Raw genomic sequence first — 56,265 nt, forward strand, 5'->3', positions numbered from 1 at the left:
CCCTTGAGGTGCAGCGCGATGCGCAGACGGTGCGAGGTGCCACTGCGGAAAAAGTTGTACAGCTTCATGGGTGCAAGCGCCTTTCACTACTCTTTTCGATCTGCGCATTGTCGCCAGTCCGCTGATGCAGACAAGATTCCCTCATGGAGACTGAAAACGCAACAACGCGCTGATGTACGCGCCCAGCGCAAGTTCACGAATGAAATGGTTTAGCGCGAGAACTTGAGTACTGCCGTGCTGGCGCGCAAGTTCGGCCAGCGGCGCACCACTTTGCCCAGGTGCAGGCCGAAGCTGTCCTGAATGTGTAGTCCATTGCGATGCGCCAGGACCTCCAGGTCGGTCAATGTGCCGACACGGATATTCGGTGTGTCGTACCACTGGTAAGGCAGGCGGCGGGTCACTGGCATGCGTCCAGCCAATACGCTCAGACGGTTCGGCCAGTGGGCAAAATTGGGGAATGCCACGATGCCGGTGCGCCCGACGCGTGCCGTCTCCTGCAAAACGGTCTCGGCATTGCGCAGATGCTGCAGGGTGTCGATCTGCAACACCACGTCGAAGCTCCGGTCCCCAAACATCGACAGGCCCTGGTCCAGGTTCAACTGGATGACGTTGACGCCACGTTGGACGCAAGCCTGCACGTTGGCATCGTCCAACTCCACGCCGTAACCCGTGCAGCCTCGCTCCGCTTGCAAATGGGCGAGCAGGGCGCCATCTCCACATCCCAGATCCAGCACCCTGGATCCATGGGGTACCAAGCTGGCTATTGCTTCCAGCATGCGCGTGTCGCTCATGTCCGCGGCTCCCGCGCCATGTTGTTGAAGTAGGACCGCACGACCCCCAGGTAACGCGGATCGTCCAGCAAAAAGGCATCGTGGCCGTGGGGTGCGTCGATTTCGGCGTAACTCACATCGCGCCGGTTGTCGAGCAATCCCTTGACAATCTCCCGACTGCGCTCGGGCGAAAAGCGCCAGTCGGTTGAGAAGCTGACCAACAGGAATTTGCAGCGTGCGGTGGCCAGGGCCGCGGTCAGGTCACCTCCATGCTGGCGCGCTGGGTCGAAATAGTCCAATGCCCTCGTGATCAGGAGGTAGGTATTGGCGTCAAAGTAGTCGCTGAATTTGTCGCCCTGGTAACGCAAATAGCTTTCGATCTGAAATTCGATGTCCTGGGTGCTGTACTGGTAGCCCGACCTGACCGCGCCATCCACCGCACCGCGCAGCTCTCGGCCAAACTTTTCGTTCATCACATCGTCACTCAGGTAGGTGATGTGGCCAATCATGCGGGCGATCCGCAAACCCCGCTTGGGTATCACGCCATGTTCATAGAAATGACCGCCATGGAAGTCCGGATCCGTCACGATGGCCCGGCGCGCCACTTCGTTGAAGGCGATGTTCTCGGCGTTCAGATTGGGCGCGCTCGCGATCACCACGGCATACCGCATGCGCTCTGGATACTGCAAAGTCCAGCTCAACGCCTGCATGCCACCTAGGCTGCCACCCATGACCGCGGCCAGTTGGCCAATGCCCAACTTGTCGAGGAGACGGGCTTGTGCATTCACCCAGTCTTCGACCGTCACGACCGGAAAGTCCGCGCCGTAAACCTTGCCCGTGTCGGGATTCACGTGCATGGGCCCAGTGGAGCCGAAGCAGGATCCGAGATTGTTGACTCCGATCACATAGAACTTGTCGGTGTCAACGGGCTTGCCAGGGCCAATCATGTTGTCCCACCATCCCTCCGTCCCGGGCTGACCCGCGTAAACGCCAGCAACGTGGTGGGACGCATTGAGCGCATGGCAAATCAAGACCGCATTGGATCTGTCGGCGTTGAGCCTGCCATAGGTTTCATAGGTGAGGCTATAGCCACGGATGCTGGCACCACTCTGAGTTGTCAGAGGGGCTTCGAAATACATGGTCTGGGGCTGGGCGATCAGCATCGAAAGCATCGGAAAACAAAAAACCCGGCGCAGCATTCAGCCTGGCCGGGTTCCTGCGCGCAGAAAGCCCCTTCTTTAGCTGAACTTTGGAATCTGCAACTTAAGGTGCAGCTCCAGCGCCCGCAATCGGGATCAAATCGGCGCTAGGTCAAGTATATGCAACTTTGTGGCACTCAAACCTGCAGTCAAACGGACCAAGAAGTGGAGTGGGCGGGGGGCACGCATTGGCAGTTGGCCAGCAGCCGGAAAAGCCGTGCGAGTTGGTATACGGACCGCATCTGTCGCGGTCAGGAATACGTGCTTTTTGCGTGCCGACGTCGTTTCTTTACCATGGAAACACAAACTTTTAACGCTTTATGGTTTCTCCTAGGCCTGGTTTTCTTGCCGCGCTGGTGATTCCAAGTTAATAATAAGAAAGTGTGGGTGAGGGAGGTTTACCTAAGCAGCTCAACACAGGATTGCGGTAGTCTGCCGAATTCGCATCGACTCACGAATTGCTTGCGTTTCAGGGACCCCATCGCTTGTCATCGGTTTTTGAGGAGTCCCTAGATGGGCAACAAACTTTACGTGGGCAATTTGGCCTATTCGATTCGTGATAACGATCTTGAACAGGCCTTTGGCCAGTTCGGTGCGGTCACCAGTGCCAAAGTCATGATGGAACGTGACACCGGACGTTCCAAAGGCTTCGGCTTTGTCGAAATGGGCAGCGATGCCGAAGCTCAGGCCGCCATCAATGGCCTGAATGGTCAACCCCTGAGCGGTCGCAACGTGGTCGTGAATGAGGCTCGTCCGATGGAGCCGCGCCCTCCGCGTAGCGGTGGCTTCGGCGGTCCGCGCCGTGAAGGCGGCGGTGGTGGCTACGGCGGTGACGGTGGGGGCGACGGTGGCTTTCGCAGCCACCTATGGCAACCCGCGTGGCGGCAACGGCGGCGGCGGGCGTCGTAGCTACTGAGCACTGCGGGTAGATCTTGGTCCGGCCTTGCTGAGCCGAATCAAGATGTCTGCTCTTTGCGATTGTTCTCAAAAAGGCCCTTGGGTTTTCCCGTGGGCCTTTTTGTCATTCATTGAAGCGGCCGTTGGATGGACTCCGCAGAGGACGACGGCAGGACCTGAATGTCAGATACTGCCCCGCGAGGCAGCAAGATGCCGCGTACACGGCCACGAAGTTCGATCACCTGATCGTAATTAGTGAAATTCAAGCTCTGTGCCTCGATGCGGCTCTCGCCATGCATCAGCACCACCGGTACGTTGGAGAGCACACGCTCCTCTTCCAGGAAAGCGTGCAGGTACTCACTTTTAAAGCTCACGCTGGGCAAGGCACGACCTTGTTTATCGACCACGGCAGGTCTCAAGACGTGCGCTTTGCCGATCAGCTCCACTTCGGTTGCCTTTGAGGTGGTGATCGCGCGCGTGGCAGTTGCTACGGTGAAATAACCGCGCTCGATGTTGTAGCTGCGCATCTGAACACTGCTGATTTCAAGCATGTCGTTGTAGGGGTAGTGCCAACCTTGATCCCCATAAATCTCGCTTTTCAGACGGCCTTCCTGGTCAAAGGTCTTGACGGAAAAGCGCTTCATTTCATAGTCGGGATCGCGTCGGACTTCTTTCTCGACGCGCGGGCTGGAGAACAAGGAGGAGCTGCGCATCAGCCAGTAGGTGCCCAAGGCAAGCAAAAGCATGAGCAGCATGGGCAGGTAAATCGTGATGCGGTCCCAGCCCTGGCGCAACAAGCGGCCCACTCCCTTTTGCATCACTGCACGGCCTCTTCCAACAACTGCCCGTACTTGCCACTGCCGATCAGAAGCAGGTCGCAAAACTCACGCGCCGCACCGGCACCACCGGCAGCCCGAGTGACATGGTGTGCGCACGCCAGAACTTCGGCATGCGCATTGCCCGGAGCGCAAGCAAGTGCGCTGCGAGCCAGCACGGGCAGGTCGGGCCAATCGTCGCCTATGGCTGCAGCTTGGCTCCAGTTCAAACCCAGGGTGTGCAAGGTGTGTTCCGCCGCTGGCCGCTTGTCTTCCGTGCCGTAATGCACATGGGTGATTCCTAGGGCTTTGAGTCGGACACGCAAGGCCGGACTGTCGCGCCCGGTGATGACGGCGGGCGTGATGCCGGCACGCTGCAACAGCTTCATCCCGTGACCATCAAGGGTGTGGAACCGCTTGAGCGATTCACCCGATTCGCCGAAATACAGCCCCCCGTCCGTGAGCACGCCATCAACGTCAAAAAATGCCACCTTGATATTCTGCGCTTGCAACAACAGCTCTGGCGGAAAGGACAGGGTCGCACGCACTGCTCGTTGGCTCATATGACTTTCGCCCGCATCAAATCGTTGGCATTGAGGGCACCACAAAGTCTGCCTGCTTCGTCCACAACAAACACACTCGTGATTTTTTGCTGCTCCATCAGCTTGGCGGCTTCGACTGCCAGGGCCTCGCGTGAAATGGTGCGCGGATTGGCATGCATCACGTCGCGAATCTTCGCGTGCCGGATTTCCCCGCCTTTTTCGATGAGGCGACGCAAATCTCCGTCCGTGAAGACTCCCACCGGGCGGTTATCTTGATCCACGATGGCGCCAGCGCCCAACCCCTTGACGCTGATTTCTCGCATCAATGTCATCAGGTCGGCATCCAGCGGCACCTTGGGCACCACGTCTTCACTGCGCATGATGTCGCTGACCATCGTCAACAGTTTGCGTCCCAGCGCACCACCGGGGTGGGAACGCGCAAAGTCTTCTGCCTTGAACCCGCGCGCATCCAGCAAGGCCATTGCGAGCGCATCCCCCATGGCCAACTGAGCGGTTGTGCTGGCCGTAGGTGCCAAGTTGTGCGGGCAGGCTTCTTTCTCGACCGAGGTGTCCAGCAGGTGATCCGCGTGTCGAGCCAAGCTGGAAGTTGCCCGTCCCGTCATGGCGATCAAGGGCACACCCATGCGCTTGATCAAGGGCAAGAGCACCGTGAGCTCTTCGCTTTCACCGCTGTTGCTTATCCCAAGCACCACGTCTTTCAAGGTGATCATGCCCAGATCGCCGTGGCTGGCCTCCGCTGGATGAACGAACATGGCAGGGGTTCCCGTGGACGCCAACGTGGCGGCGATCTTACGACCGACATGGCCGCTCTTGCCCATGCCCATGACCACGACACGGCCGCTGCTGACAAGTACGCATTGCACGGCGGCTGTGAAACGCGCATCCAAGCGCGTCGCCAACGCAGCAACCGCTTGGGCCTCTATGTCCAGCGCTTCCCGGGCGATGGTCAACGTTCGTGAGGAATCGAATGTTTTGGAGTTCATCCCTGGATTATCCGGCACCGTCGGCCAGATCGCCATCGCAAGTCCCGCCAGCATGCACCGATAATCCCGCCATGGACTCCTCCGCCTACCTCCGCTCCCACATCCGCACCGTGCCCGATTGGCCCGCACCCGGCGTGCAGTTTCGGGACATCACGCCGCTTTTGCAGGATCCGAAGGTATTTCGCGTTCTCATCGACACATTCGTCCACCGCTACATGGACAAGCATCTCCGTCCAGACGTGGTGGCTGGACTGGATGCGCGTGGTTTCATCATCGGTTCCGTGCTGGCCTATGAGTTGGGCGTGGGCTTCGTGCCGATCCGCAAGAAAGGCAAGCTGCCCTTCACCACGGTTGAAGAAACCTACGAGCTGGAATACGGTAGCGCGACCGTCGAATTGCACACGGACGCCGTGCGCCCAGGCGACCGTGTGTTGCTGGTCGACGACCTGATCGCCACGGGAGGCACCATGATGGCAGGCAAGCGTTTGCTTGAAAAACTAGGTGCGCAGGTGATGGAAGGCGCTGCCATCGTGGACCTGCCTGAGCTTCAGGGGTCACGTCGGCTGCGCGAAGGCGGGCTTGCCTTATTCACCTTGGTGGATTTCTCGGGGCACTGATCGCGCGCCGTTGTCGCGCATCCCCGGGTCGAAGCGACGGCCTGGGTTCATTTGCCGATGCAGAAGCGGGAGAAGATCACCCCGAGCAGATCATCGCTGGTGAATTCTCCAGTGATCTCGTTGAGCGCATTCTGCGCCAAGCGCAACTCCTCTGCCAGAAGATCGAGGGCCAAGGCCTTCTCATCCAGATGGCACTCGGCAGCTTGCAGATGCCGGCTCACGCTGCGCAAAGCCTGTACATGCCGCTCCCGCGCCAGGAACAGGCCTTCGGGCGCACTTTGCCAGCCCACCGTGCGCAACAAGGCTTGTCGCAGCAAGTCCAATCCCGCGCCAGTCTTGGCGGAAAGGGAAATACCCGGCCTGTTCACGGCTTCTGGAGCCTGGTCGTGCTTGTTCCAAATGTGGATGACGGGCACATCTGAAGGCAGGCGCTGAGCCAGGGCTTCGTCCGACGCCAAGTAGTCCGCCTGTATTTGGCGCGTCAAGTCATGCAGGAAAAGGACGGCATCCGCAGACGCAATCTGCGCCCAGGCACGTTCGATGCCGATGCGTTCCACCTCGTCTTGGCTCTCCCTCAACCCTGCCGTGTCCACCACATGCAGGGGCACGCCCTCAATCTGGATGGTTTGCTGAACCACGTCACGTGTGGTTCCGGCAATGGGCGTGACGATCGCCAGTTCGGCGCCAGCCAGGGCATTGAGCAGCGAGCTCTTGCCAGCATTCGGCTGTCCCGCGATCACGACTTTGATGCCCTCACGCAGCAGACTGCCTTGCTGCGCCTGCCGCAAAATGACCTGCAATTGCACCTGCAGTCGTGAGAGCTGTCCTTGCGCGTCGGCCTGGCGCAGAAAGTCGATGTCCTCCTCGGGAAAATCCAGCGTCGCCTCGACGAGCATGCGCAGATGCACCAGGGCTTCGCGCAACTGAGCGATCTCGCGCGAGAAAGCACCTTCCAAGGAACGGCCCGCGCTGCGGGCAGCGGCCTCGGTGCTGGCGTCGATGAGGTCCGCAACCGCCTCGGCCTGGGCCAAGTCCAGTTTGCCGTTGAGGAACGCCCGCTGTGTGAATTCGCCGGGCAGGGCGATCCGCGAACCAGGCAAAGCCTCCAGGCACCGCGCCAACAGCAGTTGCAGGACCACCGGGCCACCATGCACCTGCAACTCAAGCACCTCCTCGCCCGTGTAGGAGTGGGGTGCGGGAAAGTGGATCGCCAAGCCATGGTCGATGGCCTCACCTCGGGCATCGCGCAAGGGCAGATAGGTCGCATGGCGCGGCATCAAAGCCTTGCCGCAAACTGCGTGAACGAGCGTGGTCAGATCGCGTCCGCTCGCTCGCACGATGCCCACCGCACCACGCCCGGGTGCGGTGGCAATTGCGACGATGGGTTCGTGATGGCGCGCCAACATGATCCGATTTGACCACTCATCCGAGCACTTCGGATCCATCTCGTGGCATCCGCAGACCCCTGTGAATTGAGTCGGCACCTGCGTTGACACAGGGGCGCCGTTTGACGCCCGCGGGGTTTATCTGAACTTCGGCAGATTGAACTGGGGCGGCACACCCATGCGTTTGTTGATGACCCATTGCTGGGCAATCGACAACACGTTGTTGGTCACCCAGTAGAGCACCAGACCAGCCGGGAAGAAGAAGAACATCACGCTGAAGACCAGGGGCATGATCCACATCAGCTTGGCCTGCATGGGGTCCGGCGGCGCAGGATTCAGGGCCGTCTGCAGCATGGTGGTCAGCGTCATCAGCAGCGGCAGGATGTAGTACGGGTCTTGGGTCGAGAGGTCCTTGATCCAAAGTATCCAGGGCGCGTTGCGCATCTCGACGCTGGACAGAAGCACCCAGTACAGCGCGATGAACACGGGGATCTGGATCATGATGGGCAGGCAGCCGCCCAGCGGATTGACCTTCTCGTCGCGGTAGATGCGCATCATCTCCTGCTGCATCTGCTGCGGCTTGTCCTTGAGGCGATCGCGCATCTCGGTGATGCGCGGCGCGATGGCCTTCATCTTGGCCATGCTGGCATACGCCTTGGCGTTCAGCCAATAGAAAGCGATCTTGAGCAAGACCACCAAGGCCACAATGGACCAGCCCCAGTTGTGCAAGAGGTCGTGCAGTTTGTCGAGCAGCCAGTACAAAGGCTTGGCCAAGATGGTCAGCCAGCCATAGTCCTTGACCAACTCCAGGCCTGGGGCCAAGGCCTCCAGCTGCTTTTCTTCCTGCGGGCCGACAAAGAGCCGCGCGTCGAGCACGCGCGTGGCGCCCGGCGCAAGCGCCTGCAGCGGTGCGATCATGCCCACCGCATACAGGTTGTTGCTGACCTTGCGCACGAAGATTTCACGTTGCACACCATCAGCCAACAGCCAGGCGCTGGCGAAGTAGTGCTGGACCATGGCAACGTAGCCGTTGGTCGATTCCTTGTCGAAATCAGCCTTGCCTTTTTCGATGTCGCCGAAATCGACCTTGTGGTACTTCTTGGCCTCGGTATAGACCGCCGGGCCCGTGAAGGTGGAATAGAACGAGGAACCACCGGGAATCTTGTTGCCGTCGCGGACCAATTGCAAGTAGACCTGGGGCGTGACGGATTCCTGACCCACATTGCGCACTTCATGCTTCACATCCACGGCATAGCTGCCTCGCTGAAGCGTGTAAGTCTTGAGAAGTTGAACGCCACCGGAAACAGGTGATTCGAATTGGACCTTCAGCGTGTCTGCTCCATCCCTGAGTTCACGCTCGCTGCTGACCAGTTTCATCACGGTCTTGTGGGTCGGCAGATCCGCACCGCCGATCAGACCCGTCTGGGACAAGTAGACCCGATCCTTGCTTTCGTCGAAAAGGACAACCGGCGTTTGCACGTCATGGGACTCGTGATGGCGCAGAAATTCTGAACGCACCAATGAACCGCCTTCCGTGTCGAAAGTCAGCTTCAGGACGTCGGTCGAGACCGTCACACGCTCACGGGGCAGGGAAGAAACGGCCTGCGCTGCTGCCTGGATGGCTGCCACACCCCCGTCAACCCCCGTTGTCGCAAGCTGTCGCGCCTGGGGCACTTCTGGATTCTGGGCTGAGACCGGGGTCTGTTCGGCTGGCGCGACAGGCTTGGCCACGGCGGCGGTCGGTGAAGGGAAGAACGTTGCCGGACGTCCGTTGTGAATCTGCCATTGGTCCCAAAGCAGAACTATGGAGAAGCCGAAAATCACCCAGAGGATGGTGCGGCGGATGTCGTTCATGTCGTTTTCTTTTCCGAAAGGGATTTCAACAAGCCTGTGAATAAACGCGGCTTTTGCTCGGGAACAGGATCGTGTCCGCCAGCGCACCAAGGATGACAGCGCAACAGACGCGCCACGGTCAGCGCACTGCCGGCAACCGCCCCATGCGCGTCCAGGGCTTGCAGGGCGTATCGTGAGCAGGTCGGCTCAAATCGGCACGCCGAGCCTAGCCAGGGGCTCAAAAAATAGCGATACCCTTGAACGAGGGCCATCAGCATGCGGGCAGGCCAGCGCAACATCAAGTTCTGCCTTTGCTCATGCCCGCTGCCCGCGTGAAGAGACGTTGAAGTTCCGTACGCACGGCGTCGCGCAACAGGGCTGACGCGGCACTGCGAAACTGATCCGCACCGTAGGCCATCTTCAAGCGCACCAGAAACACTGATTGCGGCATCATCGTGCGCAGGGCATGCACGTGTTCCTCGCCCACGCCAAAAATCTGACGCCTGATGAGATTGCGAGTGACAGCCCTTTTGGCCCAACGCTTGGGCGTGACAGCGCCAAGCCAAGGCCCTTCGCCGGGGAACAAGACAGGCACTTGCACAGGTATTTGTCCAACCGGGGTTTGCAAGGCCAAGCCATGCAAGACGAAATGCTCCGTGCGTGCCAAGGGCGGGCTGGAGCGCAGAGCCTCAAATTGAGGCTGAGCCCGCAGCCGACGCGCTTTCAATGAGAGGCGCGACTCAGACAGCCAAGCGCTTGCGGCCCTTGGCGCGCCGCGCGTTGATGACGGCGCGGCCGCCACGCGTCTTCATGCGAACCAGAAAACCGTGGGTGCGGGCGCGGCGGATCTTGGAGGGTTGGTATGTGCGTTTCATGGAATGTCTACCTTGGGGAAACCTTGGATTATCCCAAAAAAATGCATTCCCGACAATGAGACGGTCAGCACCTCCATCTCACCGCGGCCAGCGGCATGGCGGAACCTGGCGGCTGGGCAGATGGTGTGGATAAATTATTGACAAGGTACAATCTCCATCCTTAGTTCATGCCACATATCCACAACAGAATGATTTCCGCATGAGCGACGGATTCTTCCACGCCCAGCAGGGCTCCACCCAGGATATCGGGCACAGCCTTTGGCAGGCATGTGTGGATCAGCTGGCGCAAGAGTTGCCGGAACAGCAGTTCAATACCTGGATTCGGCCCTTGTCCGCCCGCTTGGCCGATGACTATTCGTCTTTGACACTGTACGTTGTCAATCGCTTCAAGCTGGACTGGATACGTGCTCAGTACAGCAAGCGCATTGCTGCCTTGCTGGAAAGCATCTACGGGCAACCCATTGCCTTGGAGTTGGCGATCGCACCTCGCGAAAACGTCAATGCCGTGAGGAATCAGATTGCCTCTTTTGTCGACGCGGAATCACTGCCCGAGGCCATACCCGTAGAAGAAGTTTCCTACAGTGTGGCTTCGGTTCAATCAGCGTCATCCAGCCGCCATCGCCTCAACACGGCGTTGACTTTTGATACCTTGGTGGAAGGGACGGCGAACCGCATGGCAAGGGCAGCGGCCATGCACGTGGCTGGCTCTCCGGGGCAGCTCTACAACCCCCTCTTCATCTATGGCAGCACGGGTTTGGGCAAAACCCACCTGATCCATGCTGTGGGCAACCGCCTGCTGGCGGAAAAACCGGGCGCCAAGGTGCTTTACACACACGCGGAGTGGTTTGTCACCGACGTGGTGAAGGCCTACCAGCGCAAGACGTTCGACGAGTTCAAGGACAAGTACCACTCGCTGGACCTGTTGCTGATTGACGATGTGCAGTTCTTCGCTGGCAAAGACCGCACCCAGGAAGAATTTTTCAACGCGTTCGAGGCGCTGCTCGCGAAAAAAAGCCACATCGTGATGACCAGCGACACCTATCCCAAGGGATTGCTCGACATCAACCAAAGGCTCGTCTCACGTTTCGATTCCGGCCTGACCGTCGCCATTGAGCCCCCCGAGCTGGAAATGCGCGTGGCCATCCTGATCAACAAGGCGCAAAGCGAAGGCGCGAGCATGCCAGAGGAGGTCGCATTTTTCGTCGCCAAGAACGTGCGTTCCAACGTGCGTGAGTTGGAAGGCGCACTGCGCAAGATCCTGGCGTATTCGCGCTTCAACCAGAAGGAAGTGTCGATCCAGTTGGCGCGTGAAGCCTTGCGTGACCTTCTGTCCATCCAAAATCGGCAAATTTCCGTCGAAAACATCCAGAAAACGGTGGCCGATTACTACAAGATCAAGGTGGCAGACATGTACAGCAAGAAACGGCCTGCGTCGATTGCGCGGCCCCGTCAGATTGCCATGTACCTGGCCAAGGAATTGACGCAGAAAAGCCTTCCAGAAATCGGCGAGTTGTTCGGGGGCCGTGACCACACAACCGTGCTGCATGCCGTGCGCAAAATTTCAGGCGAACGCCAACAGCTGACTGAATTGAACCAACAACTGCATGTGCTGGAACAGACCCTCAAAGGATGAGATCCCAATAGGACATCATCAAGACTGCAAACCCTGGGGATAGTTTTGGGATAAGAACGCACTTATCCACAGCTTTTTTAAAAAGAGCCGACTTGTTCAAATTGCTACGCATGCAAAAAGATTTCGTCCCACAGGCTAGTCATCATCGCAAGTGCTTGATAAAAAAAGAGAAAATGCAGCTGTCCACAGAAACCAGCTGACTTCTATCTACGACTACTAATTTTTAATAAAGATTCTGGAAGTTATTCAAGAAGAGGTTGACATGATTGTCCTGAAGGCATCACAAGACAAAGTCCTATCCGTACTTCAGTCCGTTGCGGGCATTGTCGAACGCCGCCACACCTTGCCAATCCTGGCCAATGTGATGCTGCGCAGGTCCGGCAATGCCGTGCAATTGACCACCAGCGACCTGGAGATCCAAATCCGAACGGTGGCTGAATTCGAAGGCGATTCCGGCAACTTCACCACGACCGTGGGTGCTCGCAAATTGATCGACATCCTTCGGACCTTGCCCTCTGATCAGACGGTGACGCTCGAATCAAGCCAGAACAAGCTGGTTCTCAAAGGGGGCAAGAGCAAGTTCACCTTGCAGTCCTTGCCGGCGGAGGACTTTCCGCTGGTCCAAGAAGCGGCCAACTTCGGTCCGAAGTTCAGCGTGCCCCAGAAGACGCTGAAGGAGCTGCTGGGACAGGTTTCCTTTTCCATGGCGGTTCACGACATCCGCTATTACCTCAACGGCATCCTGTTCGTGGCAGAGGGCCAGCAGCTCAGCCTGGTGGCCACCGATGGTCACCGTCTGGCTTTTGCTTCCGCCACCTTGGACGTGGAAGTGCCCAAGCAGGAAGTGATCTTGCCGCGCAAGACCGTGCTCGAGTTGCAGCGCCTGCTGTCCGACAACGAAGGCGCCATCGAGATGCAGTTCGCGGGCAACCAGGCCAAGTTCAGCTTTGGTGGCATGGAATTCGTGACCAAGCTGGTTGAGGGCAAGTTTCCCGACTACAACCGCGTCATCCCCAAGAATCACAAGAACATCATCGTGTTGGGACGCCAGCCCTTGCTGGCCAGTTTGCAGCGTGCCGCCATCCTCACGAGCGACAAGTTCAAGGGCGTGCGACTCAATATCGAACCTGGCACTCTGCGTATCGCGTCCACGAATGCCGAACAGGAAGAAGCCGTGGATGAGTTGGACATCGATTACAGCGGCGACAGCATCGAGATCGGCTTCAACGTCACCTACTTGATCGAAGTGCTGGGCAATATGACGCAGGAGATGGTGAGGGTGGAACTCTCAGACTCCAACAGCTCCGCCCTCGTGACGATTCCTGACAACGCGAACTTCAAGTACGTCGTGATGCCGATGCGCATCTGAAGTTCTCAGCCTTGTTTTTCAGCCCGCGGTGTGGATGCCATCGCGGGTTTCTCGTTTTCAAGTTAGACCCTTCCAGAAAAGACCCTCCATGAGCGAAGCAGAAAAACCCGTTGGCGCTGGCGCGGGTGGTTATGACGAGTCCTCGATCCAGATTCTTGAGGGGCTGGAAGCCGTGCGCAAGCGCCCGGGCATGTACATTGGCGACACCTCCGATGGCACGGGTCTGCATCACCTTGTGTTCGAAGTCGTGGACAACTCCATCGACGAGGCGCTGGCTGGGTATTGCGACGACATCGTCGTCACCATCCACACCGACAACTCCATCAGCGTCACGGACAACGGTCGTGGTATCCCGACTGGGGTCAAGATGGATGACAAGCACGAACCCAAGCGTTCGGCGGCTGAGATTGCCCTGACCGAGCTGCACGCGGGTGGCAAGTTCAACCAGAACAGCTACAAGGTGTCAGGTGGCTTGCACGGTGTGGGTGTGTCTTGCGTGAACGCTTTGTCGCGTTGGTTGCGCTTGACGGTGCGCAATGGTGGCAAGGTCCATCAACTTGAATTTGCCCGCGGCGCGGTGCAAAGCCGTTTGTTGACTCAGCAAAGCGGCGTCGACGTGTCCCCGATGAAGGTGATCGGTGAGACCGAGAAGCGCGGCACGGAGGTCCACTTCCTGCCTGACACGGAGATCTTCCAGCAGAACCACGAGTTTCACTACGAGATTCTTGCCAAGCGTCTGCGCGAGTTGAGCTTTCTCAACAACGGTGTTCGTATCCGTCTGAAGGACGAGCGCAATGGCAAGGAAGACGATTTTTCGGGTGCTGGGGGCGTCAAGGGGTTTGTGGACTTCATCAACGCCAACAAAAAAGTGCTGCACCCCAATGCCTTCCATGCGATCGGCACCCGGCCGGCGGACAGCTACGGCGGCATTCCCGGCACCGAGATCGGGGTGGAAGTCGCCATGCAGTGGAACGACGGCTACAACGAAAGCGTGCTCTGTTTCACGAACAACATCCCCCAGCGTGACGGCGGCACTCACCTGACGGGTCTGCGCGCTGCCATGACGCGCGTGATCGGCAAGTACATCGAAAGCAATGAGCTCGCCAAGAAGGCCAAGGTCGAGGTCACGGGCGACGACATGCGCGAAGGTTTGTGCTGCGTGCTGTCCGTCAAGGTGCCAGAGCCCAAGTTCAGCAGCCAGACCAAGGACAAGTTGGTGTCCAGCGAGGTGCGTGCGCCGGTGGAAGACATCGTGGCCAAGGCATTGAACGATTACCTGGAGGAGCGTCCCAACGACGCCAAGACCCTGTGCGGCAAGATTGTCGAGGCCGCCCGCGCCCGCGAAGCGGCCCGCAAGGCCCGCGAGATGACGCGCCGCAAGGGCGTGCTCGATGGCATGGGCTTGCCCGGTAAGCTGGCCGATTGCCAGGAAAAAGATCCTTCGCTCTGCGAGATCTACATCGTCGAGGGTGATTCCGCCGGCGGCAGTGCCAAGCAAGGTCGGGATCGCAAGTTCCAGGCGATCCTGCCCCTGCGCGGCAAGATCCTGAACGTCGAGAAAGCCCGTTACGAAAAGCTGCTGACCAGCAATGAAATCGTCACCCTGATCACCGCCCTGGGCACGGGCATCGGCAAGGCCAGCAGCGACTCTGGAAAGTCGGGAGCCGATGATTTCAACATCGACAAGCTGCGTTACCACCGCATCATCATCATGACCGACGCGGACGTGGACGGCGCTCACATCCGAACCCTCCTGCTCACCTTCTTCTACCGCCAGATGCCCGAGTTGGTCGAGCGCGGTCACATCTACATTGCCCAGCCGCCGCTGTACAAGGTGAAGTCCGGCAAGGAAGAGCTTTACCTGAAGGACGGCTCGGCCCTGGACGCTTATCTGCTGCGCATCGCCCTCGCGGGTGCGGCCATCCACACTGGCGGGGTGACGAATACCGTCATCAATGGCGACACGCTGGCGGAGCTGGCGCGCAAGCACCAATTGGCTGAAAGTGTGATTGCCCGGCTGCACAACTTCATGGATGTGGAGGCGCTGCGTGCCGTGGCCGATGGCGTGGAGCTGAAGCTGGACACGGTGGCCGAAGCGGAGGTCTCGGCCGTCGCGCTGCAGGCGAAGTTGCGCGAGCTGGGCAGCGGGTCCGAAGTCGCGGGTGAATTCGATGTCCGCACCGACAAACCCATCTTACGCATCAGCCGTCGCCACCATGGCAACGTCAAGAGCAGCGTGATCACCCAGGACTTTGTCCATGGTGCCGACTATGCAGCGCTGGCCGAAGCAGCGCAGACTTTCCGTGGCCTGTTGGGTGAAGGCGCCAAGGTCGTGCGAGGTGAAGGCGAGAAGCAGAAGGAAGAAAAGGTCGCCGATTTCCGTTCCGCCATGGCTTGGCTGATCAGCGAAGCCGAACGCACCACCTCTCGCCAACGTTACAAAGGACTGGGCGAGATGAACCCAGGCCAGCTCTGGGAAACCACCATGGACCCGACCGTGCGCCGCTTGCTAAGGGTGCAGATCGACGACGCGATCGAGGCCGACCGTGTCTTCACGATGTTGATGGGCGACGAGGTCGAGCCGCGTCGTGACTTCATCGAAACCAACGCCTTGCGCGCGGGCAACATCGACGTTTGAGTTCCTACACAAGTACAAGGAGATGACCATGGGAATGTTCAGTTGGCAGAAAAAAGACATCGAGGTGCTCGCTCAGGGCGGCGTGATCGCGCCCGATGAACGCTTGTCCTGGGGGCAGACCACCGCCATGGGCGTGCAGCACGTGATCGCCATGTTCGGTGCGACGGTGTTGGCTCCCATCCTGATGGGCATCGACCCCAATGTGGCGGTGCTGATGAGCGGCATCGGCACCCTGATCTTCTTTCTCATCACCGGTGGCAAGGTGCCGAGTTATTTGGGCTCGTCTTTTGCCTTCATCGGTGTGGTGATCGCCGCCACGGGTTACGCTGGTTCTGGCCTCAATGGCAATTTGGGCGTGGCGTTGGGCGGCATCGTGGCGTGCGGTGTGGTGTACATCGTGATCGGTGCCGTTGTTCAGGTGATTGGCATTGGCTGGATTGAGCGACTGATGCCGCCCGTGGTCACCGGCTCCGTTGTGGCCGTGATTGGCTTGAACCTGGCGGTGGTGCCGATCAAGAACATGGCGCCCACCAACTTTGATGCCTGGATGCAAGCCGTGACCTTTTTGTGCGTCGGGGCTGTCGCGGTGTTTACACGCGGCATGGCGCAGCGCTTGCTGATCCTCCTCGGGCTGATCCTGGCCAGTGTCATTTACGCCCTGCTGACCAATGGAATGGGCTGGGGCAAGCCCTTGGATCTGTCGGGCATCGCCGCCGCGGCGTGGCTCGGTTTGCCAACCTTCACGGCCCCGGTCTTCAGTGCACCGGCCATGCTGCTGATCGCGCCGGTGGCGGTCATTCTGGTCGCCGAGAATCTGGGACACATCAAGGCAGTGACGGCCATGACGGGCCGTAACCTTGATCCTTACCTGGGCCGGGCCTTCATCGGTGACGGTGTGGCCACGGTGGTCAGCGGCGCGGCGGGCGGCACCGGCGTGACGACCTATGCCGAGAACATCGGCGTCATGGCCGCGACCAAGATTTACTCCACGGCCGTGTTTGTCGTGGCCGCCCTGATCGCTGTGCTCTTGGGTTTCAGCCCCAAGTTTGGCGCCGTGATCCAGGCCATCCCCTTGCCCGTGATGGGTGGCGTTTCCATCGTCGTCTTCGGCTTGATTGCCGTGGCGGGCGCGCGCATCTGGGTGGACAACAAGGTGGACTTCTCGGACAACCGCAACCTCATCGTCGCGGCCATCACCCTGATCCTGGGCACGGGCGATTTCACCCTGCGTTTTGGCGGCTTCGCCCTGGGCGGCATCGGTACCGCCACGTTTGGCGCGGTGCTGCTGTGGGCCTTGCTCGGTCGTTCGGCGAAATAAACAGCCCGCGACGCCAAAAACAACCGTAAAACACGGAAGAACGGCGTGGCTGAGGGCACGCCGTTTTTTTTGGGCGGGGAGCACGCATAATTCAACCCACCCTCCGCAGAAGCCACCCGGTTCATGAGCGAGAAGACACCCTTCGAGATCGCCCGCGAAACGCTCAAGCAGATCACGCTGCGTAAGCTACCGCCGACGCCGGTCAACTACCAGGCCATCTACCACGCGGTTGCTGGTTTGCCGCAGGTGGAACTGTTCCCTGAGGAACACTTGCGCCGGATTGCCCAGGCTTTGCCCGCCCGCAATCCGGGGCAGGAAAAGCAATTGGGCCTCTTGGATTACGCGATCAGCCAGCGCAATTGGTTGGGGGTGCAAAACGCCCTGCTCGGGTACTCAGGGTTTGCCGTGCCCAGCGGCGTGCCGCATCCCGCGGCGCCAGAACCCCTCTCCGCCGATGCGCCGAGCATGATGCCTCAGGTCCTCGAGCAGGTCGCCCGGCTCATCGAGTTCGCGCAACCGGCGTTCGGGGGTGAAGACACTCGCTTTCACGAGCGCATGCAGCAGACCTTGCAGGCTTTGCGCGATCCCGAGACCAGCGTCATCAGGGTTCGAAGTCTCTTGGCTGACTTCAACCACCGCTTGTCCTTCGCCGCAGAGGAACAGTCCGAGATCCGACTGGCCTTGTTCAAACTCCTTCAGCTGATCATCAAGAACATTGGTGAACTGAGCCCCGACGATGCGTGGTTGCAGGGGCAGATCAATGCGCTGCAAGCCGCCGCGCAACCCCCCTTGACGCTGCGCCGTCTGGACGAGGTTGAGCATCAGCTCAAGGACGTGATCTTCAAACAGACCGAGGCCAAAGGCCGTGCCATCGAAGCGCAGGAGTCCTTGCGGCAGATGTTGGCGGCGTTCATCACCCGTCTCTCACAGGTCACGGCTTCCAGCAGCGATTACCAGGAAAAGATGGAAGACAGCCTGCGCGATCTGGAACAGGCCAAGACCCTGGAGGACATCGGCCCTGTGCTGCGCGGCTTGATCCGCGCGACCCGAGACATGCGGCTGGAGACGGTCAATGTGGGCGAAGAACTGCAGTCCATGCGCGCGCAGGTGCAAGCCAAGGAGGCGGAGCTGCGCAAGTTGCAGGCGGAGCTGGAGCGCTTGAGTGCTCAGGTCCGTCACGATGGGCTCACTGGGGCGCTCAACCGGCAGGGTCTCGACGAGGCCTTTGTGCGCGAACTTTCCACCGTGCGGCGCAAGGACGCGCCTTTGTGCGTCGCCTTGCTCGACATCGACAATTTCAAGCGCCTCAACGATGCCCGTGGGCATGAAACGGGCGACGTGGCCTTGCAGCACTTGGTGGCTGTCGCCAAGGAAAACCTGCGTCCTCAGGATACGCTGGCCCGGTATGGCGGGGAAGAATTCGTGATCTTGTTGCCAGAGACCGGGCTGGAGCAGGCCATGGAAGTCATGATCCGGTTGCAGCGTGAACTGAGCAAGCGCTTCTTCCTCGCGCGCCCGAAACAGGGTGTGAAGACCGAGAGCGGCGGTGAGGTCGCCAGCGCTGATCAGGAGAAGATTTTCATCACTTTCAGCGCAGGGGTTGCCCAGTTGACTGTCGATGAAACGGCGGAGCAGGCCTTGCATCGTGCCGATCAAGCCATGTACTTGGCCAAGCGCGCGGGCAAGAACCGCGTGGTCGCGGCCTGAGACGGGTTCAAGGATTCAAGGAGTTTGCCATCATGACTTTGCTGATCGTCGGCCTGCTGCTGTTCCTGGGGGTGCACTCCATCGGCATGCTGGCACCCACCGCGAGGGAACAATGGCGTGCGCGTCTGGGTGCGGGCACCTGGAAGGCGCTGTATTCCCTGATCGCCCTCGCCGGCTTGGCACTGATCGCCTGGGGCTTTGATGCCGCGCGCGAATATCCGGTGATCGTCTGGATGCCTTCCTCTCCCGGCATGGCGATGGGCCTGCGCCATCTGACCGCCTTGTTCACTGTTCTTGCCTTCGTGTTGCTGGCGGCTGCTTATGTACCGGGCAATCACCTGAAGGCACGCTTTGGCCACCCCATGGTGCTGGGGGTGAAAACCTGGGCCTTGGCCCATCTGTTGGTGGCTGGCATGCTGGCCCATCTGCTGCTGTTCGGCAGTTTTCTGCTCTGGGCCATTGCCAACTACGCCGTCTCTCGCCGGCGCGACCGGCGTACCGGTGTCACTTACCCACAGGGCCGGTGGACCGCCACGGTCTTGGCCGTGGCCTTGGGTCTCGCCGGCTGGGCCGTGTTCGCTTTCGGTTTGCACGGCTTGCTGATCGGAATCAAACCACTCGGTTGATCCGATCTTGGGCGTCATCGCGCCCAGTCAAGTGCTCAGCGCGGACGAGGGCCGGGAGCCGGGCCGCCAGGCTCTTCGCCGAAGAAGGGCCGTTGCGTGCGCTCATCGAAAGTTTTTTGCTGTTCCGCGCTCAAAGAGGCGTAGAAGGTTCGGGTTGCTTCTTCGCGTCGCGTCGCGGCCGCATCACGTTCCTGTCGCCAAGCGCGCATGCGGTCCAGGCGCTCTGGTGTCTTGAGCTTTGCCCACTCATCGCGTGGCGCGTCCTCGCGATGGGCTCGTGCCTCGCGCGCCGGGGGTTTGACGGCGGCTTGGAAAGTGTCCCAAGCGCCTGTCTGGGAAGGCGTCAGTTTCAGACTGGCCTTGAGTTCAGCAAGACGTTTTTCCCAGTGATCCGCTTGACCTGCCGCCATGCGATCGGGGCGGTGATCAGCGCCGCGTTCATCGTGCATTTCCGGTCCCGGTCCATTGGCCGAGGAGGGGGGCGCCGCCGATGCGGGCGCGGACGAGGCCAGCAGCAGGGAGGCCGCCAGCATCGCGGTCGACAGAGGGGTCATGCGTGTTTTCATGGCTTCATCCTTTCAAGCATCCCGCCGCGAATGGGCGGGTGAAGGAAGTGTGGGTTGCGTGCGTTTCTCCTGCGTGTGCTCGTGCTGATCGCAGGTAAAGAAGGACAAAGTCAAGTCAAAGGCCGAGGCGTTCGCGCCAGCCTGCCCTCACGTCGCCGTCGGCGCAGGGGGCTCGTCGTCGTAGTCCCGGGCCCGACCCTCATGCTTGGCTCCGTACAGAGCGCGGTCTGCCCGTTGGTACAGCGTTGCAGCCTCAGTGTCTTGTGCGTTCATCTGGGCCAGGCCACTCGAAAAACTGAGCGCGAGATCGGGATGGGCGGGCACGGGGAGGCTTTGCGTGAGGTCCTCCCGCAGACGCGCCAACACCTGGCGTGCGCCCTGCACGGTGGTGTTGGGCAACACCATCAGGAATTCTTCACCGCCGATGCGGCCCACCAGATCCAGCGGTCTGCGGCGAGCCTCGAATTTTTGAGCGAAATGAACGAGCACCTTGTCTCCGACGCTGTGGCCGTAGCGATCGTTGACTTGCTTGAAATGGTCCAGGTCGATCACGGCCAGGGTCAAGGGGTAACGCAGATCACGGGCCTGGTGGAACAAGGCGCCAAGCCGAGCAAAGACATGGCGCCGGTTGAACAGACCCGTCAGTGGGTCGGTGATGGCCAGCTGCACGGCTTGGTCTCGCGCTTGCTGCAGCATGGATTCATGGGCTTTGAGCGCCGTGACGTCGGTGACCACCGTGAGCAGCCAGCCATCGTTGTGCAGGGTCTCGGTGACTCGCATCCAGCGGCCGTCCACCATGTCGGATTCGAAGCAGCGCACGGCGGTTTGGCGTCGTCGTTGCGCGACCTGTCTCAACCAGCTGTTGATGTCGTTCGTCTGGATCAGCAGACCCGCGCGCGCCTGAAAGCAGTTGCGCATCATGTCGGTCCAATACGGGAACGCGCCGACCGCGATGCCGTAGGCTTCGCGCATGTACCGATTGGCGTAGCGCAGACGATCGTCGGGATCGAACAAGCCGATCCCGCTGGCTGCGTCATCCAGGCACTCGAGCAGTCGAAGGCGTGGGTCGTCGGTAGTCAAGCCGTGGTGGGTGAGTCCTAACTGGCTTGAATTGGAACACAGGCCCGGCTGTCTGGTCGAGTACCCCTTGTGGTTTGTAGGTCCCGGGGGCCGCGCCCCGCAGGACCACCGCTCAAGCGGTGTCGCCTGACTTGTTGGCGCAGGTGTTCCAACCCAAAAGTGCATAGGGCGGGCACCAACCCGTCAAGCCTGTGGCCAATGGAAGCAGGCCCAGCCAGCCCCACCAGCCGACGACACCTGCCAAGGCCAGGCCGATCAGCACCAGGCCGACCGTGATCCGGAGCGCGCGGTCCATGCCGCCGACATTGCGTTTCATGCACATCTCCTCAGTTGAGTGAAACAGAGGGGCGATCGGTGTCGCCCGCGAGGTCATCCAGGATGGGGCAGTCTGGCCGCTCATCGCCGTGGCAGTCGTGCAGCAGCTCCTTGAGGCTGCGTTGCATGGCTTGTAGCGATGCAATGCGGGCGGTCAGTTCGTCGACATGCCGTTGCGCGATCCGTTTGACGCTGGCGCTGGCGCGGCCCCGGTTGCTCCACAGGCCCAGCAACTCAGTGATTTCATCGAGGGAAAAGCCCAGGTCGCGTGCGCGCCGGATGAAGCGCAGCTGACGCACATCGGCTTCGCCATACTGCCGGTAGCCGCTGCCCGTGCGCGTCACCCGGGGCAGCAAGCCCAGCGATTCGTAGTGCCGCACCATCTTGGCCGAGATACCCGAGCGCTGGGCGGCCTGACCGATGGCGATGGGCCAGCGGTCCGGGCTGCGTGTTCCTTCAGGCCGCGACGGCATACCCTTCTTCCGTGATGGCGCGGCTCAGGGTTTCGCGCGGCTGCTGTGACTGCACCTCGACGAGGTTGTGGCTGCGGTCGATGCGGACTTCGGCCTGCGGATCGACCTGCCGGATCGCCTGTGTGACGGCTTTCTCACAGTGGCCGCAGCTCATGCCGGTGACGGTGAAGGACTGGTTCATGCGGTGTTCCTCCGAAATGCTGAGGTGTTTCATCCGGCAGATGCCGGTCATCACGCCATTGTCAACCTTGCCACCAGGGCAAGGTCAAGCCCCGGCGGCATGCCCTGTTTTGCCCGGTCTGTTGCACGCTGCCCCGGTTGCCGGGCTGCTTGACCTTGCCCTGGTGGCAAGGTTCAGAATCGTGCGCATGGACACTCTCGCCACCCCGCTCGCCACTGCGCCCCGTTCGGGGCAAGACCTGGCCACCCTGGATCTCGGCATCGGCGGCATGACCTGCGCCGCCTGTGTGCTGCGCGTGGAAAAGGCCTTGAAGAAAGTGCCCAGTGTGCAAGACGCAGTGGTCAATCTGGCCACCGAGACGGCCCGGGTCACCTACCGTCCGGACGCGTCCGATGAAGCGGCGCAGCTTCGACGCGCCGTCCGCAGTGCGGGTTACCAGCCACGGGCCGCCGACGCCCTGATGCACGAGGAGGTCTCTTCTTGGGCGGGCTTCGCTCCCGTGGCCTTGGGGGCGGTGCTTTCCTTGCCGCTGCTGGTGCCCATGCTGCTGGGCTGGTTGAGTTCGGGGTCGGGCGGCTCAGCCTGGATGCTGCCCGCCTGGGTGCAGTTTCTGCTCGCCACGCCAGTGCAATTCATCCTCGGCGCACGTTTCTACCTTGGAGCCTGGCATGCCGTGAAGAGTCGCACCGGCAATATGGATCTGTTGGTCGCGCTGGGGACCAGCTCGGGCTGGGGCCTGTCGGTATGGTTGTGGCTGAATGCAACCTCTGGCATGCATGCGGGCGCTCACACTGCTGCAGAGCCTCATCTTTACTTCGAGGCCAGTGCCGTGGTGATCACCCTGGTGCTGCTGGGCAAGTGGCTGGAGGCCCGCGCCAAACGCCAAACCACGGCCGCGATCCGTGCCCTGCATGCCCTGCGGCCCGAGCAGGCGCATTGGCTGGGGTCTGGTCAGGCTCCCCAGGAGGAGACCGACATCCCGATCGGCGAGCTGCTGGTGGGGGACCACGTGGCCGTGCGTCCCGGTGAGCGCATCCCCGCCGATGGTGTGCTGTTGGAGGGCGAGAGCCAGGTGGACGAGTCCATGCTGACCGGTGAACCCCTGCCGCTCGGCAAGGTCCCTGGCGCGACCTTGACCGGGGGCTCGGTCAACGGGGAGGGCCGCATCGTTCTGCGCGTCACGGCCACGGGCAGCGAGACGGTGCTGGCGCGCATCATCCGTTTGGTCGAAGACGCGCAGGCGGCCAAGGCACCGATCCAGCGTTTGGTGGATCAGGTCTCTGCGGTCTTCGTGCCCGTGGTGCTGGTGCTGGCCTTCCTCACTTTGGTTGGCTGGCTGTGGGTCGGCGTGGGCATGGAGGCGGCGCTCATGCACGCCGTGACGGTGCTGGTCATCGCTTGCCCCTGTGCGCTGGGCCTGGCCACGCCCACGGCCCTGATCGCGGGAGCCGGCGTGGCGGCACGGCGCGGCATTTTGATCAAGGATGCACAGGCCCTGGAGCTCGCGCATCGGGTCGACACGGTGGCCTTCGACAAGACCGGCACGTTGACCGTCGGCCAGCCCCGTCTGACCGCCTTGCTGGTGTCGCCCGGGCAAGATGAAACCTCACTGATACGAGCGGTTGCCAGTCTGCAGAGCGGCAGCGAGCACCCACTCGCGAAAGCCGTTCTGCAGGCCGCACGTGAGCGGGGCCTGGCCTGGCCTCAGCCGCAGGCGGTGCAGGCCGTGCCAGGGCGGGGGAGCCAGGGCGTGGTCGGGGGTGTGACCTGGCGCATCGGTAGTCTGCGCTGGATGGCTGAACTGGGCGCTGAACTGGGCGCCCTGGAAGCCCAGGCGACCCGACTGCAATCCGAGGGCGCGACCTTGTCCGTGCTGGCCGAAGCCGTGCCGGATGCGGGGGATGCGCCTCCCACGGTTCGGGTGCGTGCCTTGCTGGCCTTTGGCGACGAGCCCAAGCCCGGTGCCGCAGCGGCCTTGCAGAGCCTGCGTCAGCGGGGCTTGAGGCTGGTGATGATTTCCGGTGACAACCCGGGCGCGGCCGAAGCCATGGCCCGGCGGCTGGGTCTGCGACCGCAAGCCGGCGAGGTGTTGGCCAATGTATTGCCCGGCGACAAGGCCGCCCAGGTCTGCGCCCTGCGGGCAGGCGGGCATGTGGTGGCCATGGTGGGCGATGGCGTCAATGATGCTCCCGCCCTGGCCGCGGCGGATGTGGGCATCGCCATGGGCAATGGCACGGACGTGGCCATGCACGCGGCGGGCATCACCTTGATGCGGGGCGACCCGGCCTTGGTGGAGGCGGCGCTGGACATCTCCCGCCGCACCGTGCGCAAGATCCGACAGAACCTGTTCTGGGCCTTCATCTACAACGTGGCCGGCATTCCGCTGGCCGCCTTGGGGGTGTTGAGCCCCGTGGTGGCGGGCGCGGCCATGGCCTTGAGTTCCGTCAGCGTGATGGGCAATGCCTTGCTGCTGCGACGCTGGAAGGGGCGTTAAGGTCGTTGGGGAGCGGGTGGGCCGACCGGCGCAGGCGAGGTGTCCCGCTCCAGCCAACCCAGAAAGCGCAGTGCCTGGGTCCGGCTGTCGCCGCACATGTCGGGCGCGGGCATCAGGCTGCCGCACACGGCGGGTCGCTCGGGCCGACCGAAGAGCTTGCAACGCAGCGCCTCATCGAGTTGGATGCAGGGCACACCGGCCGGCTTGCTGACCCCATCGACCACCGGCATGCCCGGGATCGGGCTGGAGATGGACGGTGCGATGCAGCAGGCGGCGCAGCCGGGGCGACAGTCCATGGGGCAGGGATTCGCAGATTCAGCCGTTCAGCCGTTGCGCGGCGAACAGCACTTGGTCGATCACGCCCTGGACGGCGCCGCGGGCACGGTCTGAGAGCAGCAGCCCTTCGGCGTCAAACGCTTCGCCTGCGCGCCCCAAGGCATAACTCTGCGGCGTGACCCAGCACTGGAGATTCAGCAGCAAAGGCACCAGATGGCTTTGCGAGCGCAGGCCACCAAGCGCGCCCGGCGAGGCGCTGAGCACGCCCACCACCTTGCCGCGCGTAGATTTGTAGCCGTCGCTCCATTCCGGGTTGCCTGCAACCGGGCGCGAGAGCCAGTCAAAGGTGTTTTTCACCAGGGCCGGGTAACTGGCGTTGTACTCGGGCGTGCAGATGATCCAGGCCGGATGCTCGAAGAAGATGTGCTTGAGGCGGACCACGTCGGGTGGCGTGCCTTGGGCTTCCAGGTCGCCGTTGTAGAGCGGCACGTCGTAGTCGCCCAGCTCCAAATGCGTGACCTCGGCACCGCTGGCGCGGACCATGTCTGCCGTGACGCGGGCGAGTTGGCGGTTCAGGGATTGCTGGCGGGTGCTGCCCGCGAAGACCAGGACTTTCATGGCCGGCATTGGACCACAGACTTTGAGACCGTGGTCACGCCGGTGGGGCGGTGGCGTGTTCATTGACGTACGTGTTGCGGGCTCTGCGACTCGCAAAGTCATTCCGGCATCAGGAATCAGCAGGCACCCTCTCGTGTTGTTCCACGTGAAACACAAAACCTTGGCAGCGGCTGTGATGGCGCAAAAACAGACGGCCCGGTAAAATTTCGCCCCTCGCACTCCTACTCTGACTGTGAGTCCCGCCTTGATTCCCAAGGCTGCTGCCACAGGAGAAGCCCCCATGCTGTACCCCGAAGAATTTGAAGTCATCGTTGTCGGTGGCGGCCATGCCGGCACCGAAGCCGCCTTGGCGGCCGCGCGCATGGGTTGCAAAACCTTGCTGCTGACCCACAACATCGAAACCTTGGGGCAGATGAGCTGCAATCCCAGCATCGGTGGCATTGGCAAGGGGCACTTGGTCAAGGAAGTGGATGCGCTGGGCGGCGCCATGGCCATTGCCACGGACGAGGCCGGTATCCAGTTCCGCATCCTCAACGCCAGCAAGGGGCCGGCCGTGCGGGCCACACGCGCCCAGGCGGACCGCATTCTGTACAAGGCCGCCATCCGCCGACGTCTCGAAAACCAGCCGAACCTGATGCTGTTCCAGCAGGCCGTGGACGACCTGCTGGTGGAGGGTGACGGTGATGGGGCGAGGGTGGTCGGCGCTGTCACCCAGGCCGGCATCGCCTTCCGGGGCCGCACGGTTGTGCTCACGGCCGGGACCTTCTTGGACGGGAAGATCCATATCGGCCTGGACAACTATGCGGCCGGTCGGGCCGGGGACCCGCCGGCAGTGAGTCTTTCGGCGCGCCTCAAGGAACTGCAACTGCCCCAGGGCCGGCTCAAAACCGGCACGCCGCCGCGCCTGGACGGTCGCACCATCGACTTTTCCCAATGCACCGAACAGCCCGGGGACGGCATGCCCGGTGCCGCCAGTCAAGGCGCGAACGAGGGCGAAATCCCGGTGTTCAGCTTCATGGGCCTCCGCGAGATGCACCCGCGGCAGATGCCTTGCTGGATCACGCACACCAATGAACGCACGCACGAAATCATCCGTTCGGGTTTCGACCGCAGCCCCATGTTCACGGGCAAGATCGAGGGCGTGGGTCCGCGCTACTGCCCCAGCGTCGAAGACAAGATCAATCGATTCGCGGGCAAGGACAGCCACCAGATCTTCCTGGAGCCCGAGGGTCTGACCACGAACGAGTACTACCCCAACGGCATTTCCACCAGCCTGCCTTTTGACATCCAGCTGGCTCTGGTGCGTTCCATGCGGGGTCTGGAAAACGCCCAGATCCTGCGGCCTGGCTACGCCATCGAGTACGACTACTTCGACCCGCGCTCGCTCAAAAGCAGTTTCGAAACCCGCCAGATCCAGGGCTTGTTCTTCGCCGGCCAGATCAATGGCACCACGGGGTACGAGGAGGCCGCCGCCCAGGGGCTGTTCGCCGGCATCAATGCCGCCCTGCAATGCCGGGGCGAGGCGGCTTGGCTGCCGGGCCGCGACCAAGCCTACCTGGGCGTGCTGGTGGATGACCTGATCACCAAGGGGGTGACCGAGCCCTACCGCATGTTCACCAGCCGGGCCGAGTTCCGGTTGCAGCTGCGCGAGGACAACGCCGACATGCGCCTCACCGAGATTGGCCGCCGGCTGGGCCTGGTGGATGACGCCCGCTGGGAGGCTTTCAACCGCAAGCGGGACGCCGTTTCACGTGAAACCGAACGCCTGAAGTCGACCTGGGTGAATCCGCGCATCCTGCCTGCGGCTGAGGCCGAGCGGGTGCTGGGCGTGGGCATCGAGCACGAATACCACCTCTTTGACCTGCTGCGGCGCCCGGGCGTGAAGTACGCGGAACTGATGTCCATGGATGGCGGCAAGTACGCCAGCCCGGCTTCGGCGGCGCGGAACGAGTTGCCAGTTGCCGGCGCAGCTGCCGTGACACTGACCGGTGTTTCACGTGAAACCTTGGGTGATCTGTACGAGCCCGTGGTGGACCAGATCGAAATTGCCGCCAAGTACGCTGGCTACATCGACCGCCAGCGAGACGAAGTGGAGCGTGCCGCCCATTACGAACAACTTCAACTGCCGGCCGATCTGGACTACATGTCCGTGTCGGCGCTGAGCATCGAGGCCCGGCAGAAGTTGCAGAAGCATCGCCCGGAGACTTTGGGCCAGGCTTCACGCATCTCGGGCATCACGCCAGCCACCATCTCCCTGCTGCTGATCCATCTGCGCAAGAGCGGCTTCAAGGGTTTCGCCAAGATGGCCGAGGCGGCATGACGACAGCCGTGCATGCGACGAACCTGGCAGCCCGCCTGGAATCCGGTGCTGCCGCGCTGGGTTTGGCCTTGTCCGACACTCAGCGGACTCAGCTGCTGGACTACCTGGCCCTGGTTCAGAAGTGGAACAAGGTCTACAACCTGACGGCGCTACGGGACGCGGAGGAGATGCTCACGCACCACCTGCTGGACAGCATGGCCGTGATTGCGCCGCTGCGGCGGCAGACCCAGGGCCAGCCCGTGCGCTTGCTCGACGTGGGGTCTGGTGCGGGCTTGCCGGGCGTGGTCATCGCCATCTGCTGCCCAGAGATCGACGTGACTTGCGTGGACACCGTGGCCAAGAAAGCCACCTTCATCCAGCAGGTGGCGATCGCACTCAAGCTACCCCATTTGCATGGCGTGCATGCTCGGGTGGAAAGCCTCTCCGGTCCTTTCGACGTGGTGTCGTCTCGGGCCTTTGCCTCCCTGGCTGATTTCACCGCCTGGTCCTTTGGTGCCCTGGCGGCTCAGGGTGTCTGGATGGCGATGAAAGGGCGGCACCCGGTTGACGAAATTGCAGCCGTGTCCCCGGAGGTCGAGGTGTTTCACGTGGAACCACTGACCGTGCCTGGATTGGATGCGGAGCGTTGCATGGTCTGGTTACGCAAAAAAGCGGCTGCACGCGCCTTCGCCTGAGCCCCGCAGGCGGTGGGCGTCGTACACTCGACGCCTTCTTTTGAGAGACGATTCCCCATGTTCGGCATTGCAGACTACGGTGCTTTTGTCACCGCCATCGTCCTTTTCCTGTTGATTCCCGGGCCGGGCAATCTGGCCATCATCACCTCCACGGGCAAGGGTGGGCGTGCCGGGGGGCTGGCTGCATCGTTCGGCATCATCGTGGGCGATCAAATTTTGATGTGGTCCGCCGTTGCAGGCGTCGCCGCGCTGCTGGCGGCCTATCCCACGGCCTTTCATCTTGTGCAGTGGCTGGGCGCGGCCTACCTCGCGTGGATGGGCTTCAAGATGCTGACCGCCAAACCCGGCGATGCGCCCGTGCTGCACATCGAACCCCGCCAGTACTTCCGCCAGGCCTTCATCATCACCTTGCTCAACCCCAAGGCCATCGTGTTCTACATGGCTTTTTTTCCACTGTTCATTGACCCTGTGCAGCACCAGGGGCTGCTCACCTTTGGCGTGATGGCCGCTACCGTTGCGCTGCTCGGCTTTCTGTATTCGCTGATCGCCGTTTTGCTCACCCATCACCTGGCCGAGCGACTGCGCGCCAGTCCGCGCATCGGGCGAACGCTGGAAAAAATCGCGGGAATCTTCTTGATCGGTTTTGGCCTGAAGCTGGCGCTGACCAAGTAAGACAGCGCATCCCTAGACACACAAAGTTCAGAACACGAGGGCGGCATGGCCAAGATTTTTTGCGTTGCGAATCAGAAGGGTGGCGTGGGCAAGACCACGACCACGGTCAATCTGGCGGCTGGTTTGGCCAAGTTGAACCAGCGTGTGCTGATGGTCGATCTCGATCCACAGGGCAATGCCACGATGGGCTCGGGCGTGGACAAGCGCCAGCTGGCACGCACGGTCTATGACGTGCTGCTGGGGACCGCCACTGTCGCCGAGGCCCGCGTCAAGAGCGACAAGCTGGTCGAAGCCGGCTACAGCTACGACATCCTGGGCGCCAACCGTGAACTGGCCGGTGCCGAAGTCGAGCTGGTCGATTTGGAGCAGCGCGAGCGCCGCCTCAAGAACGCCCTGGCCCAGGTCATGGACGACTATGACTTCGTGCTGATCGATTGCCCGCCCAGCCTGTCCATGCTCACCCTCAACGGCCTGTGCGCCGCGCATGGCGTCATCGTGCCTATGCAGTGCGAGTACTTCGCGCTCGAGGGCCTGGCGGACCTGGTCAACACCATCAAGCAGGTGCATGCCAACCTGAACCCGGACCTGCAGATCATCGGCTTGCTGCGTGTCATGTACGACCCGCGTGTCACCCTGCAGGCCCAAGTCAGCGACCAGCTTAAGGCGCACTTCGGCGACAAGGTGTTCGACGCCGTGATCCCCCGCAATGTGCGCCTGGCCGAGGCGCCGAGCTACGGCCTGCCTGGCGTGGTCTTCGATCCGGCCGCGCGCGGCGCCCAGTCTTTCTTCACGTTTGCGGAAGAAATGGTCGGGCGCATCGGCAAGATGTGACACAAAAGTAAGCGCCTGCTGTCGAATGAACCATTCCAAAGTTTTGCTCCTGCCCGGCTGGTACAACTCCGGTGCGGCCCATTGGCAGAGCCTGTGGGAAGCCCAGCACGGCTATGTGCGGGTCCAGCAGCATGATTGGGAGCGCCCACTTCGTGGCGACTGGCAAATCCAGCTGGAGGAAACCATCCTCGCCCGCGACACGGACCGCACCGGCCCCGTGGTGCTGGTGGCGCACAGCCTGGGTTGCATCCTGGTGGCGGCCTGGGCCGCGCACAGCCGCAACACGCACCGTGTCCAGGGCGCCCTGCTGGTTGCTCCGGGGGACGCCGAGCGCGAGGAGCTCCGCGGCCAGCTGCCCAGTTGGTCGCCCATCGTGCGCCAACGCCTGCCCTTTCCCAGCATCCTTTTGGGCAGCCGCAATGACCCGTACTGCGGCTTCGACCGTGCGCAGGGTTTGGCGGCGGATTGGGGCGCGCGTTTCATCGACTACGGAGAGCGAGGCCACATCAATGCCGACTCGGGCCTGGGCGACTGGCCCGAAGGCCATGCCTTGCTGCAGACCCTGATGCAGCCGCCCGCCTAGCCCCGCGGCACGATGAAACAACGACACACGAAACGGCGGTTTCCACAAACTGCCCTGGCGGCCATGCCGCCCGATCTGAACCTGAACCTGACGCCACCGGGAGTACACACAGAAATGGTCACGAAAAAAACCAGGGGCCTGGGCCTGGGCCTGGAAGCCCTGCTGGGTCCCAAGGTCGAGGAACACCAGGCCGAGCCCGCGCCGGACGGCGTGGTGCCTCAAGCCGGTCAGGTCGGCAGCCTGCGCCTGGACGAGATGGTGCCCGGCATGTACCAGCCGCGCACCCGCATGGACGAGGGCGCCCTGTACGAGCTGGCCGAGTCCATCAAGGCCCAGGGCATCATGTCGCCCATCCTGGTCCGCAAGCTCCATGAAGGGCCGAACGCGGGCAAGCACGAAATCATCGCGGGCGAACGGCGTTTCCGTGCCGCCAAGCTCGCGGGCCTGGACAGCGTGCCCGTGCTGGTGCGCGAGGTGCCCAACGAGGCCGCGGCCGCGATGGCGCTCATCGAGAACATCCAGCGCGAGGACCTCAACCCGCTGGAAGAGGCCCAGGGTCTGCAGCGCCTGATCCGCGAATTCGGCCTGACGCACGAGCAGGCCGCGCAGGCCGTGGGCCGCTCGCGCAGCGCCGCCAGCAACCTGCTGCGCTTGCTCAACCTGGCCGAGCCGGTGCAGGCCATGCTGATGGCGGGTGACCTGGACATGGGCCACGCGCGTGCCTTGCTCGCGCTGGACCGCGCCACCCAGATCACGGCGGCCAACCAGATCGCCGCGAAGAAGTATTCCGTCCGCGAGGCCGAGAGTCTGGTCAAGAAGCTGGGTGCCGAATTCAGCCTGGCGCCGCAGAAACCGGGCAAGGAAAAATCGCGCGACCTCAAACGGGTCGAGGAAGAACTGTCGGACTTGCTGACCGCGCAAGTCGAGGTGCGCGTCAAGAAGCGTGTGAAGCGCAATGGTCGCGTCGAGGAAATGGGCGAGCTGTCGGTGCAGTTCGGATCGCTCGACGAGCTCAACGGCCTGATCGATCGCTTGCGCCGCGCCGGCGGCGGCGACTGACCGCACGCCCAGCAGCAGGCGCACCATGCGGTCCTCCTTGCCTCGGATGTCGTTCCGGTCTTTCGGCTGGCCCCTGCCTGCCTTGATGGCCTGGAGCGTCTGCTGGTTTCTTTATTCCCTGCTTCAGCTGAAGACCAGCCTGCCTCTGTGGGCGGTCCTGGGCTTGGTGACCCTGGCCGGTGTGCTGCTCAGCCTGCTGGGCGGTACCTGGTGGCGCCGTCTGGTGATCGGCCTCGGTTTTCCGCTGTCGCTCTTTTTCTCGGGTGCGCTGAGCGTGCCGGCCTGGGCCTGGTTGCTGCCGCTGGCCCTGCTGGCTTTGATCTACCCGCTCAACGCCTGGCGTGACGCGCCCTTGTTTCCCACGCCCGAAGACGCCCTGAACGACTTGCCCGAGGTGGCGCCGCTGGAGCCCGGTGCCCGGGTGCTGGACGCGGGTTGCGGCCTGGGCCACGGGCTGGAGGCGCTGCGTCAAGCGTATCCGCTGGCCGAGTTGCATGGTGTGGAATGGAGCCGCCCGCTGGCTTGGTGGTGCCAGCGGCGCTGCCAGGGCCGCGGCGTCCACGCGCACGTGGAGCGGGGTGACATGTGGGAGGTCGACTGGTCGACCTACGATCTGGTCTATCTGTTCCAGCGCCCTGAGACCTTGCCCCGTGCCATGGCCAAGGCCGAGGCGGAGCTGCGACCCGGTGCCTGGCTGGTGAGCCTGGAGTTCGAAGCGCGTGGCTTCAAGCCTACGGCCAAGCTGAAAACCGACTCAGGTAAGCCGGTCTGGGTGTATCGCTGGCCTGCCGTGCCTGTTGCCACCGGCACCGCAGCGCCGACAGACTCTGCCAGACGCTGAAACCGCCGCGTCGCTGTGCCATCATGCCGGCATGGCGTCGACGGCGCACCCCACCTCCGCAGGCCTGGCCACGGGCGATGAAGGGGCTCGCGTGCTGGTCGTGGACGACGATGTCCTGAACTTGCGCGTCGCGTCGCGTCTGCTGCGGGAAATGGGCTGCCGGGGTGCGCTGGCGCCGGACGGGCGCACGGCCTTGGATCTCGTGCGGAAAGAGGCTTTTGACCTCGTGCTGCTCGACATCAGCATGCCCGAGTTCAATGGCCAGGACACCCTCCTGGCCTTGCGTGAGTTGGCGGGTCAGCGTTTGCCGATCGTCATGGTCACTGGCCACGATGACGAGGCCACGCGCAGGCATTACCTCGCCCTGGGCGCGGATGGTTTACTCCCCAAACCCTTGTCCATTCCCGCGCTGCGCGACGTCATGCGTGGCGCAGGCCTGCGCATGCCCGGCTGAGTTCCCATGGAAGCGGCCGCGCTGATCGGTTTGTCCGCGGTGCTTGCGCAGGGGGGCTTGCTCGGTGCCGCTTGGTGGTTCTGGCTTCGGCGGCGCCGTGAACGACCTCCGCTGGACATCGCGCAGCTGCTCCGCATGGCGCGCTCGCCCCAGGACGCCGTGGCCTTCACCGACGTCGCTGGCCGCATCGTCTGGGCCGACACGGCCTATGCCCATCTGACGGGCCATGGTCTGGACGATCTGACGCGCATGACATTGCCTGAACTCCTGCGCAACGCCGTGCTGCCCGGACCGCGCCGCCTGGAACTGGACGCGGCCTTGCACGCCCGCACGCCCCTGCGCGTGGATGTGCAGTTCCGCCGTCCGGGTGGCCACGCACGCTGGACGATGGTTGAACTCCATCCCTTGCGGGACCCCGAGCAGGCTGAGTTCATCGGCTGGATGGTCGTGCAGATCGACATCGACCTCGCGCGCGGGGAGCAAGAACGGGTGCGACAAGCCTTGCGGGACCATGAAAACCTCAACAGCATCATGGACCAGCACGCCATCGTCTCCGAGACGGATTTGCAGGGCCGCATCCTGCGCTTCAACGAGCGCTTCACGCACATCAGCGGCTATGCCCAGGATGAACTGCTGGGCCTCAATCACAATCTGTTGAACTCGGGTCACCACACGCCGGACTTCTGGCGAGACATGTGGAGCACCATCGGGCAAGGGCGCGTGTGGCGCGGCGAGATTTGCAACCGCGCGAAGAACGGCTCGCTGTATTGGGTGGACAGTGTGATCGCGCCGCTGATGGGTCCGGACGGGCTGCCCGAGCGGTATGTCTCGGTGCGCACCGACATCACGGCGCGCAAGAACCACGAAGTGCTGCTGCAGCGCACGGGCCGCATCGCGGGCGTGGGCGGCTGGCATGGCGACCTGGGCTCGGGCGTGTTGAATTTTTCCGAGGAGGCGCGTGCCATTCTCCGGCTTGACGCGGCGCAGTTGCCGGTCAGCGAGGTCATGCAAGGCCTGGCACCTCAGGTGGCCCAGGAGCTGCGGGGCCATGTCGATGCCTTGGTTCAAGGACGGGCCCAGGTCTTCAGCCAGTCCCTCAAGGTCGAGCAGGCAGACGGGTCCGAAGTGTGGGTGCGCCTGAGCGGCGAGGTCGAGCTGTACAAGGGCAAGCCGCAACGCGTGATTGGCGCGGTGCAGGACATCAGCTCCTACGTGTTGGCGCGTCAGCGCATCCAAGCCGGCGAGCGTCTCTTGCGCTCGGCCTTCGAGGCCTTGGGTGAAGCCTTTGCCGTCTACGACAAGCACGAGCGCTTGCTGTTCTACAACGACAAGTACCGTGAAATCCTGGGCGCCAAGCGCAGTGCCATCACCACCGGCTTGACCTTCGACACGGTCGCCCAAATGCTGATCGACGCCGGTGTGTACCGTGGCAACACCGATCCACGCACCCGGCTGCGCGAGATGCGGCAGATGATGGAGCGCCCGGACTTCCGCTACCAGGTGCAGCTCAGCACTGGGCGCTGGGTGAAGTACATCGGCCACGCGACGCCGGATGGCCTGCATGTGCTGTTTCGCATCGACATCACCGACATCCAGGAGGCGCTGCAGGCGGCTCAGGCGGCCGCGGAGGGCAAGAGTCGGTTCCTGGCCAATATGAGTCATGAAATCCGAACGCCGATGAATGCCGTCATGGGCATGTTGCAGCTGCTGGAGCAGACCCCGCTGGACGCGGAGCAAGAAGACCTGCTGGGCAAGATCGGGAGCGCCGCGCGCATGCTCCTGGGCATCCTCAACGACATCCTTGATTTCTCCAAGATCGAGGCGGGCAAGATGCCCTTGGACCTGGAACCCTTCGCGCTCGACACCTTGTATGCCGAACTCTCGCCCATTCTGTCCGGGGCCTTGGGCGACAAATCCCTGGAGCTGATTTACGACATCGATCCCGCCATTCCACTCGTGCTACGGGGCGACATGCTGCGCCTCAAGCAAGTCCTCATGAACCTGGGCGGCAACGCCATCAAGTTCACGGCCCAGGGACAGGTGTTGCTTCGCGTGCGCCAGATGCGCCGTGACGAGCACGGCGTTCTGCTGGAGTTCGCCGTGCAGGACACGGGCATCGGAATCAGCCCGGACCAGATTCAGCACATCTTCAGCGGGTTCAGCCAGGCCGAGGCCTCCACCTCGCGTCGTTACGGCGGCACCGGACTGGGCCTGGCCATCAGCCAGCGCTTGGTGGGCCTGATGGTCGAAGCCAGCGGAGAAGGACGCGCGCTGACCGTCGAGAGCGAGCCGGGGCGTGGGAGCTGTTTCTCCTTTCAGCTGTGTTTGGGGGTCCCTGAACTGGGTGATGAAGCCCTCATCAAGAGCGGTGAGGAGGCAACACGCATCTGGCTGTTGGCGCCTGCCACGCCCTCGCGCTCCGCTTTGTCGGGCATGCTGGCTGGCCAGGGTTGGCAGGTGCAAGTGCTGGATGATTTGTCTGTGCTGCGCGAGGCAATCCAGCACCTGAAGGCCGCCGCCGCACCAGGGGCCGTCTTGCTCGACCTGGATGGGCCGGATGCCGAGGCGTGGTCGCGCGAACTCAATGCCTGGCCCAAGGATCAGGTCCCAGAGCCTGATGTCCTGACCGTCAGCGCCCGACCGCGGCGGGGTGGTTTGCGCAAGCCCCTGACCCCCGGCATGGTCCGAGCCGCGCTGCGCCGCAAGCGCGCACCCGCGCAACGGCCGCCCAGCGCGCCTTCCGCCAAGGGCCAGCGGTTGGCGGGACTTCGCTTGCTGCTGGTGGAAGACAACCTGATCAACCAGGAGGTCGCGCGTCGCATGCTGAGCCGCGAAGGCGCCGAGATCCGCGTCGCGGGAAATGGCCAGCAAGCACTGGATGCGCTGAATGCCGCACCCGCTGCCTATGACCTGGTGCTGATGGACATGCAGATGCCGGTGCTGGATGGCTTGCAGGCCACCCGCGCCATCCGTCGCCAGGGCGCGCGGGCCCAAACCGCACCCGATGCCCGTCCTGGACAGGCCGGCTGGCTCAAGCTGCCCATCATCGCGATGACCGCCAACGCCATGGTGTCGGACCGCCAAGCCTGTCTGGATGCGGGCATGAATGACCACATTGGCAAACCTTTCGAGCAGGAGCTGCTGATCCAACGCGTCTTGCACCATGTCCACGGCGTTACTGTGTCAGGCGCCAGCTCCGCGCCGCTCCCCGAGCCACCACCATCGATCACGTCGGCGCCGCTGTCGCCCTTGGACGAGTGGCCACTGCTGGACTCCGAGGGCGCGCTGAACCGACTGGCGGCCGATGCGGTCTTTTACGACCGTCTGCTGCAGGACTTCTCGACCCAAGCCCAGCGGCTGTGCGACGACATCGCTCAGGGCGCGGAGGAACGTGTGCGCGACGCGGCGCATGAGCTCAAGAGTGCCGCGCGCACCGTCGGGGCCTTGCGCCTGGGCGAACTGGCCGCCCGCATCGAGCGCCAGGCGCGGCAGGACCCCAGGGTCGGTGCGCCTGGTCAGCCCGAATCCCACCCCGCTTCACCTGCGCTGCCCGCCGCCGTGACGGCGTTGAGAGCCCAACTGGCGCTAGTCTGGACGCACACCGCGGCGGCGCAGGCCCAGTGGCGCGCGACGCAAGAGACGGCGGCATCGGCGTCCTCGCCGGCCTCGCCCCAGCCCGCCCCCACGGCGCAAGAGTGGTTGCAGGCGCTGGATACCCTGGCCTGCTGCCTGCGCGGCAAGGACTTGGCGGCGCTGGACCTGGCCGACGCTCTGCCGGTCCGTTTTGCGTCCATGCCCGTCTCGCCCGCCCAGGCGGCCAGTCTGCAGGAAGGGCTGCGCGCGCTTCAGGAGGCCATGGCGGTTTTTGACACTGGCAGGGCATTGACCGCCGTGCAAGCCTTGCGCACAGTGGAGCCGATGCCCGCGCTGTACTGTGAATTTGAAAAAACAAAAAACTGAAAACAAGGAGCCTGCAAGCCTCCCCAAGGCACGCAGGTAGGACAAGGTCTGCACAAGCGGCCTCGACAACCGCCCTGGTCCGTCCAGGCCGCGCGTGCGTTTGGAGAAGCTTTCACCCGCCGCCGATCGGAACATCAAGCGTCAAGAACGCTGCACCCATCCAAGGAGCCATCGCATCATGCGCCTCAACCTGCCCGTCACCCAGAACGGCTATACCTTTCCCGCCGACCAGACCCTGATCTCCATCACGGATCTGAAGGGGCGCATGACTTACTGCAACACCAACTTCGCCAGCGTCAGCGGCTACACGGTGTCGGAGTTGATGGGGCAGCCGCACAACCTGGTGCGCCACCCCGACATGCCCGAGGAGGCGTTCCGTGACATGTGGGACACCATCCAGAATGGACGACCTTGGACCGCCCTGGTCAAGAACAGGCGCAAGAACGGGGATTACTACTGGGTGCGCGCCAACGCCACGCCGATGCGTGATGGCGAGCGCATCATTGGTTATCTCTCGGTGCGCACCCGCGCACCCGACTCGGAAATCGCCGGCGCCGAGGCGTTGTACGCCACCATGCGGGAGGAAGCCGCCGCGGGGCGTCGGGTGCATGTGCTGCACCATGGCGAGGTTCGCAACAACAGCCTGACGGGTCGGCTCTGGCGTTGGCTGCGACCTGAACTGCGCGGCAGCTACTTCACGGCCATGTTGGTCACGGCCCTGATTGGGCCGCTGCTCGCGCACTTCGGTTTCTCCCCCTGGGTGGGCACGGCCGCCGCCGTCCTCGCCGCGTTGGTCTTTGGCTTCTACCTGGTGCGCGTTGGCATCAAGCCTTTGGAGAGCGTGATCGAGACGGCGAACTTGCTGGCGGCCGGTGACTTGACGCGCCAGGTGCAAGTCACCAGCAAGGGCGAGATTGGCCAGTTGCAGCTGGCCCTGGCCCAGCTGGCCGTCTCCGTGCGCACCGTCGTGCGGGACGTTCGGCACGAGGTGGCCAATCTGCTGGGGAGCGCGCGCGAAATCGCCAGTGGGAACGCCGACATGTCCGCGCGCACCGAGTCGCAGGCCAGCAGCCTGGAACAGACCGCGGCCGCCATGGATCAGATCAACGGCACCATCCAGCAGACCAGCAAGCTGGCGGAGGAGGGCGCGGGCGTGGCGCGCGAGACCGCGGGCGTGGCGCAGCGCAGCCACGAGGCGGTCCAGAGCGTGGCCAGCACCATGGACGAGATCGCCGAGTCGTCCCGCCGCATCAACGACATTATCCAGGTGATCGAAGGCATCGCCTTCCAGACCAACATCCTGGCCCTGAACGCGGCGGTGGAAGCCGCCCGGGCGGGTGAACAGGGTCGCGGTTTCGCGGTCGTGGCTGCCGAGGTGCGCACCCTGGCCGGACGCACGACGGACGCCTCGAAGGAAATCAAGGGCCTGATCGAAGAGTCGCGCCAGCGCGTCGAACTCGGTGGGCAGCGCGCGGTCGATGCGCGCGGACGCATGGACGGGGTCATGGAGTCGGTCGGTCGGGTGTCCGCCCTGCTGGACCAGATCAACACCGCAGCGCGTGAGCAAGCCTCGGGCGCGGCGCAAATCAATTCGGCGGTCTCCCATCTCGATGGCATCACGCAGCAGAATGCCGCGATGGTGGAAGAGCTGGCCGCCTCGGCCAAGTCCCTCAACGACCAGGTGGGCATGGTGCACAACACCATCCGCGTGTTCCGCCTCACCGACAAGGACAAGACCCTGGCCGAGGCCGATGCCGTGGCCCTGCGCAAGCACGGTCGCGGGGACCTCGATGCGCAGGACGATCCGGCCCCCGCGCCCCAGGGGCGCATCGGCATGAAATCGGCATGATCCGGGCTCGTGCCATCATCGGCCTTTCGCCGAAGCCGCTTGCGGCGCACAGCGCACGCCTGACCTCCTGACGACAACGGGCCGCCCGGCCTCGTTCCTGGCGGCATCCTGAGGTTTTCCCGGCCTCGGGTTTGTGTACTGTGCGCGGGCATGCGCCTTGCTCGATGATGGCGCCCGCCCGTACATGAAAGCAGACTCCACACCTCGCCCTTCCCGCTCCGCATCGGCCGCCCGGCCCGGCACCCGCGGCACCTTGACACGATCCCGCGGCACGCTGGACGTGGTATTGATCTACGTCGTCTTCGCGTCCCTGTGGATCTTGCTCTCCGACCGCCTGATGGGCTGGTTGGTTCGCGACCCGGACATGCTGCTGCTGGCATCCACCCTCAAAGGGTGGTTGTTCGTCGCCGTCAGCGCCACCATGTTGCATTTCCTGCTGCGGCGTCGCGTCCGGGGCTTGCTCGCGCAATCGGCCTCGACCGACGCGGAAGCATCACGCTACGCCCTGCTGCGCTCCATGGCGGTGTTCGCCGTGCTCGCGCTGGTCGTGGTGATGTTCGTGGCGTCGACCATCTGGCAAGCCATGCGCGAGGAGCGCGAGCAGGCGCACGCCCAGTTGCGCGCCGTGGTCCAATCCAAGGCCCAAGAACTCTCCGCCTGGCAGCAGCAGCGGCTGGCTGACGCCAGCGAGCTTGCCAACACGCCTTACCTGCGCGCGCGCTGGACTGCCTGGCGCGAGCGCGGTGACGCCCAGGGCTTGCTCGAGATGCGGCGCTTTCTCGAGCGTTCCCGCCTGGCCGGCAGGTTTGTTCGCGCTGACGTCGTTGACGCACAGGGACGGCGGTGGCTGGACAGCACCGAAGCGCCGCAACGCGACGTCCAGGTGGACCTGGAGCTGGCCGACGCGGTGCGCCTGGCCATCAGCCAGAACCAGCCGCAGCCGGCGGGGCCGTGGCGCGACGTGCACGGCCAATGGCGCTTGGCCTTTGTCGCCCCCTTGGTCCCCGCGAATTTGAACGATGGCGTCCGCCGACCCGCGCAGGCGGCCCTCGTGCTGCACGCCGATGCCCAGGCCTACCTGAAACTGGCGCTCAGCGATTGGCCCCTGCTGCGCCAGGGGGCCGAAGCGGTTCTGCTGCGTCGTGACGGTGAGCCGCTCATCTTCACGGGCGATGTGCCCGCCGAGCGCGTGGCGGAGCTGCGCAAGGGACTGAGCCGCATGCCCTGGCCCCGGGATGTCGCCGCGCCGGTCGAGGGGCTGGAACACCATGGCGTGCCGGCGCTGGCCGTGATGCACCGCATCGGCGACACCGAGTGGTGGCTGCTGGTCCAGCAAGGCCGGGAGGAGATGCTCCACGGCGCCGCCGCCAGCGGTGCCTGGATGGCCTTGACGGCCGTTTTGGGCTTGCTCGCCCTGGCCGTGGCGCTTTACCTGCGACACGAACGTCGGCGGCGCCTGCACTCGCTGCGCGACATCGAGGAGCTCCAGCGCGCCAAGCAGGCCTTGCTGGAAAGCGAGGCCTTGTACCGTCTGTTGGCGGACAACAGCAGCGACGTGGTTTGGCTCTACGACCTGGAAGCTGACCACTACCTCTACGCCAGCCCGGCGGTGCGCCTGTTCGGTTATGACCCGGCGCAGGCCACCAGCATGTCGTTCAAGGACGTGTTGCCCGCCGCCGTGGAACAGGCGACGCTCGAGCGTCTGCGCCAACGCATCGCCGCCTTGCAAGAGGGGGACGAAAGCCAGCGCACCGCGCTGGGCGAGACGCCGGTCCTCAACGGCGATGGCGTGCTCATGCCCACCGAAGTCGTGACCACTCTCCTGACCGACGAGAAAACGGGACGCGTGACCCGTGTTCTCGGCGTGACGCGCGACATCACCCAGCGCAAGAAGGACCAGGACCAGCTCATCCGCTTGTCCCAGGCCATCGAGCAAAGCCCGGCCAGCGTGGTCATCACCAACCTCGAGGGCAATATCGAGTACGTCAACCCGGCCTTCGAAGCCATGAGCGGCTACACGCAGGCCGAGGTGCTGGGCACCAACCCGCGGTTGTTGAACTCGGGCCGCACCCCGGCCGAGGTGTACGACACCCTGTGGCTCACGATCAAGGCAGGCCAGGCGTGGCATGGGGAGCTGATCAACCGCGCCAAGGACGGACGCGACTACGTGGTGAGCATGACCATCGCGCCCGTGCGCAATGCCAAGGACGAGGTGGCGCATTACCTGGCCGTGCAACTGGACGTGACGCTGCAGCGCAACGCCGAGGAGAAGGCGCGTCAGCTGGCCTGGTTCCATCCCTTGACCGGGCTGCCCAACCGCCATCGCCTGCTGCTGGATCTGAAGGAGACCCTGGAGACGCGCGCCGCGCCGCGCGCGCCGGACGAGGGGCCCGTGGCTGAGCAGTGCGCCTTGCTGTTGCTCGACCTGGACCGCTTCCAGACGGTGAACGACGCGCTCGGCCCGGCTGCCGGGGACCAGTTGCTGCGCCAGCTCAGCTGGCGCTTCGCCGCGGCCTTGCCGCCGGAGGCCCAACTGGCCCACTTGAATGCCGACGAATTCGCCGTCTTGTTGCAGCCCGTGCGCTCAGGCGACCATGCTGGCGCTCAGGGCGAGCCCGCCGCGCGTGAGGCCGTGGGCGCGCAGGCCCTGCGCCTGGCGCAAAGCCTGCACGACACGTTGACGACGCCGGTGCAATTGGCGCATGGGGAAAGCTTGGCCGTGAGCTGCTGCATCGGCATCACCTTGTTGCCGCACCGCGTCGAGGTCGAAGGACTACCTCAGAGTCCGGGGGGCGTGCTGGAGCAGGACTCGCCCGAGAATGTGCTGCGCCGCGCGGACACGGCCTTGCACCGCGCCAAGGACAGCCGCGGCCGGGAAGGCAGCGCGGGGCACACGGCCTTCTTCGACGCCTCCATGGAGCAAGTCGTGAGCCGCCGCTTCCTGATCGAGCGTGACCTGCGCCGGGGGCTGGCGGCCGGTGAGCTGCGCGTCTACCTTCAGCCCCAGGTGGATGCGGAAGGCCAGATGGTCAGCGCCGAGGCCTTGGTGCGCTGGCAGCACCCGGAACAGGGCCTGGTGGCGCCTGGCGCCTTCATTCCCGTCGCTGAGGAAAGCGAGCTGATCACGGACGTCGGCCGCTGGGTGCTGCAAGGCGTCTGCGCCCACCTCGGCGCCTTGCGCGCGCGAGGCCTGCGCCTGCCCATCGCCGTCAATGTCAGCACGCGCCAATTCCACCAGCCCAGCTTCGTGCACGAGGTGCAGGAGGCCTTGCGCGTCCATGGCGCCGCCCCGGGTGACCTGATCATCGAAATCACCGAGAGCATCCTGATGGAACAGGTGGAGAACGTGACACGCAAGATGTCGCAGCTCGCCAGTCTGGGTGTGAAGTTCTCGCTGGACGATTTCGGCACCGGGTACTCATCCCTGGCCTACCTGAAGCGCTTGCCCATCGACGAAATCAAGATCGACCGCAGCTTCGTGCAGGACGCGCCCACCGACCCCAACGACGCGGCCCTGGTTGACGCCATCCTGTCGGTGGCGCGCCACCTGCGGCTCAAGGTCGTGGCCGAGGGCGTGGAAACGCGCGCGCAGGCGGACTTTCTCCACGCGCGCGGCCAGATCGTGCAGCAGGGCTATTTGCACGGTCGCCCCGCGCCTGCGGAGGATGTCCTCGCGATTTGGCAAAAGGCGCAGGCTTAGGCGGGTGCACGCCCTCGGGCGGGTTCCCGCAGGCCAATACCGTGTTTTTGCAATATGGGATTTGGCATGCTGCGCAGCAGCAAAAATCCGCCATACGAAAAAATGGCGTTTCTCATTGAAAAATTGACCGCCTAAATAGTTGATTTAAAACAGAAAATTAATTCGTCGGCATCCCGGTAAAACAAAGTTGCTGGGCGGTGCTTGTTCGACACTGAAGGCGGTTTTTCATCGCATCAAGGAGCAAGCATGTACATCGAATTCGCACTGCACCACTACATCGGAGACAACGGCGACGACGTCCTGAACGAGGCCCGGGCCGCGCTGGGCGGCGCCGATTACGCCAACTACCTGAACAGCGAGCGCGCGGCCATCGTGGTCAATCCGCACAATTTGGCGCCCGTGGGTGTGAGCTGGACGGATGGCAACGGCATCCAGAACCGCTTCTTCCGTTGAGAGTGTTCCCGCTGCCAGGGTTACAAAACCCAAGGGTGCCGTTGATCGGCGCCCTTTTTCTTTCACTCGCGCGGTGAGCCGATCCGTTGATCGGCGGCATGGTCGGTCCGGAACAAGGTCGGCTGCGCGCGCGTAAAAAACGGGGCTTAAATGCGATAGCGCCTCAGCGTCCCGGCGCTCTGGGCTCAGAGCGCGAAGATCTTGCCCGGGTTCATGATGTTCTTCGGGTCCAGCGCGCGCTTGATGGTGCGCATCACCTCCACCGCACCGTCGCCGGTTTCCTCGGGCAGAAAGCCCATCTTGTGCAGACCGATGCCATGCTCGCCCGTGCAGGTGCCGCCCAGGCGCAGCGCGCGGTGCACCAGCTGGTGGTTGAGTTGTTCGGCGCGCGCGCGTTCGTCCGCGCTGTCTGGGTCGATCAGGTAGCCCATGTGGAAGTTGCCATCGCCCACGTGGCCGACCAGGAAGTAGGGAATGCCGCCCGCGTTGGCCTCGTCCACGCTCTCGACCACGGCCGTGGCCAGTTGCGAGATCGGCACACAGGCGTCGGTGGTGATGGCTCGGCAGCCCGGGCGGGTCTGCAAGCCCGCGAAGTAAGCCGCATGCCGCGCCGTCCACAAGCGCGTGCGTTCCTCGGGCGTCTCGGCCCATTCGAAGGCTTGCCCTCCTTGGTCCGCGGCCAGGGCCTGCACGGTTTCCGCCTGCTCGCGCACGCTGGCGGGGGAGCCGTGGAACTCCATCAGCAGCATGGCCTCCTCGCGCAGCGTGAGCTTGCTGTGCTTGTTGACCGCGCGCACGGTGTTGGCGTCCAGCAGCTCCACGCGGGCAATGGGCACCCCGAGCTGGATGATCTCGATGGTGGTGCGCACGGCGGCGCCGATGTCGGGGAAGGAACAGACCGCCGCGGTGATGGCCTCGGGCAGCGGGTAGACCTTGAGCGTGATCTCGGTGATGACGCCCAGCGTGCCTTCGCTGCCGACGAACAGGCGCGTCAAGTCGTAACCGGCGCTGCTCTTTTTCGCGCGGCTGCCGGTGCGGATGACTTCGCTGCCCTTGACGGGGTGCGGCGTGACGACTTCCAGCGCCAGCACGTTCTCGCGCATGGCGCCGTAGCGCACGGTGTTCGTGCCCGAGGCGCGGGTGGCGCTCATGCCCCCGATGCTCGCGTCCGCGCCCGGGTCGACCGAGAAGAACAGGCCCAGGTGTTTCAGCTCTTCATTCAGCTGCTTGCGTGTCACGCCGGGCTGCACGGTGACGGTCAGGTCTTCGGGGTGGATGGCCAGCACCTGGTTCATGCGACTCACGTCCAGGCTGATACCGCCTTCGATGGCTAGCAGATGGCCCTCGAGCGAGGAACCCACGCCGTAGGGAATCACCGGCGTGCCGTGCTCGTTGGCTAGGCGCAGCACCTCGGCCACTTCGCTGGTGCTTTCGGCGTAGACCACGGCCGCTGGCGGCGGCACGGTGGTGAAGGCGGACTCATCACGTCCATGCTGCTCGCGCACCGCCAGCGCGGTGGAGCAGCGCGCGCCGAAGCGGGCCGAGAGCGCTGCCAGCAGCGCGGCGGGCACGGGTCGTTGCCGCGCCTGGGGCTGCAGCTGGGCGGATGTCTGTGGTGCGTTCATGGCGGGTCTCCTGAGGGCGCGGTCTGGGCGCAAGCCTGACTGTGAGGCCGCGAGGCCGCGCGGTCGAATGGCGAGAGGCTGAGGCGAGAGGCGAAATGCTGACGGATGCGCCGATGGCGAGATTGTGACGCCAGCCGTCTAGGCCCGGTTGTCGGCCGCGTCGCCGGCGCCTTCGGCCTGTTCCGTCGCGGGGGGTAGGCGTACCTCCGCGCGCAGGCCGCCGTGCGTGAGATTGCTCAAGCGCACGTCGCCTCCATGCGCGCGCAGCAGGTTGCGCGCGATGCTCAGGCCCAGGCCGGAGCCGCCCGTGTCCCGGTTGCGCGACATCTCCAGGCGCAGAAAGGGGTCGAACACCCGCTCCAGCTGATCCGGCGGAATGCCCGGACCCTCGTCCTCGATGCCGATGACGATCTGCCCGTTCTCTTCGCTCAGCCGGATGCGCGCCTGCTGGCCATAGCGCACGGCGTTGTCCAGCAGGTTCTGCAAGGCGCGCCGCAGCGCGCGCGGTGCCGCGTGGACCGGCGGCTGAACCTCGCCTTGGCAAACGCAGTTCTGGCCTGCGTCGCGCATGTCCTCGGCCATGGCCTCGCACAGTGGACCGAGGTTCAGCAACTGGCGCGGTTCGCGCAGGCTGGCGCTCTCGGCGTAGTCCAGGCCGTCCTGGATCATGGCGCGCATGGCGTCGATGTCGGCCACGAAGCGCTCCCGCTGCTGCGCCGGTGCGTGGTTCTCGGCGCGCAGGCGCAAACGGGTCAGTGGGGTCTTGAGGTCGTGCGAGATGGCCGCCAGGATCTCCGTGCGCTCGGCCACGTGGCGCTGGATGGCGCGCTGCATCGCGTTGAAGGCGTGGGCCGCGCGGGCGACTTCCACGGGCCCATTCTCGGGCAGCGGCGGTGCGTGCAGATCTCGGCCCAGTGCCTTGGCCGCGGTGGCCAGGCGCGAGAGCGGGCGGGTGGTCTGCCGCACCGCCAGCCACGCCACCAGCATCACCGCCAGGCACAGCACGGCCAAGTAGGCAAAGCCCGTCGACAAGGAGGGCAGTGACAGCGGGCGTTCGCCGAAATGCACCAGCAGCGTCTGCTCCTGGTCGATCGGCAGCGACAGGAAGGGCTGGTCGGGTATCGCGCACAGCGCCACGGCCCCCAAGTTTTGCCCCGCCTGCGCGTGCAGGCTGTCGGCGAGTTCGGTGGCGTGCGGGTGCGTGCAGCGTGGCGCCGGGGAGGCGCCCTGGATCAGCTCGAAGCCGTAGTAGCCCCGATCCAGGTTCTTGAGCCAGATGCCGCGTTGATCGGGGGGCAGGCTGCGCAGGAAACGCTGCACGAAGGCGACGTCGGCGCTCATGAAGGCGTACATCTGCGCGCGCCCCGCGCGCGCGCTGACGGCCAGCACCGCGATGAAACTGGCCGCTTGAATGAACACGGTGGCCAGCACCAGGATCAGCATCACGCGCGCGGTGAGCGAGCGCATGGCGCGCGGCAAGGTTGGCTTTTTCATCGCGCTGCCTGAGCGCAGGACGTGACCGCCATGCAGAACACATACCCCTCGTTGCGCACCGTCTTGATGTAGGCGGGTTCCCGCGCGTCGTCGCCCAGGCGGCGGCGCAGGCGGCTCACCCGCAGGTCGATGCTGCGGTCATACACCTCGGCATCGCGCCCCGCGAGCTGGGCCAGCAACTGATCGCGGTTGACGATGCGCTGCGGGTGCCGCAACAGGAAACGCAACAAGGCGTACTCGGCACCCGACAGCGGCGTGACGGCACCGCGCGCGTCCACCAGGTGCCGCGCCACGGTGTCCAGGCGCCAGGCACCAAAGGCCAGGCAGGGGGTGTCGTCGTCCAGGCCCGCGCTGGTGGGCAGTGCGTGCGTGCGCCGCAGCACGGCGCGGATGCGCGCCACCAACTCGCGCGGCTCGAAAGGTTTGGGCAGGTAGTCGTCCGCGCCCATTTCCAGGCCGATGATGCGGTCCACGTTGTCGCCGCGCGCCGTCAGCATGAGCACCGGCACGTGGGCCCATTCGCTGTCGCGCAACCAGCGCAGCAGGCTCAAGCCATCCTCGCCCGGCAGCATCAGGTCCAGCACGACCAGGTCCACCGGGGCGGCCCGCAGGGTTGCACGCATCTGACGACCGTCCGCCGCACAGTCCGCGCGCAGGCCTTGTCCGCCGAGGTACTCGGCCAGCAGCGCGCGGATATCGGGGTCGTCATCGACAACCAGGATGCGGTCGTTGCGTTCCATGCAAGTGAGTCGGATCGTGTGGCTGTCCTCAAGGACAGCGGGCAGCGGGATTGTCCGCCGGGCGCGGCAGCGGGTTTGTATCCCAGTGTATCGACCGGGTCCGCCGACGCGTGCCGATACAAAAATCAAGGGCCTGGGATACATCGCCGACAAAGCGGCCCGATGCAATGGCGACTCCTCACCACAAACGGAGTCTGCTCATGCATTCGTACACAAACCGCCCGCTGGCCTGCGTGCTGTTGGCCTTGTCGTCCTTCTGCGCCTCGTCCGCCTTACCCGCCTTCGCTGCCGACCTGGTGGTCGAAGTCGAGGGCCTGCGCGGGACCCAAGGCGTCGTCTCGGTCGGCCTGTTCGACAAGCCGGAGAGCTTTCCCAAGCAGTTCACCAGCGGTCTGCGCACGCCGGCCGACAAGCCCGTGGTGGAGGTCGTGTTCCGTGACATCCAACCCGGCCGCTACGCGGTCTCGGCCTACCAGGACGAGAACGGCAATCTGGAACTGGACCGGGGGCTCTTCGGCATTCCCAAGGAGCCCTATGGCTTTAGCCGCGATGCGCGTGGCACCGCCGGCCCGCCCGAGTTCCGCGACGCACGTTTCGACCTGGGCGCCGAAGGCGCGCGCATCCGCATCAAGCTGCGCTGAGGCCCGCCATGGACACCTCCGCAACCCCGGCCGCGCCCCGGCCACTCGCGCGCCTGCGCGGTCTGCGCAAGAACTACCACCTGGGTGAGGTGCAGGTGCCCGCGCTGCGCGGCATCGACCTTGACATCACGGCCGGCGGCTTCACCGTGATCGCTGGCCCTTCGGGCAGCGGCAAGAGCACCTTGCTGCACGTCCTAGGCTGCATCGACCGGCCCGACGCCGGACAGGTCGAGATCGATGGCATCACGCCGCGGGAGCTGAACGACGACCAGCTCAGCGCGTTCCGCGCGCGCCGCATCGGCTTCGTGTTCCAGAACTTCAATCTGCTGCCCGTGCTCAACGCGCTGGAAAACGTGGAGTACCCCATGCGCCTGCTGGAGCGAGACGGCACGCGGCGGCGCCAGCGCGCGCGCGAACTGCTGGCCGCGGTGGGGCTGCAAGGGATGGAAACGAGGCGGCCCAACCAGCTGTCCGGCGGGCAGCGCCAGCGCGTGGCGATCGCCCGCGCCCTGGCCAACGCGCCCGGACTGGTGCTGGCCGACGAGCCCACGGCCAACCTGGACCGCCAGACCGGCGCCGACATCATCGCCTTGATGCGCCGCATCCAGCGCGAGACCGGCGCGAGTTTTGTTTTCTCCTCGCACGATCCGGCCCTGATCCAGGCCGCCGATGTCCTCGTCCGCATCGCCGACGGCCAGATCGTCCCACCCCTGACCCCGCCCGCGGCGCCGTCCGTACCGACCGCCCAGGAGGAAATCCGCCATGAATCTGTTTGACCTCGCCTGGCGCAACCTGCTGCGCAATCGCCGCCGCAGCCTGCTCACCTTGGGCGCCCTCGCGGTGAGCGCGATGGCCCTGGTCATCTTTGGCGGCTATGTCGCCACCATCATCAGTGCCTTGCAGACGGAAACCGTGCGCGAGACCGGCCACTTGCAGATCATGCGCAAGGGCTTTCTCGATTTCGGCCGAGGCAACACGGCCCGCTACGCCATCCGCGATCACGCGGCGTGGATCGACCGCATCCGCGCGGACGCCGAACTGCAGCCCTTGCTGCGCGTGGTCACGCCCGTGCTGCAGGTGCAGGGCGTCGCGGGCAATTTCGCGGCCGGCGCGTCCAGCACCTTCGCCGGGACCGGCTGGCTCGCCGCTGATCGCGACGAGATGCTGGCCTGGGCCGGCGCGGGGCTGCCCCTGCCGCCACGCGCCAATCTCTTGCGCGCTGACCAGCCCCAGGGCGGTGTCATCGGTCTGGGGCTGGCCCAACTCCTGGCCCTGTGCGAAGCGCTGGAGTTGCGCGATTGTCTGCGTCCGCCCGCGGAGGCTGCGCCCGAAGGCGCGGCCATGGCGGCTGACCTGGGGGCCTTGGTTCAGCAAGCGGGTGCCGTCGCTCAGGGCCGCGCGCCGGCCAGCGATGCCGTGCCCGGCATCGAGTTGCTGTCGTCCACCAGCGGCGGCGCGCCCAGCGTGGTGCGCATGGACATCCTGCGCACCGAGCGCCAGGGCGTGCGCGAGCTGGACGTCTCTTTCGTGGCCATGCCATTTGGCTTGGCCGAGCGTCTGGTGTTCGGCCCGGGCGGGCATGGGGCCTCGGCCATCGTCGTGCAGCTGGCCGACACCGCGCAAGTCCCGCGCGCGCAGGCCCGCTTGCAGGCTTTGCTGGCCAGTCACCCTGGAGGTGCGGACTTGGAGGTTCGGCCCTACACCGAGGTGCAACCCCAGTACCTGCAGGTGGTCGGCATGTTCGAGGCAATGTTCCGCTTCGTGGCTCTGCTGATGGGTGCGGTCACGCTGTTCTCGGTGGCGAATGCCGTGGGCATGTCGGTCGGCGAGCGGGTTGGCGAAATCGGCACGCTACGTTCCCTGGGCTTTCGGCGTGGCCATGTGCGCCGCATGTTCATTCTGGAAGGGGTGCTGATTGGCGTGCTGGGGGCCGTGGTCGGCGTGCTGATCGGTGTGGTGTTCAGCGAGTACGTGATCAACCGCGCCGGCTGGTCCTGGACGCCGCCCGGCCGGGTGATGCCGGTCCCGGTGGGCGTGGACGTGTTCGGCCATCCAGCCCTGTTCCTGGGCACGGTGCTGGCGCTGGCCGGTCTCGCGGCCCTGTCATCGCTGCTGCCGGCCAACCGCGCCGCGCGCATGCAAATCGTGGAGGCTTTGCGTCATGTCTGAACACTCAAGTGATCCCGGCTCTCCAGCACATGGAGCGCACCTTCGACGCGCGTGGTTGAGTGCTGGTGCCGCATTGCTGCTGGCTGCCCTGGCCTGTGCGGCCCGGGCCGGGGAGCGCAGCGCCGAGGAAATCCTGCAAGCGGCCGATGCCATCCGCAACCCCCCTGGCAGCTTCTCGGTGCGCTTGCAACTGACCGAATACCGCCAAGGCCGCCAAAGCGCCAACTCCGCGCTCATCGTCTACGCGCGGCCCAGTGTCGACAGTGGGCAGTACCGCAATCTGGTGCAGTTCGTGGCGCCCGCGCGCGACGCGGGCAAGCTGATGCTGCGCAATGGCGCGGACCTCTGGTTCTACGACCCTTCCAGCCGCGCCAGCGTGCGCATCTCGCCGCAGCAGCGCCTGCTGGGCCAGGCCTCCAACGGCGACGTCATGACCACGCAGCTGGCCCGGGACTACCGAGCGGAAAAAGTCGGACCTGAGCTGCTCAAGGATGGCGAAGGCGTGCAGCGCGATAGCCTGCACTTGCGCTTGAGCGCGCTGCGCGACGACGTGTCCTACGCGCGGGTGGACCTGTGGGTCGACGCGGCCGATGACCGGCCCCTGATGGCGCGTTATTACTCGGCCGAGGACCGCCTGCTCAAGACCGCCTACTTCCGCCGCTACGAGACTGCGCTGGGCCGCGTGCGACCGACCGAGACGGTCATCATCGACGGGCTGGACGGCGGCTGGGTCACGGTGATGCGCAGTGCGGACCATGCGACGCGCGAGGTGCCGGAAGCCTGGCTGCAACGCGATTACCTGCCGCGCTTCCGTGCCCAGTGACGAGACGACGGAGCACGGCATGCACAAACTCTTCTGGCTGCGCCCGTGGGCACGCGCATCTTTCGTCGGCCCTCCTCTCCTGGTCGCGGCCCTTCTCCCGTGGGGGCTGGCCGCGCAGGGCATGGAGCCGCTGCCCGATCCGCTCGCCTTGGGGGTGGAGGCGTCCGCGACCGACGAACGTCTGGGGCTGAAGCTGGAGGCCTGGGCCCAGGGCATGGACCTGCGCCGCGAGGCTGGCGAAGCCGAGCGCCTGGGGCGCGCGGTGCTGGATTTCCGCCGCGAGTGGCCGGTGGGCGATGGCGAGCGTTGGGTCGTGTCGGACCGGCTGGAGGCCGTGGAATACCAGGGCGCCGCCGATCGCATGGATGGCACGCGCCGCAACGCCCTGCGCGAGCTGTACTTCAGCGCGCAGGCCATGCCCTCGTGGTACGTGGACGCGGGCCGCATCAACCTGCGCCAGGGCGTGGGCCTGGGCTACAACCCGAGCGACTATCTGCGCGAGAACGCGGTGGTGATGCGCAGCTCGCAGAACCCCGCGGCCCTGCGCGAAAACCGGCTCGGCGCGGTGATGGTGCGCGCGCAGTGGCTGCACGACGAGGGCTCGGCCCAGCTGGCCGTGTTGCCTCAGCTCAGCGACGCGGACCGTTTCGACGACGACACCTGGGCCTTGGGCCTGGAGCGCACCAACCGACAGGGCGCGGCCTTGCTGCGACTGTCCCCGCGCACCGGCGAACGCCTGGCCGTGGACTTCACCGCTTTCGCGCGCGACGGGGACGCGCCGCAGATGGGCAGCAACCTTTCTTGGACGGCCACCGATGCGCTGCTCCTCCAACTCGAATGGAGCGGTGGCCGCCGCGCGCCGTTGCCCACCGTGAATGCCGGCACGACCGCCGCGGACGAACGCTGGTTCAACCGTCTGGCCGCGGGCGCGTCTTGGAGCTCGCCGTGGGGGCCGGTGTTGAGCCTTGAGCAGCACTACGCGGGTGATGCCCTGTCGGAGGCCGAGTGGTCGGCGTGGCGCACGGCCACGCGGCCAGCGGCTGGCCGCTTGGGCGCCTTGCGCCAAGACCTGCAAGAGCGGCAGGACCTGCTGACCCGGCGCTATGGCTTTGCGCGCCTGGGTTGGGACCGCGCCTTGGACCTGGCCAACCTGGACCTGAGCGCCTTCGTGCGGCGTAACACCGCAGACGGCAGCGCCTTCTGGCAGGCGGAGGCCGTCTGGCATGCCAGCGAGCGCTGGGATCTGGGCCTGCAGCACACGCGCAGCACCGGCGCTGACGACAGTGAGTTCGGCGCGGCGCCGGTCCGCGCCACGGTGGCCTTGTACCTGCGCTGCTTTCTGTGAGGGATGGCTGCAAGGGTGGGGAGCGAGGGCGATAATGCCCCGCTGACCGCGCCCAGGCTTCGTTGGTCGATGCCTCGGGCCGCATCCACCGCAATCCTTCTTTCCTTGTTCCAAGGCCACCACGATGGGCAACCGCCTCACCCAGATCGCGACCCGCACCGGCGACGACGGCACGACCGGATTGGGCGACAACAGCCGCGTGCCCAAGGACGACCTGCGCGTGCAGGCCATGGGCGATGTCGACGAGCTGAACTCGCACCTCGGCCTGCTGCTGTGCGAGCCTTTACCGGATGCGGTTCGCGCGCTGCTGGTCGAAGTGCAGCACGAGCTGTTCAACCTGGGTGGGGAGTTGTCCATCCCTGGGTTTGAGTTGCTGAAAGCCCAAGCCGTGCTGACCTTGGACGAGGCGCTGGCCACGCACAACGCGACCTTGCCGAGGCTCAAGGAATTCATCCTGCCCGCCGGCACGCGCGCGGCCGCGCAAGCCCATGTGTGCCGCACCGTGGCGCGTCGGGCCGAGCGCGCCTTGGTGGCGCTGGGTGCGCGCGAAGCCGTGCGCCCCGAGCCCCGGCAATACCTCAATCGCCTCTCGGACCTGCTCTTCGTGCTGGCCCGGGTGTTGAATCGCATGGATGGCGGTGACGACGTGTACTGGCGCAGTGAGCGTCTGCGGCGCGGTGAGGAAGAATGAAGCTTGTGTTCATGAATCGGCTCGCGCCTGTCGTGCCGGCGGTTTCATTCCGGTCCCTGGTCTTGGGGGGCCTGCTCAGCCTGCAACCCTTGGCCTGGGCCGACGCGCTGGTCAACTACCGCTGCGAACCCGTCTACCAGCCCGCGCGCAACGTGTGGGTGCGCACGGTGGGGCTGGTTCACGACGACAAGAAGATCACCGAGGTGCGCATCGATGGCGTGCCGGTCTACAGCTTCAATGTGCACGGCGCCCGCGTGCTGACCGCGCTGGACAACGAACGCATCGCCTTCGACGCGGACCAGCTGAGCTGGCAAAGCGACTGGCGTGGTGTCATGCAAGCCCAGGGGCGTTGCGAGCGTGCCTCGGACTGAGCGCTCAGCGCCACGTCGACGAGGTCCTTCCTGGATGGCGCGGGGTGCCGGATCAAGGTGCGTCCGACCAATCCACTCGCGAGGAGCGAAGCGCGCATCTTGAGGAACCGTGCTGGACGAATCTGCGCCGGCCCCAGAATCCTGCTCAGAACCAACCACAACACACCTTGTTTCATGACGTCTGAATCACCCATCCAGAAACCGACCAGCGCCGCTGGGCCTGCCCACGCCAGCGGCCCCACGGTTCGGCCCCTGTGGAAAATCTTCCTGCTCTTCCTCGGGCCGATGATCCTGGCCAATCTGTTGCAGTCGCTCTCGGGCACCGTCAATAACATCTTCGTGGGCCAGTTGCTGGGCACCCAGGCCTTGGCGGCGGTGGCGGGCATGTTCCCCATCCTGTTCTTCTTCATCGCGCTCATCATCGGCATCGGCGCGGGCGCCTCGGTGCTGATCGGTCAGGCCTGGGGCGCGCGCGAGCCAGCAAAGGTGAAGTCCATCGCGGGCGCGGCCCTGTGCCTGAGCCTGCTGATCGGTCTGGGCGTGGCCTTGTTTGGCGGCCTCTACACCGAGCCCATGCTCAAGGCCCTGGGCACCCCCGCCGACGTGCTGCCCCTGGCCCTGGGGTACGCGCGCCCGGTGATGCTGGCCATGCCCGCCTTGCTGGTCTTCATCCTCTACACACAGTTGCTGCGCGGCGTGGGTGACACGGTCACTCCGCTGTATGCGCTCTTGCTGTCCACCGCCGTGTCTTGCCTGCTGACGCCGGCCTTCATCCTGGGCTGGCTGGGCCTGCCGCGCCTGGGTGTTGCCTCGGCGGCGGTGGCGGCCATCTTCTCCTTCGTGACCGCCTTGGCCTTTCTGGTCGCTTACCTGCGCTGGCGTGGTCATCCTCTCGCGCCGGATGCTCGCCTGCTGCGCGCCTTGCGGCCGGACTGGCACTGGCTCAAGCTGGTGCTGCGCATTGGTTTGCCCACCTCGGTGCAGATGATCGTGATCGCCCTGTCCGAGGTTGCCGTGCTGTCCCTGGTCAATGGCTTTGGCTCGGACGCCACCGCCGCGTATGGCGCGGTCAATCAGGTCGTGAACTACGTGCAGTTCCCCGCGCTGTCGATCGCGATCACGGCGTCCATCCTGGGCGCTCAGGCCATCGGCGCCGGCAAGTCCGATCGCCTGGCCGCGATCACGCAAACGGGTCTGGTGCTGAACCTGCTCATCACGGGCGGACTGGTGTTGCTGGGTTACCTGGCGTCGCGGCCCTTGATGCAGATGTTCATCACCGACGAGCGCGTGGTGGGCATGGCGCAGAACCTGCTGCACATCATGCTCTGGAGCTGCTTGGTGTTCGGATTCGCCGCCCTGCTCGGTGGCGTGATGCGTTCCAGCGGCGCGGTACTGGTGCCCACGGCGATTGCCATCGTCAGCATCGCCTTCATCCAGGTGCCCGCGGCCTGGCTGCTGAGCCAGCGCGTCGGTATCGACGGTGTGTGGATGGCCTACCCGATTGCCTTCAGCGCCATGCTGCTGATGCAAGGCGCCTACTACGGCCTGGTTTGGCGCAAGCGCAAGATCAAGCGCCTGGTCTGAGCTGGGGTTCCCGCCGAAGGCGCGCGTCGGCCCCAGGCGCGTGCCGTCAGAACGACCTCAGCGCGGGGTCAACACCGCCATGGTGATGCGCGAGATGCAGACCATCTCCTCCGCCTCGTTGCGCAGCTCGATCTGCCAGACGTGCGTGCTGCGTCCGATGTGGATGGGGCGCGCCACCCCGGTCACCCAACCGCTGCGCGCGCTGCGCAGATGGTTGGCGTTGATGTCCAGACCCACCACCTCATGGCCTTCGGGGCTGGCGTAATAGGCACCCATGGAGCCCAGGGTCTCGGCCAGCACGACGGACACGCCGCCATGCAGCAGGCCCATGGGTTGCACGGTGCGCGTGTCCACGGGCACGCGCGCCTTGAGGTAGTCGGGCCCCACGTCCAGGAACTCGATGCCCAGATGCGTGATGGCGGTGTTTTGCGCGTAGTGGGTGGCGGACTCGACGCTGACGGGTTTTTTCCAGATGGCGGTCATGGTGGCGTGGGGCGAAGGACGATGCGGTGGATTATGCGAAGACAGCGCCTTGGCGCGTCCACAGACATGAAACCGTGTGACGCCGAGGTGACGCTGCGGCAGCCATCGCCCTGGCCGTTTGGGTCGGCCGCGAGCGCGGGCGGACCCCATCGCCAAGCGCGATTGCAAAACCGCAATGTCGACAACTTATTCCGGCATGAGGGCGTGGCCAAGGTCAGTAATGCGGCGGCCGTTCCTCGCGCGCATCGCGCTGACCCGCGCTCAACGCGGGGTCGCGCTCGGGCAATTGCTTGCGCAAATGTTCGATCTGCCTTTGCAGTGACTCAATCTGCTGTTGTTGACGGTACACCGTCAGATTCAGTTGCTCCAGCAAATCTTCGGCATAACTGGCCTTGATTTCCAACTCATCCAAGCGCTGCGACGGCACCAGGCTGGTGGGTTCGGTGGCCTCGCGAGTGCGAACGTGTTTCATTCGATGTTTCTGAATCTGGAGAAACACCGATTTTGCGGCACCTTGTGACGAACCTGCCCGCACCTGAAAATTGCCGTTGGGTCAATGAAGGGGGAGGGGACATGTGGAGACGGTTGCGTGGGTATGACAAGGCACACCCTGGTTTTCACTGTTGACGTAAAAAATGAGATCGCGTCCATTTGCATGAGCTGCATCGGCTAGCGATGAAGACCGCGTCGGCCCTGGTCGGCGCGTTCAACCACAAAGGAAAGGCGAACTCATGATGTTCTCCAACCTGAAAATCGGCGCCCGTTTGGCCCTGGCCTTCGGCATCCTGCTTTTCATCACCCTGGCGGTCGCGCTGCTCGGCATCTGGCGGCTGGACACGCTCAAGAACACCAGCGAGGAAATCGCCACGGTGGAGATGCAGCGTGCCTTGCTGGCGCAGGGCTGGAGCTCGCAGACCACCATCAACTGGATCCGCGCCTCCGCCGCGCTCAAGACCAAGGATGCCGCCTACCAAGAGCAATTGGCCAAGGACATGGCGGCCACTTCCAAGTCCATCAGCGAGGACCAGAAGGAGTTGGTCACCTTGATCACCGACGACAAGGGCAAGGCCTTGATGGAGGAGGTGGCCGCCAAGCGCAAGGTCTACGTCGATGCCCGCTCCGCCCTCATCAAGCGTCAGCAGGCCGGGGAAGACATCATGAGCGCGGTGGACAAAGACCTGCTGCCCCTGGCCACGGCCTACCTCAAGTCGCTGGACGACGTCGCCGATCACGCGCGTGGCCTGCTGCTGAAGACCCAGGGTGAGGCGCATGTGATGGCCCAACGCAGCCAGATCGGGCAGAGCATTGGCGTGGCGCTGGCCGTGCTGCTGGGGGTGCTGCTGGCGGTCGTCGTCACGCGGTCCATCGTGCGGCCCGTCCAAGACGCGGTGACCTTGACCCAGCACATCGCCGAGGGCAATCTGACGGCGCGCCTTGAATCGAACGCCAAGGATGAGATCGGCCAACTGCTGCGCGCACTGGACACCATGTCCGACCACTTGAGGCGCGTCGTGACCGAGGTGCGCATGGGCGTGGAGTCCGTCACCGCGGCGGCCGGCGAGATTGCCAAGGGCAGCGCCGATCTGTCGGCGCGCACCGAGCAAACCGCCGCCAACCTGGAGCAAACCGCGGCCAGCATGGAAGAACTGACCAGCACCATCACGCAATCGGC

General features: G+C 64.2%; 52 protein-coding genes and 1 pseudogene (2 of these 53 running past the window's edge). 30 read left to right on the plus strand and 23 right to left on the minus strand.

Features of this window, described 5'->3' with window-relative positions; genetic code table 11:
* From maiA to metX, 3 genes are all read right to left on the minus strand, one after another.
* On the minus strand, positions 1 to 68 hold the beginning of the coding sequence (gene maiA / locus HGR_RS14315) for a maleylacetoacetate isomerase (protein ID WP_006299030.1). It extends 574 nt beyond the left edge of the window; 68 of the gene's 642 nt are visible here — the first part of the coding sequence; its start codon is at positions 66 to 68; its stop codon lies beyond the left edge, outside the window.
* Positions 69 to 209: 141 nt separating this feature from the next.
* Positions 210 to 791, minus strand: a complete 582-nt coding sequence (gene metW / locus HGR_RS14320) for a methionine biosynthesis protein MetW (protein WP_006299031.1) — start codon at positions 789 to 791, stop codon at positions 210 to 212.
* A complete protein-coding gene (metX, locus tag HGR_RS14325; protein WP_039853726.1) occupies positions 788 to 1,933 on the minus strand; it encodes a homoserine O-succinyltransferase MetX in 1,146 nt (381 codons plus the stop codon). The genes metW and metX overlap by 4 nt, the downstream gene beginning before the upstream one ends.
* Before the next feature lie 549 nt (positions 1,934 to 2,482).
* On the opposite strand from metX, the pseudogene HGR_RS14330 reads away from it, so the two are divergent.
* Positions 2,483 to 2,885: pseudogene (locus HGR_RS14330) on the plus strand (RNA recognition motif domain-containing protein).
* A gap of 109 nt (positions 2,886 to 2,994) precedes the next feature.
* Here HGR_RS14330 and lptC read toward each other — a convergent pair.
* From lptC to HGR_RS14345, 3 genes are read right to left on the minus strand one after another with little or no spacing between them, the layout of a single operon-like run.
* Positions 2,995 to 3,684 (minus strand): LPS export ABC transporter periplasmic protein LptC, encoded by a 690-nt coding sequence (lptC, locus tag HGR_RS14335; RefSeq protein WP_006299034.1) that lies wholly within the window; start codon positions 3,682 to 3,684, stop codon positions 2,995 to 2,997.
* Complete coding sequence (locus HGR_RS14340; protein ID WP_039853729.1) at positions 3,684 to 4,244, minus strand: KdsC family phosphatase; 561 nt, start codon at positions 4,242 to 4,244, stop codon at positions 3,684 to 3,686. Before HGR_RS14340 ends, lptC begins: the two co-directional genes overlap by 1 nt.
* A complete protein-coding gene (locus tag HGR_RS14345; protein WP_006299036.1) occupies positions 4,241 to 5,227 on the minus strand; it encodes a KpsF/GutQ family sugar-phosphate isomerase in 987 nt (328 codons plus the stop codon). The genes HGR_RS14340 and HGR_RS14345 overlap by 4 nt, the downstream gene beginning before the upstream one ends.
* 71 nt (positions 5,228 to 5,298) lie before the next feature.
* On the opposite strand from HGR_RS14345, the gene HGR_RS14350 reads away from it, so the two are divergent.
* The gene (locus HGR_RS14350) at positions 5,299 to 5,844 is read left to right on the plus strand and encodes an adenine phosphoribosyltransferase (protein WP_006299037.1); all 546 of its coding nucleotides are present in this window, start codon (positions 5,299 to 5,301) and stop codon (positions 5,842 to 5,844) included.
* Positions 5,845 to 5,891: 47 nt separating this feature from the next.
* Here HGR_RS14350 and mnmE read toward each other — a convergent pair whose 3' ends face one another.
* The 5 genes from mnmE to rpmH all read right to left on the minus strand — a co-directional run bounded on the left by mnmE (position 5,892) and on the right by rpmH (position 9,937).
* Positions 5,892 to 7,250 (minus strand): tRNA uridine-5-carboxymethylaminomethyl(34) synthesis GTPase MnmE, encoded by a 1,359-nt coding sequence (mnmE, locus tag HGR_RS14355; protein ID WP_006299038.1) that lies wholly within the window; start codon positions 7,248 to 7,250, stop codon positions 5,892 to 5,894.
* Positions 7,251 to 7,367: 117 nt separating this feature from the next.
* Entirely contained in the window at positions 7,368 to 9,083 is a 1,716-nt protein-coding gene (yidC, locus tag HGR_RS14360; protein WP_006299039.1) for a membrane protein insertase YidC, read from the minus strand.
* Entirely contained in the window at positions 9,080 to 9,340 is a 261-nt protein-coding gene (gene yidD, locus HGR_RS17105; RefSeq protein ID WP_406564788.1) for a membrane protein insertion efficiency factor YidD, read from the minus strand. The genes yidC and yidD overlap by 4 nt, the downstream gene beginning before the upstream one ends.
* Positions 9,341 to 9,360: 20 nt before the next feature.
* The gene (locus tag HGR_RS14365) at positions 9,361 to 9,864 is read right to left on the minus strand and encodes a ribonuclease P protein component (RefSeq protein WP_237701423.1); all 504 of its coding nucleotides are present in this window, start codon (positions 9,862 to 9,864) and stop codon (positions 9,361 to 9,363) included.
* The gene (gene rpmH / locus HGR_RS14370; RefSeq protein WP_006299042.1) at positions 9,803 to 9,937 is read right to left on the minus strand and encodes a 50S ribosomal protein L34; all 135 of its coding nucleotides are present in this window, start codon (positions 9,935 to 9,937) and stop codon (positions 9,803 to 9,805) included. Before rpmH ends, HGR_RS14365 begins: the two co-directional genes overlap by 62 nt.
* A gap of 199 nt (positions 9,938 to 10,136) precedes the next feature.
* On the opposite strand from rpmH, the gene dnaA reads away from it, so the two are divergent.
* From dnaA to HGR_RS14400, 6 genes are all read left to right on the plus strand, one after another.
* Positions 10,137 to 11,570 carry a chromosomal replication initiator protein DnaA gene (gene dnaA, locus HGR_RS14375; RefSeq protein ID WP_006299044.1) on the plus strand — a complete coding sequence of 478 codons (1,434 nt, stop codon included), beginning with the start codon at positions 10,137 to 10,139 and terminating at the stop codon, positions 11,568 to 11,570.
* A gap of 262 nt (positions 11,571 to 11,832) precedes the next feature.
* Positions 11,833 to 12,939: a DNA polymerase III subunit beta gene (gene dnaN / locus HGR_RS14380; protein WP_006299046.1), complete on the plus strand. Its 1,107-nt coding sequence runs from the start codon at positions 11,833 to 11,835 to the stop codon at positions 12,937 to 12,939.
* Between the two features lie 88 nt (positions 12,940 to 13,027).
* On the plus strand, positions 13,028 to 15,577 hold the full coding sequence (gyrB, locus tag HGR_RS14385) for a DNA topoisomerase (ATP-hydrolyzing) subunit B (protein WP_006299048.1): 2,550 nt from the start codon (positions 13,028 to 13,030) through the stop codon (positions 15,575 to 15,577).
* A 34-nt stretch (positions 15,578 to 15,611) separates the two neighbouring features.
* Positions 15,612 to 16,895 carry a solute carrier family 23 protein gene (locus HGR_RS14390; RefSeq protein ID WP_006299050.1) on the plus strand — a complete coding sequence of 428 codons (1,284 nt, stop codon included), beginning with the start codon at positions 15,612 to 15,614 and terminating at the stop codon, positions 16,893 to 16,895.
* A 123-nt stretch (positions 16,896 to 17,018) separates the two neighbouring features.
* Entirely contained in the window at positions 17,019 to 18,602 is a 1,584-nt protein-coding gene (locus HGR_RS14395; RefSeq protein WP_006299052.1) for a GGDEF domain-containing protein, read from the plus strand.
* 32 nt (positions 18,603 to 18,634) lie between these two features.
* A complete protein-coding gene (locus HGR_RS14400) occupies positions 18,635 to 19,228 on the plus strand; it encodes an NnrU family protein (protein WP_006299055.1) in 594 nt (197 codons plus the stop codon).
* Between the two features lie 35 nt (positions 19,229 to 19,263).
* Here HGR_RS14400 and HGR_RS14405 read toward each other — a convergent pair whose 3' ends face one another.
* The 5 genes from HGR_RS14405 to HGR_RS14425 form a co-directional block, all read right to left on the minus strand.
* Complete coding sequence (locus HGR_RS14405) at positions 19,264 to 19,794, minus strand: Spy/CpxP family protein refolding chaperone (protein WP_081463556.1); 531 nt, start codon at positions 19,792 to 19,794, stop codon at positions 19,264 to 19,266.
* Between the two features lie 147 nt (positions 19,795 to 19,941).
* Positions 19,942 to 20,874, minus strand: a complete 933-nt coding sequence (locus HGR_RS14410; RefSeq protein WP_006299058.1) for a GGDEF domain-containing protein — start codon at positions 20,872 to 20,874, stop codon at positions 19,942 to 19,944.
* A 112-nt stretch (positions 20,875 to 20,986) separates the two neighbouring features.
* The gene (locus tag HGR_RS14415) at positions 20,987 to 21,190 is read right to left on the minus strand and encodes a YgaP family membrane protein (RefSeq protein ID WP_006299061.1); all 204 of its coding nucleotides are present in this window, start codon (positions 21,188 to 21,190) and stop codon (positions 20,987 to 20,989) included.
* 10 nt (positions 21,191 to 21,200) lie between these two features.
* Entirely contained in the window at positions 21,201 to 21,662 is a 462-nt protein-coding gene (cueR, locus tag HGR_RS14420) for a Cu(I)-responsive transcriptional regulator (protein ID WP_006299062.1), read from the minus strand.
* On the minus strand, positions 21,646 to 21,843 hold the full coding sequence (locus tag HGR_RS14425) for a heavy-metal-associated domain-containing protein (RefSeq protein WP_039853768.1): 198 nt from the start codon (positions 21,841 to 21,843) through the stop codon (positions 21,646 to 21,648). Before HGR_RS14425 ends, cueR begins: the two co-directional genes overlap by 17 nt.
* A 187-nt stretch (positions 21,844 to 22,030) precedes the next feature.
* Between HGR_RS14425 and HGR_RS14430 the strand changes: the two genes are divergently transcribed.
* Complete coding sequence (locus tag HGR_RS14430; protein ID WP_006299064.1) at positions 22,031 to 24,337, plus strand: heavy metal translocating P-type ATPase; 2,307 nt, start codon at positions 22,031 to 22,033, stop codon at positions 24,335 to 24,337.
* Here HGR_RS14430 and HGR_RS14435 read toward each other — a convergent pair.
* Both HGR_RS14435 and HGR_RS14440 read right to left on the minus strand, forming a co-directional pair.
* Positions 24,334 to 24,633: a YkgJ family cysteine cluster protein gene (locus HGR_RS14435; protein WP_006299065.1), complete on the minus strand. Its 300-nt coding sequence runs from the start codon at positions 24,631 to 24,633 to the stop codon at positions 24,334 to 24,336. The genes HGR_RS14430 and HGR_RS14435 overlap by 4 nt on opposite strands.
* 19 nt (positions 24,634 to 24,652) lie before the next feature.
* Positions 24,653 to 25,231, minus strand: a complete 579-nt coding sequence (locus HGR_RS14440; protein ID WP_138922545.1) for an NADPH-dependent FMN reductase — start codon at positions 25,229 to 25,231, stop codon at positions 24,653 to 24,655.
* Positions 25,232 to 25,511: 280 nt separating this feature from the next.
* On the opposite strand from HGR_RS14440, the gene mnmG reads away from it, so the two are divergent.
* The 12 genes from mnmG to HGR_RS14500 all read left to right on the plus strand — a co-directional run bounded on the left by mnmG (position 25,512) and on the right by HGR_RS14500 (position 42,627).
* Complete coding sequence (gene mnmG, locus HGR_RS14445) at positions 25,512 to 27,551, plus strand: tRNA uridine-5-carboxymethylaminomethyl(34) synthesis enzyme MnmG (RefSeq protein ID WP_006299067.1); 2,040 nt, start codon at positions 25,512 to 25,514, stop codon at positions 27,549 to 27,551.
* Entirely contained in the window at positions 27,548 to 28,225 is a 678-nt protein-coding gene (gene rsmG, locus HGR_RS14450) for a 16S rRNA (guanine(527)-N(7))-methyltransferase RsmG (RefSeq protein ID WP_006299068.1), read from the plus strand. The genes mnmG and rsmG overlap by 4 nt, the downstream gene beginning before the upstream one ends.
* Positions 28,226 to 28,282: 57 nt before the next feature.
* Positions 28,283 to 28,897 carry a LysE family translocator gene (locus tag HGR_RS14455; RefSeq protein ID WP_006299069.1) on the plus strand — a complete coding sequence of 205 codons (615 nt, stop codon included), beginning with the start codon at positions 28,283 to 28,285 and terminating at the stop codon, positions 28,895 to 28,897.
* Between the two features lie 45 nt (positions 28,898 to 28,942).
* A complete protein-coding gene (locus tag HGR_RS14460) occupies positions 28,943 to 29,728 on the plus strand; it encodes a ParA family protein (protein ID WP_006299070.1) in 786 nt (261 codons plus the stop codon).
* A 25-nt stretch (positions 29,729 to 29,753) separates the two neighbouring features.
* The gene (locus HGR_RS14465) at positions 29,754 to 30,311 is read left to right on the plus strand and encodes an RBBP9/YdeN family alpha/beta hydrolase (protein ID WP_006299071.1); all 558 of its coding nucleotides are present in this window, start codon (positions 29,754 to 29,756) and stop codon (positions 30,309 to 30,311) included.
* A gap of 114 nt (positions 30,312 to 30,425) precedes the next feature.
* Complete coding sequence (locus tag HGR_RS14470) at positions 30,426 to 31,370, plus strand: ParB/RepB/Spo0J family partition protein (protein WP_006299072.1); 945 nt, start codon at positions 30,426 to 30,428, stop codon at positions 31,368 to 31,370.
* A gap of 25 nt (positions 31,371 to 31,395) precedes the next feature.
* Complete coding sequence (locus HGR_RS14475) at positions 31,396 to 32,211, plus strand: class I SAM-dependent methyltransferase (protein ID WP_237701424.1); 816 nt, start codon at positions 31,396 to 31,398, stop codon at positions 32,209 to 32,211.
* Positions 32,212 to 32,242: 31 nt separating this feature from the next.
* Entirely contained in the window at positions 32,243 to 32,665 is a 423-nt protein-coding gene (locus HGR_RS14480; RefSeq protein WP_006299074.1) for a response regulator, read from the plus strand.
* 6 nt (positions 32,666 to 32,671) lie between these two features.
* Entirely contained in the window at positions 32,672 to 36,625 is a 3,954-nt protein-coding gene (locus HGR_RS14485; protein ID WP_006299075.1) for a PAS domain S-box protein, read from the plus strand.
* A 178-nt stretch (positions 36,626 to 36,803) separates the two neighbouring features.
* Positions 36,804 to 38,474, plus strand: coding sequence for a methyl-accepting chemotaxis protein (locus HGR_RS14490; protein ID WP_006299076.1), 1,671 nt, complete (start codon positions 36,804 to 36,806; stop codon positions 38,472 to 38,474).
* Positions 38,475 to 38,727: 253 nt separating this feature from the next.
* On the plus strand, positions 38,728 to 42,174 hold the full coding sequence (locus tag HGR_RS16900) for a bifunctional diguanylate cyclase/phosphodiesterase (protein ID WP_169312710.1): 3,447 nt from the start codon (positions 38,728 to 38,730) through the stop codon (positions 42,172 to 42,174).
* A 246-nt stretch (positions 42,175 to 42,420) separates the two neighbouring features.
* Positions 42,421 to 42,627, plus strand: a complete 207-nt coding sequence (locus HGR_RS14500; protein WP_006299078.1) for a hypothetical protein — start codon at positions 42,421 to 42,423, stop codon at positions 42,625 to 42,627.
* A 185-nt stretch (positions 42,628 to 42,812) separates the two neighbouring features.
* Here HGR_RS14500 and HGR_RS14505 read toward each other — a convergent pair whose 3' ends face one another.
* From HGR_RS14505 to HGR_RS14515, 3 genes are all read right to left on the minus strand, one after another.
* Positions 42,813 to 44,252: an FAD-binding oxidoreductase gene (locus tag HGR_RS14505; RefSeq protein ID WP_006299079.1), complete on the minus strand. Its 1,440-nt coding sequence runs from the start codon at positions 44,250 to 44,252 to the stop codon at positions 42,813 to 42,815.
* Between the two features lie 138 nt (positions 44,253 to 44,390).
* Positions 44,391 to 45,746 carry an ATP-binding protein gene (locus tag HGR_RS14510; protein ID WP_006299080.1) on the minus strand — a complete coding sequence of 452 codons (1,356 nt, stop codon included), beginning with the start codon at positions 45,744 to 45,746 and terminating at the stop codon, positions 44,391 to 44,393.
* Positions 45,743 to 46,486 (minus strand): response regulator, encoded by a 744-nt coding sequence (locus HGR_RS14515; RefSeq protein ID WP_006299081.1) that lies wholly within the window; start codon positions 46,484 to 46,486, stop codon positions 45,743 to 45,745. The genes HGR_RS14510 and HGR_RS14515 overlap by 4 nt, the downstream gene beginning before the upstream one ends.
* A gap of 200 nt (positions 46,487 to 46,686) precedes the next feature.
* Here HGR_RS14515 and HGR_RS14520 point away from each other — a divergent pair, with 200 nt between their 5' ends.
* The 8 genes from HGR_RS14520 (at position 46,687) to HGR_RS14555 (ending at position 54,110) form a co-directional block, all read left to right on the plus strand.
* Positions 46,687 to 47,127 carry a DUF2141 domain-containing protein gene (locus HGR_RS14520; RefSeq protein ID WP_006299082.1) on the plus strand — a complete coding sequence of 147 codons (441 nt, stop codon included), beginning with the start codon at positions 46,687 to 46,689 and terminating at the stop codon, positions 47,125 to 47,127.
* An 8-nt stretch (positions 47,128 to 47,135) separates the two neighbouring features.
* Positions 47,136 to 47,903, plus strand: coding sequence for an ABC transporter ATP-binding protein (locus HGR_RS14525; RefSeq protein ID WP_006299083.1), 768 nt, complete (start codon positions 47,136 to 47,138; stop codon positions 47,901 to 47,903).
* On the plus strand, positions 47,890 to 49,296 hold the full coding sequence (locus HGR_RS14530) for an ABC transporter permease (protein WP_006299084.1): 1,407 nt from the start codon (positions 47,890 to 47,892) through the stop codon (positions 49,294 to 49,296). Before HGR_RS14525 ends, HGR_RS14530 begins: the two co-directional genes overlap by 14 nt.
* Positions 49,289 to 50,119, plus strand: a complete 831-nt coding sequence (locus HGR_RS14535) for an outer membrane lipoprotein-sorting protein (protein WP_081463558.1) — start codon at positions 49,289 to 49,291, stop codon at positions 50,117 to 50,119. Before HGR_RS14530 ends, HGR_RS14535 begins: the two co-directional genes overlap by 8 nt.
* A 19-nt stretch (positions 50,120 to 50,138) precedes the next feature.
* The gene (locus HGR_RS14540) at positions 50,139 to 51,464 is read left to right on the plus strand and encodes a hypothetical protein (RefSeq protein WP_006299086.1); all 1,326 of its coding nucleotides are present in this window, start codon (positions 50,139 to 50,141) and stop codon (positions 51,462 to 51,464) included.
* 124 nt (positions 51,465 to 51,588) lie between these two features.
* Positions 51,589 to 52,155 (plus strand): cob(I)yrinic acid a,c-diamide adenosyltransferase, encoded by a 567-nt coding sequence (locus HGR_RS14545; protein ID WP_006299087.1) that lies wholly within the window; start codon positions 51,589 to 51,591, stop codon positions 52,153 to 52,155.
* Positions 52,152 to 52,526 carry a hypothetical protein gene (locus tag HGR_RS14550; protein ID WP_006299088.1) on the plus strand — a complete coding sequence of 125 codons (375 nt, stop codon included), beginning with the start codon at positions 52,152 to 52,154 and terminating at the stop codon, positions 52,524 to 52,526. The genes HGR_RS14545 and HGR_RS14550 overlap by 4 nt, the downstream gene beginning before the upstream one ends.
* Before the next feature lie 174 nt (positions 52,527 to 52,700).
* A complete protein-coding gene (locus HGR_RS14555; RefSeq protein WP_081463559.1) occupies positions 52,701 to 54,110 on the plus strand; it encodes an MATE family efflux transporter in 1,410 nt (469 codons plus the stop codon).
* Between the two features lie 57 nt (positions 54,111 to 54,167).
* Here the strand turns inward: HGR_RS14555 and HGR_RS14560 are convergent, their stop codons facing one another.
* Positions 54,168 to 54,593, minus strand: coding sequence for a hotdog fold thioesterase (locus HGR_RS14560; protein ID WP_006299090.1), 426 nt, complete (start codon positions 54,591 to 54,593; stop codon positions 54,168 to 54,170).
* A 214-nt stretch (positions 54,594 to 54,807) separates the two neighbouring features.
* Positions 54,808 to 55,065, minus strand: coding sequence for a SlyX family protein (locus HGR_RS14565; protein ID WP_006299091.1), 258 nt, complete (start codon positions 55,063 to 55,065; stop codon positions 54,808 to 54,810).
* A gap of 259 nt (positions 55,066 to 55,324) precedes the next feature.
* On the opposite strand from HGR_RS14565, the gene HGR_RS14570 reads away from it, so the two are divergent.
* Positions 55,325 to 56,265, plus strand: the 5' portion of a protein-coding gene (locus tag HGR_RS14570) for a methyl-accepting chemotaxis protein (RefSeq protein ID WP_006299092.1). Its footprint extends 841 nt past the window's final position; 941 of the gene's 1,782 nt are visible here — the first part of the coding sequence; the start codon lies at positions 55,325 to 55,327; its stop codon lies beyond the right edge, outside the window.

Origin of the sequence: Hylemonella gracilis ATCC 19624, from assembly GCF_000211835.1 — a bacterium.
GTDB lineage: Bacteria > Pseudomonadota > Gammaproteobacteria > Burkholderiales > Burkholderiaceae_C > Hylemonella > Hylemonella gracilis.

Bases quoted from the DNA above. Each gene is read 5' to 3' on its own strand.
- metW (WP_006299031.1), bottom strand. From the start codon at position 791: ATGAGCGACACGCGCATGCTGGAAGCAATAGCCAGCTTGGTACCCCAT.
- metX (WP_039853726.1), bottom strand. From the start codon at position 1,933: ATGCTGATCGCCCAGCCCCAGACCATGTATTTCGAAGCCCCTCTGACA.
- lptC (WP_006299034.1), bottom strand. From the start codon at position 3,684: ATGCAAAAGGGAGTGGGCCGCTTGTTGCGCCAGGGCTGGGACCGCATC.
- HGR_RS14340 (WP_039853729.1), bottom strand. From the start codon at position 4,244: ATGAGCCAACGAGCAGTGCGTGCGACCCTGTCCTTTCCGCCAGAGCTG.
- HGR_RS14345 (WP_006299036.1), bottom strand. From the start codon at position 5,227: ATGAACTCCAAAACATTCGATTCCTCACGAACGTTGACCATCGCCCGG.
- HGR_RS14350 (WP_006299037.1), top strand. From the start codon at position 5,299: ATGGACTCCTCCGCCTACCTCCGCTCCCACATCCGCACCGTGCCCGAT.
- mnmE (WP_006299038.1), bottom strand. From the start codon at position 7,250: ATGTTGGCGCGCCATCACGAACCCATCGTCGCAATTGCCACCGCACCC.
- yidC (WP_006299039.1), bottom strand. From the start codon at position 9,083: ATGAACGACATCCGCCGCACCATCCTCTGGGTGATTTTCGGCTTCTCC.
- yidD (WP_406564788.1), bottom strand. From the start codon at position 9,340: ATGCTGATGGCCCTCGTTCAAGGGTATCGCTATTTTTTGAGCCCCTGG.
- rpmH (WP_006299042.1), bottom strand. From the start codon at position 9,937: ATGAAACGCACATACCAACCCTCCAAGATCCGCCGCGCCCGCACCCAC.
- dnaA (WP_006299044.1), top strand. From the start codon at position 10,137: ATGAGCGACGGATTCTTCCACGCCCAGCAGGGCTCCACCCAGGATATC.
- dnaN (WP_006299046.1), top strand. From the start codon at position 11,833: ATGATTGTCCTGAAGGCATCACAAGACAAAGTCCTATCCGTACTTCAG.
- gyrB (WP_006299048.1), top strand. From the start codon at position 13,028: ATGAGCGAAGCAGAAAAACCCGTTGGCGCTGGCGCGGGTGGTTATGAC.
- HGR_RS14390 (WP_006299050.1), top strand. From the start codon at position 15,612: ATGTTCAGTTGGCAGAAAAAAGACATCGAGGTGCTCGCTCAGGGCGGC.
- HGR_RS14395 (WP_006299052.1), top strand. From the start codon at position 17,019: ATGAGCGAGAAGACACCCTTCGAGATCGCCCGCGAAACGCTCAAGCAG.
- HGR_RS14400 (WP_006299055.1), top strand. From the start codon at position 18,635: ATGACTTTGCTGATCGTCGGCCTGCTGCTGTTCCTGGGGGTGCACTCC.
- HGR_RS14405 (WP_081463556.1), bottom strand. From the start codon at position 19,794: ATGAAAACACGCATGACCCCTCTGTCGACCGCGATGCTGGCGGCCTCC.
- HGR_RS14415 (WP_006299061.1), bottom strand. From the start codon at position 21,190: ATGAAACGCAATGTCGGCGGCATGGACCGCGCGCTCCGGATCACGGTC.
- cueR (WP_006299062.1), bottom strand. From the start codon at position 21,662: ATGCCGTCGCGGCCTGAAGGAACACGCAGCCCGGACCGCTGGCCCATC.
- HGR_RS14425 (WP_039853768.1), bottom strand. From the start codon at position 21,843: ATGAACCAGTCCTTCACCGTCACCGGCATGAGCTGCGGCCACTGTGAG.
- HGR_RS14430 (WP_006299064.1), top strand. From the start codon at position 22,031: ATGGACACTCTCGCCACCCCGCTCGCCACTGCGCCCCGTTCGGGGCAA.
- HGR_RS14435 (WP_006299065.1), bottom strand. From the start codon at position 24,633: ATGGACTGTCGCCCCGGCTGCGCCGCCTGCTGCATCGCACCGTCCATC.
- HGR_RS14440 (WP_138922545.1), bottom strand. From the start codon at position 25,231: ATGAAAGTCCTGGTCTTCGCGGGCAGCACCCGCCAGCAATCCCTGAAC.
- mnmG (WP_006299067.1), top strand. From the start codon at position 25,512: ATGCTGTACCCCGAAGAATTTGAAGTCATCGTTGTCGGTGGCGGCCAT.
- rsmG (WP_006299068.1), top strand. From the start codon at position 27,548: ATGACGACAGCCGTGCATGCGACGAACCTGGCAGCCCGCCTGGAATCC.
- HGR_RS14455 (WP_006299069.1), top strand. From the start codon at position 28,283: ATGTTCGGCATTGCAGACTACGGTGCTTTTGTCACCGCCATCGTCCTT.
- HGR_RS14460 (WP_006299070.1), top strand. From the start codon at position 28,943: ATGGCCAAGATTTTTTGCGTTGCGAATCAGAAGGGTGGCGTGGGCAAG.
- HGR_RS14465 (WP_006299071.1), top strand. From the start codon at position 29,754: ATGAACCATTCCAAAGTTTTGCTCCTGCCCGGCTGGTACAACTCCGGT.
- HGR_RS14470 (WP_006299072.1), top strand. From the start codon at position 30,426: ATGGTCACGAAAAAAACCAGGGGCCTGGGCCTGGGCCTGGAAGCCCTG.
- HGR_RS14475 (WP_237701424.1), top strand. From the start codon at position 31,396: ATGCGGTCCTCCTTGCCTCGGATGTCGTTCCGGTCTTTCGGCTGGCCC.
- HGR_RS14480 (WP_006299074.1), top strand. From the start codon at position 32,243: ATGGCGTCGACGGCGCACCCCACCTCCGCAGGCCTGGCCACGGGCGAT.
- HGR_RS14485 (WP_006299075.1), top strand. From the start codon at position 32,672: ATGGAAGCGGCCGCGCTGATCGGTTTGTCCGCGGTGCTTGCGCAGGGG.
- HGR_RS14490 (WP_006299076.1), top strand. From the start codon at position 36,804: ATGCGCCTCAACCTGCCCGTCACCCAGAACGGCTATACCTTTCCCGCC.
- HGR_RS14500 (WP_006299078.1), top strand. From the start codon at position 42,421: ATGTACATCGAATTCGCACTGCACCACTACATCGGAGACAACGGCGAC.
- HGR_RS14505 (WP_006299079.1), bottom strand. From the start codon at position 44,252: ATGAACGCACCACAGACATCCGCCCAGCTGCAGCCCCAGGCGCGGCAA.
- HGR_RS14510 (WP_006299080.1), bottom strand. From the start codon at position 45,746: ATGAAAAAGCCAACCTTGCCGCGCGCCATGCGCTCGCTCACCGCGCGC.
- HGR_RS14515 (WP_006299081.1), bottom strand. From the start codon at position 46,486: ATGGAACGCAACGACCGCATCCTGGTTGTCGATGACGACCCCGATATC.
- HGR_RS14520 (WP_006299082.1), top strand. From the start codon at position 46,687: ATGCATTCGTACACAAACCGCCCGCTGGCCTGCGTGCTGTTGGCCTTG.
- HGR_RS14525 (WP_006299083.1), top strand. From the start codon at position 47,136: ATGGACACCTCCGCAACCCCGGCCGCGCCCCGGCCACTCGCGCGCCTG.
- HGR_RS14530 (WP_006299084.1), top strand. From the start codon at position 47,890: ATGAATCTGTTTGACCTCGCCTGGCGCAACCTGCTGCGCAATCGCCGC.
- HGR_RS14535 (WP_081463558.1), top strand. From the start codon at position 49,289: ATGTCTGAACACTCAAGTGATCCCGGCTCTCCAGCACATGGAGCGCAC.
- HGR_RS14540 (WP_006299086.1), top strand. From the start codon at position 50,139: ATGCACAAACTCTTCTGGCTGCGCCCGTGGGCACGCGCATCTTTCGTC.
- HGR_RS14545 (WP_006299087.1), top strand. From the start codon at position 51,589: ATGGGCAACCGCCTCACCCAGATCGCGACCCGCACCGGCGACGACGGC.
- HGR_RS14550 (WP_006299088.1), top strand. From the start codon at position 52,152: ATGAAGCTTGTGTTCATGAATCGGCTCGCGCCTGTCGTGCCGGCGGTT.
- HGR_RS14555 (WP_081463559.1), top strand. From the start codon at position 52,701: ATGACGTCTGAATCACCCATCCAGAAACCGACCAGCGCCGCTGGGCCT.
- HGR_RS14560 (WP_006299090.1), bottom strand. From the start codon at position 54,593: ATGACCGCCATCTGGAAAAAACCCGTCAGCGTCGAGTCCGCCACCCAC.
- HGR_RS14565 (WP_006299091.1), bottom strand. From the start codon at position 55,065: ATGAAACACGTTCGCACTCGCGAGGCCACCGAACCCACCAGCCTGGTG.